The organism is Agathobaculum sp. Marseille-P7918, assembly GCF_900625105.1.
In the GTDB taxonomy this organism is placed as follows: domain Bacteria; phylum Bacillota; class Clostridia; order Oscillospirales; family Butyricicoccaceae; genus Agathobaculum.
Window position 1 is genome coordinate 52564 of sequence record NZ_UYYD01000005.1, and the last position, 57023, is coordinate 109586.

Below are 57023 nucleotides of genomic sequence, written 5' to 3' on the forward strand. Positions count from 1 at the left end.
CGAACGCGCGCTGCAGCCAGGCCATGTCGATCCGGCGGAACACGCGGCCCGCCACCCAGCCGCCCGCCGCGCCGCCCAGCAGATACGGCCACGCCGCGGCAAGGTCCAGCCCGCCCTGCATCCAGTAAACCGCAGCGGACAGCGCGCTGAGCGGAAAAATGACCGCGACCGAGGTCGCAAACGCGCGCCGCTCCTCCACGCGGCACCAATACACGAGCAGCGGCACGAGGAACAGCCCGCCGCCCGCGCCAAAAAAGCCGTTGGCCGCGCCCGCGAGCGCGCCGGTCACGGCGTATTTCCCGTTTTGCTTCATAAAAACAGCCCTCCGGACGCAGTTTGCGTCGAAGGGCCAAGTTTTATTCGATCAAATCGTACAGATTCGATCGAGCAGGCCGCACCGCGGCAATGCCGCGGATGCGTCCAAATCTGCGCAAAGTTCCGACACGCGAAACTTTGCTCCGCACTGGTATCAAAAGCCCGGCAAAGCTGGGCTTTGGATGAAAAGAACCGCCTTTTTAGGCGGCTCTTTTCTGTTTGATGCGCGCCTCACGGCGCGGTAAATTCACATGTTTATTTCTTTAATGTGCCGGTTGCCAGGGCGGACAGGTACGCGTTGATGAACCCGTCGATGTCGCCGTCCATGACCGCGCCGATGTTGGCGTTTTCAAAGCCGGTGCGCGTGTCCTTGGCCAGCGTATAGGGCATAAAGACGTAGGAGCGAATCTGGCTGCCCCATTCGATCTTCTTCTGATCGCCCTTGATGTCCGAAATCTTCTCCAGATGCTCGCGCTCCTTGATCTCGACCAGCTTGGAACGCAGCATGCGCAAGCAGTTGTCCTTGTTCTGGAACTGGCTGCGCTCGGTCTGGCAGGAAACCACGATGCCGGTCGCCTTATGGATCAGTCGCACCGCGGACGAGGTCTTGTTGATGTGCTGGCCGCCCGCGCCGGAGGAACGGTACACCTGCATTTCGTAATCCTCGGGCTTGATCTCGAAGTCCGCCGAGTCATCCGGGATATCCGGGATGACCTCAACCGCGGAGAACGAGGTGTGACGGCGGCCGGAGGCGTCAAACGGGGAAATGCGCACCAGACGGTGCACGCCCGACTCGCCCTTGAGGAAGCCGTACGCGTTTTCGCCCTCGATGAGGATATCCGCGGATTTCAGGCCCGCTTCTTCGCCGTCCTGATAGTCCATGATCTTGTAGGTGAAGCCATGACGCTCGGCCCAGCGGGTGTACATGCGGTACAGCATCTCGCACCAGTCCTGCGCCTCGGTGCCGCCAGCGCCCGCGTGGAAGGACACCAGCGCGTTGTTCTTGTCATATTCGCCGGTCAGCAGCGTGGACAGCTTCTGCTCGGCAACGCCGTCCTCCAGCTCCTTGTAGCCGTGCTCCAGCTCCTCGAGCATGGACTCGTCGTTTTCCTCGATCGCCATCTCACAGATGGTCAGCAGATCGTCGCACAGGCCGTGCAGATGGTTATACGCCTCGATCTTTCCCTTGAGCGAACCCATGCGGGAGACGATCTTCTGGCTTTCCTCCGGGTTGTCCCAGAAGCCGGGCTGGGAGGACTTGATCTCGAGTTCCTCCACCTCGCGCTTTGCCCGCTCGAGTCCGAGCGACTCGTACAGCGCCTCGAGCTCGGGCTTCAAATTGTTCAGTTTGACCTTGTATTCTTCAAACTCAAGCATGAAAATGCTCCTTCACGTATTTTTCAGTAGTATATAGTATACCGTTTTACGCCGAACTTGTAAAGATTTTTCTAAGTTTGGCTTGACTAACCCTTGTCTGTTCGCTATATTTTTATGTACAACGAAAGGGAGTAGCTCACGCCTGCGGGCGTGGTCGGCATCGTCAATCACGGCCGCTGGGACCTGCGGCCCGTGCCTACCGGAAGCAGCGAGACTTTTATTGCAGAAAGCGCAATAAAAGTCTCTTTTTTTGCGCGCAGATGTGCTATCGTTTACGTTATAGGGGGTTTTCTTCATGCTATCATTCATCATGCTGGTGTTCGGCTTCGTCCTTCTGGTCTGGGGCGCGGACAAATTTGTCGCGGGTGCGTCCGCGCTGGCGCGGCGGCTGGGCGTATCGCCCCTGCTCGTCGGCCTGACCATCGTCGCCTTCGGCACCTCGGCGCCCGAGCTGGCCGTCAGCCTGACCGCCGCCTTGCAGGGCGCAAACGAGATCGCGGTCGGCAACGTCCTCGGCTCGAACATCTTTAATCTGCTGGTCGTCGCGGGCCTGTCCGCGGTGGTCTGCCCGCTCGTGATGGACCGCACGCTGCTGCGGCGCGACTGGCCGCTTTCGGTCGGCGCAGCCATCCTGCTGCTGATTTTCATCGCGCCCGACCTTACCATTTCGCGCATCGAGGGCATCATCCTGCTGGTAGTGTTCGCGCTGGTGCTCGGCATTCAGATCCGTGCGGCGCTCAAAAACCGCAGTGCAGCGGATGAGGAAGAGGACGAGGTCAAGATGCCGCCCGTGATGATCGGCGTCAACATCGTGCTCGGCCTCGCGTGCATCATCATTGGCGGCCAGCTGGCCGTCAACGGCGCGACCGGCATCGCGCGCATGTTCGGCCTGTCCGAAACGCTGATCGGTCTGACCATCGTCGCCATCGGCACCAGCCTGCCCGAGCTGGTCACCTCGCTCGTTGCCGCCCGCAAGGGACAGAACGAGATTGCGATGGGCAACGTCATCGGCTCGAACATCTTTAACCTGCTGCTCATTCTCGGCGTATCCGCCACCATCACGCCCATCCCGGTGCAGGCCACCTCGATCATCGACGCGCTCGTGCTCATCGGCATCAGCATCGTGTTCTATCTCCCGGCTCGCCGCGGCAAGCTCGGCCGCGCGCCCGGTGCGATCATGGCGCTGACCTATGTGGTCTATACCGCTTATTTGATTATGAGATAATCCGAAAAAAAGACGCCTGCGGGCGTCTTTTTTGTTTGGTCCGCGTTCGTTTACAAAAAATTTGTTTGTTTCCCGTGCATTGTGTGCTATAATAGGTTCTGTATGAACGAATGGGGCTTTTTCGCCCCTTTTTGAAAGGCTGAATCAAGAATGGCTAACCTTCTCACCAAAATTTTTGGAACCCATTCCTCGCATGAACTGAAAAAGATCTATCCCATCGCGGACAAGGTTGACGCGCTCGAAGAGCAGTACAAAAAGCTGACCGACGCCGAGCTGCGTGCCAAGACCGATGAGTTCAAGGCCCGTTATCAGAACGGCGAAACGCTGGACGATCTGCTGCCCGAGGCATTTGCCACCTGCCGCGAGGCCGCGTGGCGCGTGCTGGGCATGCGGCATTACCGCGTGCAGGTCATCGGCGGCATCGTGCTGCATCAGGGCCGCATCGCGGAGATGAAGACCGGCGAAGGCAAAACGCTGGTCGCCACCCTGCCCGCGTACCTCAACGCGCTGACCGGCAAGGGCGTGCACATCGTCACGGTCAACGACTATCTGGCCAAGCGCGACAGCGAATGGATGGGCAAGGTCTACCGCTTCCTCGGGCTGACTGTCGGTCTGGTCATCCATGCCGTCGAGCCCAGCCAGCGCAAGGCGATGTACGAAGCGGATATCACCTACGGCACGAACAACGAGTTCGGCTTTGACTACCTGCGCGACAACATGGCGATCTATAAGAAGGCCATGGTGCAGCGCGGCCACGCGTTCGCCATCGTCGACGAGGTGGACTCCATCCTGATCGATGAGGCGCGTACCCCGCTGATCATCTCGGGTCAGGGCGAAAAGTCCTCCCAGCTCTATGAAATGGCCGACCGCTTCGCCGCGGGCCTCAAGTGTCTGCGCGTCAAGGAAGTGGACGCCAAGGAGGAGCAGGACGACATCGATGCGGACTACATTGTGGACGAAAAGGCCCGCACCGCAACCCTCACCCCGCACGGTCAGGCGCATGCGGAGCAGTATTTCCATGTGGAAAACCTGTCCGACCCGGCCAACACCACGCTCCAGCACCACATCAACCAGGCGATCAAGGCGCGCGGCGTCATGCAGCGCGACGTGGACTACGTCGTGCGCGACGGTCAGGTCATCATCGTTGACGAGTTCACCGGCCGTCTGATGTTCGGCCGCCGCTATAACGAGGGCCTGCATCAGGCCATCGAGGCCAAGGAAGGCGTCAAGGTTGAGCACGAGAGCAAGACCCTCGCGACCATCACTTTCCAGAACTACTTCCGCCTGTACGGCAAGCTGTCCGGCATGACCGGTACTGCGCTGACCGAGGAGGAAGAGTTCCGCCACACCTACAAGCTGGACGTTATCGAAATCCCGACCAACAAGCCGATCGCCCGTAAGGACAACCCGGACGCGGTCTACAAGAACGAGCGCGGCAAGATCAATGCGACCATCGCGCGCATCGAAGCCTGCCACGCCAAGGGCCAGCCGATTCTGGTCGGCACGGTGTCGATCGAAAAGTCCGAAGAGCTGTCCGCCATCCTCAAGCGCAAGGGCATCAAGCACACCGTCCTGAACGCCAAGTACCACGAAAAGGAAGCCGACATCGTCGCACAGGCGGGCAAGTCGGGCGCGGTCACGATCGCGACCAACATGGCCGGCCGTGGTACGGATATCATGCTCGGCGGCAACGCGGAGACCATGGCGCTTGACGAGCTGAAGAAGGGCGACTACACGCCCGAACTGCTCTACGAGGCCAACGGCCACGCCGAGACCGACGACCCGGAAGTGCTCGCCATCCGCGAGAAGTTCCAGGAGCTGTACCAGAAGTATAAGAAGGAAACCGACGCGGACGCCGAAAAGGTGCGCGCGGCGGGCGGCCTGTATATTCTGGGCACCGAGCGGCACGAATCCCGCCGTATCGACAACCAGCTGCGCGGCCGTGCCGGCCGTCAGGGCGACCCCGGCGAGTCCAGTTTCTATATCTCGCTCGAGGACGATCTGATGCGCCTGTTCGGTTCGGAACGCATCCAGAACATGATGGATTCGCTCGGCATCGACGAAAACGAGCCGATCGACCAGAAGATTCTGTCCGGCGCGATCGAAAACGCGCAGAAGAAGATCGAATCCCGCAACTTTGCCGTCCGTAAGCACGTCCTCGAGTACGACGATGTGCTCAACACCCAGCGCCAGACCATCTACAGCCAGCGCTTGCAGGTGCTCGAGGGCAAGGACGTCAAGGACAACATCATGTCCATGATCGACGACACGATCGCCCGCGCGGTACACGCCGCGATTGGCGAAAATCACCTGATCAGCCCCGAAATGGTCGAACAGGCCCGCCGTCCGTTCATCGGCGTGTTCCTGCGTCCCGAGGACTGCACCTTCACGCCCGAAGAGTGCGACGACCTGACTGCTGAGCAGCTGACCAATGTGCTGAGCGATCAGGCGCACAAGGTTTACGATGCCAAGGAGCAGATGCTCGGCGCGCCGATCATGCGTGAACTCGAGCGCGTGGTGCTGCTCAAGAACGTCGATACCAAGTGGATGGACCACATCGACGCGATGACCGAGCTGCGCAACGGCATCGGCCTGCGCGCATACGGCCAGCATGACCCGGTGGTCGAGTACAAGCGCGAAGGCTTCGACATGTTCGACGCGATGATCGACGCCATCCGCGAGGACACCGTGCGCATGATCTTCCTTGCGCAGGTGCGCACCCGCGAGGAGCCCAAGCGCGAGCAGGTCGCCAAGGAGACCGCGGCGGCCGGCGCGGACGACGGTTCGGTCAAGGCCGAACCTAAGCGCGTGGGCAAAAAGATCGGCCCGAACGATCCGTGCCCGTGCGGCAGCGGCAAAAAGTACAAAAAATGCTGCTATCTCAAGGCGGATAACCCGTACAAATAAAAAGCAAAGAGGGAAACCCGCGCGGGTTTCCCTCTTTTCCCCTTGTCTGTCATTTTTGCCGGCGTTTGAAATCCAGATAGCCCTGCAAAATCAGGCTCGCCGCGACCGCGTCCACGGTCTGGCGATGCTTTTTCGCCTTTTTGCCCGTCTGATGCAGGATGTCGTGCGCCGCAACCGTCGTGCGCCGCTCGTCCCACAGCGTGACGTTCAGGCCCGTGCGCTCTCTCAGCGTTTCGGCCAGCGCTTCGCACTTGTATGCGCGCTCGCCCGCGGTGCCGTCCATGTTCTTCGGCCAGCCCAGCACGATCTCCTCGATCTTGTTTTCCGCGATGAAGGCGGTCAGCTTATCGAGCAGCTTGTCGTAATTCCATTCGTGGATGACGCTCGGCGAACCGGCCAGAAACCCCGACGCATCGGAAATCGACAGCCCCGTGCGCGCATCCCCGTAATCAATACCCAAAATACGCATGTGAATACTCCTATATCTTGTGGATTAAGCTAAGTATATCACAAAAACGCAAAAAAACCAGCACCTTTTTCCGAAAAACCCTTGACCGCCGGTTTCCCGCATGCTATACTTTAAGAACCTATGCAGGTTCTTTTTTTGCGCCCATTTTTCGCGTGTCTCGGAATTTGGGCCCGGAACACTGGCAAAGGGAGGCAAAAGATCCCGCGCCGTGCCACAGGGGCATGGGAAGGGACGAATATTAAAAGGAGGTGCCGTTATTTATGCGCGTGAAGATTACGCTGGCCTGCACCGAGTGCAAGCAAAGAAACTATGACACGATGAAGAACAAGAAGAACAACCCGGACCGTATGGAAATGAACAAGTACTGCCGTTTCTGCCGGAAGCACACGCTGCACCGCGAAACGAAGTAAGAGAAAGGAAGTAGCTTCATGGCTGAAGAAACCAAGGCGAAAAAGCCCGGTCTCTTTGCGCGTATCGGCAAGTGGTTCCGCGAGCTGAAGAGCGAGTGCCGCAAGATTGTGTGGCCCACCCGCCAGCAGACGGTGAACAACACGCTGGTTGTGATTGCCTGCGTCATCCTGATCGGTATTTTCATCTGGGTCCTCGATATCGTATTCGGTCTCGGCGTCCAGACGCTGCTCAAAGCTTTCGCCGCCTAAAAGGAGGCATTTATGTCAGACGCTGCAAAATGGTATGTGGTGCACACATACTCCGGCTACGAAAACAAAGTGGCCTCTTCGATCGAAAAAGCGGTCGAAAACCGCAAGCTGCATGACCTGATCCAAGCCGTCAACATCCCGACCGAAACGGTCACGGAAGTCAAGGACGGCAAAAGCCGCGAGGTCGAGCGCAAGCTCTTCCCCGGCTATGTGCTTGTCAAAATGGTTATGACCGATGAAACCTGGTATCTGGTTCGCAACACCCGCGGCTGCACCGGTTTTGTTGGACAAGACAAGTCCGGCGGCTCCAAACCCATCCCGCTGACCGATGACGAGATCGCCGCGATGGGCGTGGAGAAGCGCGAGATCGAGGTTAATTACGCACCTGGCGACAGCGTGCGCGTCATCGACGGTGCACTGGCCGGCTTTATCGGCGTGGTGTCGTCGGTGGAAGCGGATAAGAACAAGGTAAACGTCACGGTTTCCATGTTCGGCCGCGAAACCCCCGTTGAGCTGGAACTCGACCAGGTCGAGACGCTCGACGAGTAATTTGCAGAAGCCGAGCTTCTGCATATAGGGGGTATCCGATACCCCCCTATATACGAAAACAAGTTCCGAAGAAACTTGTTTTCGATACCCCCGGTTTCGCCGCACGGGCGGCGGGTCGGGGTCAAAATCCGAGGCGCGTGTCCCCGGATTTTGGAATAGAACGTCGCTTCGCTCCTGATGGAGCGCGGCAAGTGGGAGGACAGCCATATTGTCCGCCAGATACCACATTTTTTGAAGGAGGAACCTTTCAACATGGCACAGAAAGTAGTAGGTTATATTAAGCTCCAGATTCCCGCAGGCAAGGCAACCCCGGCTCCCCCGGTAGGTCCGGCCCTCGGCCAGCACGGCGTCAACATCATGGCGTTCACCAAGGAATTCAACGAGCGCACCAAGAACGAAGCCGGTATGATCATCCCGGTTGTTATCACGGTCTATGCCGACCGTTCGTTCAGCTTCATCACCAAGACTCCCCCGGCGCCGGTCCTGATCAAGAAGGCTTGCGGCATCGAGTCCGGTTCGGCCGTTCCGAACAAGACCAAGGTTGCCAAGCTCTCCAAGGCGGACTGCCAGAAGATCGCGGAGACCAAGATGCCCGACCTGAACGCTGCTTCCCTGGAAGCTGCGATGAGCATGATCGCCGGCACTGCCCGTTCGATGGGTATCACTGTCGAGGAATAAGTTTTAAGTTAAGCTGAATGGATTTTGACCGCGCTTTTTGCAGGCGCCGGTCAAAGTGGGAGGGTTAGGTTTAGCCTATTCCCGCATTACCACTTAAGGAGGATTTATTGTGCATAAAGGTAAAAAGTATGTAGACAGCGCAAAGACCATCGACCGCTCCAAGCTGTACGATCCGGCAGAAGCGCTTTCCACCGTTGTTTCCACCGCGAAGGCCAAGTTTGACGAGACCATCGAGCTGCACGTCAAGCTGGGCGTTGACTCCCGTCACGCAGACCAGCAGGTTCGCGGCGCGATCGTTCTGCCCCACGGCACCGGCAAGAATGTCCGTGTTGCTGTTTTCGCCAAGGGCGCGAAGGCGGACGAGGCGCTGGCTGCCGGCGCTGATATCGTCGGCGCTGAGGACCTGATGGAGCGCATCCAGAAGGAAAACTTCTTTGAGTTCGACGTTGTTATCGCTACCCCGGACATGATGGGCCTGGTTGGCCGTCTGGGCCGCGTGCTCGGTCCTAAGGGCCTGATGCCGAACCCGAAGGCTGGTACGGTTTCCATGGACGTTGCCAAGGCAGTTCAGGAATCCAAGGCTGGTAAGATCGAGTACCGTCTGGACAAGACCAACATCATCCACTGCCCGATCGGCAAGGCTTCCTTCGGTGCAGAGAAGCTGCAGGACAACTTCGATGCGCTGATGGGCGCGATCGTCAAGGCAAAGCCGGCGGCTGCCAAGGGTCAGTATATCCGCTCCTGCGTCGTGGCTTCCACCATGGGCCCCGGCGTCAAGGTCAACGCTGCCAAGCTGATGGCGTAAGTTTCCGCTCTGCGGAAACCCGGTTTTTGACCGGTATCAATGAGCAATACAAAACGCCCGAGGATTTTTCTTCGGGCGTTTTTGTTCGGTCAAACTTTTTCTCAAGAATTACAAAAAAGTGCTTGACAAAGCAAAATAACATCTGTATAATATAAGAGCTTGGTCAAAGACAGCAGGCAGCCGCATGGCTTTAAAGGCGTTTCCGCCGCCCGCCGAGGTCAACACGGAAATGAAACACACATCTTTATGAGGTTTTCTGTGTACCCTCCCTGTGTCTTTGCACCGGGAGGGTACTTTTATTTTTTAGGAGGTGAAAAAGATGCCGAATGCAAAGGTTCTGGAAGAGAAGAAGGCTCTGGTTGCGTCTCTGGTAGAGAAGATCAAGAATTCTCCGGCCGGCGTGCTGGTCGATTACAAGGGCATCAACGTTGAGGATGATACCAAGCTCCGCCGTCAGCTGCGTGAAGCAGGCGTTGAGTATATGGTCATCAAGAACACCCTGATCCGCTTTGCGGCGAAGGAACTGGGCTTTGACGCTCTGGAAGAGCACCTGAACGGCACTTCCGCTCTGGCGATTTCGACCACCGACGACGTGATCGCACCCGCTAAGATCCTGGGTGAGTTCGCCAAGACCCACGAGAACTTTACGATCAAGGCTGGTTACCTGGAAGGCAAGGTAATCGACGAGGCCGAGGTCAAGAAGCTGGCAAGCATGCCGAGCAAGGAAGTCCTTATCGCTCAGGTACTGTACAGCTTCAACTTCCCCATTATGCAGCTTGCTATTGCCTGCGATGCTATCGTTAAGAAGGCTGAGGGCAACGAGGAAATGAAGGTAGCCGATTTGGTTGCTGCAAAGGTTCCGGCTGCGGAGGAAGCTCCCGCTGAAGAGGCTCCCGCTGCGGAGTAATCAAACAAATTTTAAAAAATAACTTAAACGGAGGTTTAATCCCATGACTGTTGCTGAGATTATGGAAGCTGTAAAAGAGCTCAAGGTTATGGAGCTCTCTGAGCTGGTAAAGGCTCTGGAAGAAGAATTTGGCGTATCCGCTACCCCGGTTGCCGTTGCAGGTGCTGCTGCTGGCGCTGGCGAGGCTGCTGCTGCTGACGCGAAGACCGACTTCGACGTTGTTCTGGTTGAGGCTGGCTCCTCCAAGATCAACGTTATCAAGGTTGTTCGTGAGATCACCGGCCTGGGCCTGAAGGAAGCCAAGGAGAAGGTTGACTCCGCTCCGCAGACCATCAAGGAAGCTGCTCCGGAAGCTGAGGCTAACGAGATCAAGGAGAAGCTCGAGGCTGCTGGCGCTAAGGTTGAGCTCAAGTAATTTTCTGATCGCTCGGCCGGCCCTTTCAGGGCTGCAAGCTGTCTGAAACCCGGCAGGTATTGCTTTAGGCAATACCTGCCGTTTCTTTTGCCGATTCGTGTATTTGGATACGAACGTTTTTGGAAATGAGGCCTGTCATGCATCCCTTTCTGACTAAATTGGGAAACTTTGTCCGGCGTGAGGCCGTTCTGGTCATCTCGTTTGTGTGCGCTTTGCTGTCCATGCTGGCGGTGCCGCCCGACGCGGCTTACGCCGGCTATATCGACCTGCGCGTGCTGTGCCTGCTGTTCTGCCTGATGGCGGTGGTCGCGGGGCTGCAGCAGTGCGGTCTGTTCACCGTGCTGGCCCAGCGCCTGCTGACCGGGCGCAAACAGCTGCGCCTGCTGTATCTTGCGCTGGTGCTGCTGCCGTTTTTCTGCTCCATGCTGATCACCAACGACGTCGCGCTCATCACCTTTGTGCCGTTCACCGTGCTGGTGCTCGGCCATGTCGGCCGGATGGACGCACTCATCCGCGTGGTGGTGCTGCAAACGCTGGCCGCCAACCTCGGCAGCATGGCCACGCCGGTCGGCAACCCGCAGAACCTGTTTTTGTGCTCGTATTACGGGCTGGATATCGGCTCGTTCGTGCGCGTCGTGCTGCCGCTGACGCTGGTCAGCCTGGTCGCGCTGTCGGTCGCTGCGCTGTGGACGCGCGGCGAGACGATCGAGATCTCCTTCCCCCGGCGCGAGCACATCGCCCAGCCGCGGCTGTTCGCCCTGCTGTGCGTCCTGTTTGTGCTGTGCCTGCTGTCGGTCGTGCATGTGCTGCATTACGGCATCCTGACCGCGATCGTCATTGTCTGCCTTGCGCTGTTCGCCCGCGAACTGTTCGCCCGTGTGGATTACATGCTGCTGCTGACCTTTGTCTGCTTTTTCATCTTTGCGGGCAACATCGGCCGCATCGACGCGGTGCGAAGCGCGCTTGAGATGCTGCTCGAGCGCAGCACCTACTGGACCAGCGTGCTGGCCAGCCAGGTCATCAGCAATGTGCCGGCGGCGGTGCTGCTCTCCGGCTTTACCGACAACTGGCGCGCGCTGCTGGCCGGCGTAGACGTCGGCGGTCTGGGAACGCCGATCGCATCGCTGGCGAGCCTGATCTCGCTCAAGCTGTACTTACGCGCGGAAGGCGCCTCGCTGCCGCGCTATCTGCTGGTGTTCACACTGGCCAATATCGCGGGGCTGATCCTGCTGTCCGCCGCTGCCTACCTGTTTGGCTGCATCGGCTGACTCAGTGGCGCCGTTCGGCGTAAATCGAATAGAAAAAACCGCTTTTCAGCGGTTTTTTTCATTCCCTCTGCCGCTCTGCCGGACTTTTGGACGCATCCGCGCTGATTGCGCGGTGCGCCTTCCTTGATCCGACCTGTACGGCCATGTCGAAAGTCTTGCGTAGCAAACGAAAAAAGGGTATACTAACCATATCTGAATTATTTGGAGGAACACTGGAATGCAGGATGGATTTGTCAAAATCGCTGCCGCAACGCCCGATCTGCGCGTGGCGGACTGCGCCTATAACGCTTCCGAAATCATAGAACAGGCCAAGCAGGCCGCCCGCAAGGGCGCAAAGCTGATCATATTCCCCGAGCTTTGCCTGACCGGCTACACCTGCGGGGACCTGTTTTTGCAGGAAACCCTGCTGCACGGCGCGCTGGACGCGCTTGAGACCGTCTGCCGCGAAACCGCGGGGTTGGAGGCCGTCGTGCTGGTCGGCCTGCCGCTGCGCGTGCGCGGCAAGCTGTACAACTGCGCCGCCGTCCTGTGCGGCGGTGATGTGCTGGCCTTTGTGCCCAAGCAGCATCTGCCCAACTACTCCGAGTTTTACGAGCAGCGCCACTTCGTTTCGGGCGAGGCGCTGGACGGCTTGGAGGCCGTCATCGTCCGGGACGGCCGCGGCGAACCCGTCTGCGTGCCGGTCGTGACGGGTCAGGTGTTCACCTGCGAGGACGCGCCGCTGTTCACCTTTGGCGTGGAGATCTGCGAAGACCTGTGGGTGCCCAATCCCCCTTCGACCGCGCTGGCCCAGGGCGGCGCGTATATCATCGCCAACCTGTCCGCCTCGGACGAGATCATCGGCAAGGCCGTCTATCGCCGCGATCTGGTGCGGCAGCAGTCCGGCCGCCTACTGTGCGCTTATGTGTACGCGGACGCGGGCTTCGGCGAGTCCACGCAGGATCTTGTGTTCGCCGGGCACGACCTGATCGCGGAAAACGGTGCGCTGCTGGCCGAAAGCCGCATGTTCACCCACGGCATCGTCTATGCCGATATTGATTTGCAGCGTCTGGCGCACGAGCGCCAGCGCATGAACACCTTCCAGAGCGTGCCGGCGGGCGAATTTTCCTTCCGCCTGCCCATGGCGAGCTGCGATCTCACCGACCGCAGCTTCCCGCGCACCCCGTTCGTGCCCGCAAACAAGGCGCTGCGCGACGAGCGCTGCGAGGAGATCCTCACCCTGCAGGCCACCGGCCTTGCCACCCGCCTGCGCCACACGCACGCGAAAACCGCGGTCATCGGCCTGTCGGGCGGACTGGACTCGACGCTCGCGCTCATCGTCGCCGTACACGCCTTCGATATGCTGGGACTCGACCGCAAGGGCATCCTCACGGTGACCATGCCCTGCTTCGGCACGACTGCGCGCACGCGCGGCAACGCGGAAAAGCTGGCGGACGCCTACGGCGTCACCTTGCAGACCGTGGACATCAAGGCCGCGGTCGATCAGCACTTTGCCGACATCGGCCAGAGCAAGGACGACCTGTCGGTGACCTTTGAAAACGGGCAGGCGCGCATGCGCACGCTTGTGCTGATGAACCTTGCCAACAAGCATGGCGGCATGGTGGTCGGCACGGGCGACCTGTCCGAACTGGCGCTCGGCTGGGCGACCTACAACGGCGACCATATGTCGATGTACGGCGTCAATGCGTCCATCCCCAAGACGCTGGTGCGCTATCTGGTGGCGTACGAGGCCGACCGCACGCTGGGTGAGCTGTCGGACGTGCTGTGCGACGTGCTGGACACGCCGGTCTCTCCCGAGCTGCTGCCGCCCAAGGACGGCGAAATCAGCCAGAAAACCGAGGATCTGGTCGGCCCGTACGAGCTGCACGACTTTTTCCTGTATTATATGCTGCGCTTCGGCTACGCGCCGCGCAAGATCTACCGCATCGCGCGCAAGACCTTCGCAGGCGCCTATGACGACGCGACGATCAAAAAATGGCTCGTGACCTTCCTGCGCCGCTTCTTCTCGCAGCAGTTCAAGCGCTCCTGCCTGCCGGACGGCCCCAAGGTCGGTACGATCACGCTGTCGCCCCGCGGCGACTGGCGTATGCCGTCGGACGCGTGCGCCGCGCTCTGGCTCCAGCAGGCGGAAGCCCTGTAAGCCCATCCCTCCACAAAGGAGACCTCGCCTTTGAAAACCCTGATCCGCAGGCTGGCGGTCGTTGCGACCGCCGCCCTGCTCTGTTTTAACCTGTATTATGAGCTGGCACCCGACTATATCGTCGGACCGGAACAGAAATTTGCCTTTGCCGCGGCGTTTGTCGTGCTGCTGGGCATCGCGCTGTTTTACGGCGTGCCGAAAGGCGCGCGCAGTAAACGGCGGCATGACTATATGCTGCTGCTGTTCTGGTACTATCTTTGGGTGCTGGCAAACGTTTTGTTTTTCGACAACGCCTTCGGCCGCGGCATCTCGATGCACGCGCAGCTGGACGCGGTCAACCTCGAACCGCTGCGCACGATCAAAAACTACCTGATCGCCTACGGCTACGGCAACATCTCGCTGCGGCTGGTGATTCTCAACCTGCTGGGCAACCTGATTGCGTTCGCGCCGATGGGCGTGTTCCTGCCCGCCCTGTTCCGCTGGCAGCGCAGCATCTTTTTCTTCGCGGCAACGCTCACCCTCGGCATCACAACGGTCGAAGTCGCGCAGGTGTACACGGGCGCAGGCTCGTGCGACGTGGATGACCTCATCCTCAACCTCGCCGGCGCGCTGATCGTGTTCGTTTTCTGCCGCATCACCCCGATCTGGCGGCACATCTGCCGCGTAAACCCCAGGAAAGAAGCGTGAAAAACCATGTTTGACACCGTACTCATTGCCGGCCTCGGCCTGATGGGCGGCTCGATGGGCAAAACCATCAAGGCGCGCACACTCAGCCGCGTGCTCGGCTGGAACCGCACCCGCCGCACCGCCGAACAGGCGCTGGCGGACGGCGCGATCGACGCGATCGCCACCGACGCCCTGTTCAAGGAAGCCGATCTCGTCATCATCGGCCTGTATCCGCAGGCGACCGTGGACTGGCTGCTGGAGAACATGCCCAAGCTCAAAAAGGGCTGCGTTGTGGTGGATATGGTCGGCGTCAAGCAGTTTATGGTCGATCATCTCGAGCAGGCCGCGCTGGACGCGGGCGTCCACTATGTCGGCGGACACCCGATGGCGGGCCGCGAGTTCTCCGGTCTGGACTACTCGCTGCCGACGCTGTTCGACGGCGCGAGCATGATCTTCGTGCCCACGAAAAGCAGCACCGAGCGCGTGCTCGAGCAGCTGGAAGCGTACTTTATGTCGCTCGGCTTCGGACAGACCGTGCGCTGCACGGCCGCGCAGCACGACAAGATGATCGCGTTCACCTCGCAGCTGGCGCACATCGTGTCCTCGTCCTACATCAAAAGCCCGGAGGCCGAGCGCCACAACGGCTATTCGGCGGGCAGCTATAAGGATCTGACCCGCGTGGCAAAGCTGAACGAAACCATGTGGAGCGAGCTGTTCCTGTGCAACGCCGAACCGCTCGCCGAGGAAATCGACGAAATCATCCAGCATCTGGACGAATACCGCCGCGCGATCCGCGCGGGCGACCGCGAGACGCTCACCGCACTGCTGCGCGACGGCCGCGAGCGCAAGGAAGCGCTGGGATAACGCAAAAAACCGCCCTTCGGGGCGGTTTTTTTGGTTCGCTGCGGACTTTACAGGAACGCGCGCATTTGGTCGGCCAGCTGCTCTTCCACATAGATCAGCCGCTTGGTGATGTCCTTGGTTTTCTCGCTCGCGGCCTTGTACTGGTTGAGGTACCGGCTGAGCGACTTGACGCCCATGTTGCAGCCGTCGGTCATCAGATCGGCGACGGTATGATCGGATTCGTCCATGCCGAGCTTGACGTTGGTTTTCATCCACGACATGCCCTTGGCGATCGGGTTGGGTTCCTTGCCGTCGTCGTGATATTCGTCCAGCAGCACCTGGATTTCGTCCTGCAATTTCACATGCTCGTTTCTACACTTTTTCAAATCCTGCCGCAGCGTGTCGCTTTTGATATACTGCAACACCTCGTCGATCGAGGACACGCCCATTTTGATGCCCGCATCGCACTCGCGCAGCAGTTTGATGGTATCCTGCTCTACCATTGTCCTTCCCTCCTTTGCGTTTGCTGAGATGGTTTCAGTATGCGCAGCTGCGGCGAAATCATGCCCGCGCACAATCTTTTTGCATGCAATGGATAGTTTTTCGTCTGCTGCGCAAAATAGCAGAAAAACCCGGAAGGAGCATGCATATGAAGCTGGATAAGCAGAGCTATCAGCGCCTGCTCGAACAGAAAAGCCCGCCTTCCCCGCTGCCGCTCGACTGCCTGAAGGCGTTTTTGTTCGGCGGAGCGATCTGCACGGTGGGCGAAGCGGTGAGCAATTTCTGGCAGTGGCGCGGACTGGACACCTCGGACGCCGCCGCCGCGACCTCGATCACCATGGTATTTCTCGGCGCGCTGCTGACCTGCCTGCACCTGTATGAAAAGCTGGCAAAGCACGCGGGCGCGGGCACGATCGTGCCGATCACCGGCTTTGCCAACTCGATCGTCTCGCCCGCGATGGAATTCAAAAGCGAGGGCCTGATCCTCGGCATGGGCGCCAAGCTGTTCGTCATTGCCGGGCCGGTGCTGACCTACGGCATCGCAGCCAGCGTGGTGTACGGGCTGGTCCTTTTGCTGCTGGGAGGGGGCGGCGGCGCATGATCGAACGCGTTGGCACCCGCACGCTGCGCCTGACAAACCGCCCCTATCTGATCGCGCACGCATCGGCCGTCGGCAAAAAGGAGGGCGAAGGCCCGCTCGGCGCGTATTTTGATTTTGTCACCGAGGACGACCGCATGCACCAGAAATCGTGGGAGCTGGCGGAAAGTGCGCTGCAAAAGACCGCGATCCACCTTGCCCTGCACAAAGCCGGGCTGCAAAAGGGCGATCTGGACGTCATCCTCGCGGGCGACCTGCTCAACCAGTGCACCGGTTCGTTTCTCGCCTCGGTCGATTCGGACACGCCCTATCTCGGACAGTACGGCGCGTGCTCGACCATGGCGCAGGGACTGGCGCTGGGCGGCTGTCTGGTCGAGGGCGGGGCGGCCCGCCGCCTGCTCGCGGCGGCCTCCTCGCATTTCTGCTCGGCCGAGCGGCAGTACCGCTTCCCGCTCGCCTACGGCGGCCAGCGCACACCGACCGCCCAGTGGACAGCGACGGCCGCGGGCGCGGCCGTGCTGAGCGCCGCGGGGCACAGCCGCCTGCGACTGACCCATGTGCTGTTCGGCAAGATGATCGAGATGGGCGTCAAGGACGCGAACAACATGGGCGCGGCGATGGCGCCCGCGGCCTACGACACCCTCTCCACCCTGCTGCACGACCTCGGCGCGCAGCCGACCGACTTCGACTGCATCGTGACCGGCGACCTCGGCCACGTCGGCGCGGATCTGCTGCTGACGCTGCTGCGCACGGACGGCATCGACCTGTCGCCCGTCTATTCGGACTGCGGCAGCCTGCTGTTCGGCGACGAACAGGACGCACACGCGGGCGGCTCGGGCTGCGGCTGCTCGGCAGCGGTGCTGTGCGGGCCGCTGCTGCGCGATATGCAGGCCGGCAAGATCCGCCGGCTGGTGTTTGCGGGCACGGGCGCGATGATGAGCCCGACTTCGGTGCAGCAGGGCCAGCCGATCGCGGGCATCTGCCACGCGGCCGTGATCGAAAGGAGCGACGCATGAACTGGATGGAATATGTGAACGCCTTCTGGGTGGGCGGCGCGATCTGCGCGGTCTGCCAAGTGTTCATCGACAAAACCAAGCTGACCCCCGCGCGCATTCTGGTCAGTCTGGTGGTGCTGGGCGTGGCGCTGCAAGCCTTCGGGTTGTATCAGCCGGTCGTGGACTATGCGGGCGCGGGCGCGACCGTGCCGCTCCTCGGCTTCGGCTACTCGCTGGCCAAAGGCGTGGCCAAGGCGGTCGCGGAGGACGGCCTGCTGGGTGCGTTCACCGGCGGCGTGACGGGCGCTGCGGGCGGCATCGCGGCGGCGATCGTGTTCGGCTGCCTGTTTGCGCTGCTGGCAAAGCCCAAATCGCGCTCCTGACCCACCCTTGCGAACGCGGGCAAACCCCGGTATAATAGACAGCAGAACAAAAAAGCGAGGTTTGCCCATGCGCTACTATTTTGCCCCGATGGAGGGCGTGACTGGTGCGGTCTACCGCCGCACGCACCACGCATTTTTCCCCGGCATCAACAAATATTATATGCCATTCATCACGCCGACGACCACCGAACGCTTCACCCCGCGCCAAAAGCGGGACATTGCGCCCGAAGTGAACGCAGGCGTGCCCGCCGTGCCGCAGCTGCTGACCAAATCGGCCGCGGACTGCATCTGGGCGGCGGACGCCTTGGCCGACATGGGCTACGCGGAGGTCAACCTCAACCTCGGCTGCCCGTCGGGCACGGTGACGGCCAAGGGCAAGGGCGCGGGCTTTCTGGCCGACCCGGACGCGCTCGACCGCTTTCTGGACGCGGTGTTTTCCGCAACGCACGCGCGCATTTCGATCAAAACGCGACTTGGCATGCATAATCCGGCGGAATTTGACCGCCTGCTCGCGATCTACAACCGCTACCCGGTCGCCGAGCTCACCATCCACCCGCGCGTGCGGCAGGATTTCTATAAAGGCAAGGTGCGCGAGGCGGACTTTGCCGCCGCGCTGCCAAACTGCCGCATGCCGGTGTGCTACAACGGCGACGTCGTCACCGAGGCGGACGCACAGGCGGTCGAGGCGCGTTATCCCGATCTGCCCGCCCTGATGATCGGCCGCGGGCTGATCGGCGACCCTTCACTCGTCACGCGGTTGCGCGGCGGCCCACGCGCGGACCGCGACACGCTGCGCGCCTTCCACGACGCGCTGTACGCGGGCTACTGCGAGGCCTTCGGCGACGCGCGCATCGCCATGCTGCGCATGAAGGAGATTTGGTTCTATCACCTGAACCTGTTCCAAAACAGCGAAAAGCACGGCAAACAGCTCAAAAAAGCCACCAGTCCGCGCGCCTACGAGGACGCGGCGGCGGCCATTTTCCGCGACCTTGCGGTGCGGGACGACGTCGTTCCCGGCTGGTTCCGCCCGGCATAAAACGCAAAACGGCTCCCCTCCGGTTGTTCCTGAAGGGAGCCATTTTTTGCACCCGCGCCGTTCGTCCCGTTTATGGGACACCCTCTGTTTTACAATGGAACCATCAAACAGGGAAGCGGAGGGATTTTTCATGCAAAAGAAACTGGGACATGCCTTGCAGACCACGGGCGGTCTGCTCACACTGCTGCTCGCGGGCGCGTCCGACATGGGACACATTTCCGCCGGGGTGCTGGCGCTCGGCCTGCTGGCAGCGGCGCTGCTGGTCTGCGCCGGACAGCGTGTGCTCCATCGCCGCCGCATGCGGCACCCCATCCGCCTGCCGCTGCGCAGCGCCCTCCCCCGTACCGCGCCGCGCCGGCGCATGGCGGGCGACCCGGGACGGGTCTGAGCGCGCTCAGAACGGGATGCAGGCCTTGTATTGCAGCAGCGATTCCGCATGGCGCAGATACTGCGTGACCACATAGTTGACGCCGCTCTCGCGGTAGTGCAGGCGGCGGCGCAGCGCCGGGAAATTGCGGCCGTCGATGATCGGGTAGAGCTCCTCCTCGATCGCGTCGATCATTTCGAGCAGCGCGTCCGCCTCCTCCGGCCGCACGCTCTGCGTGCGGATCAGATAGTGCATCTGCTCCAACTCGGAAAACATGTGCCACAGCGTCAGCAGCACGGTCTGCAAGTCCTCCCGATGCGGCAGCGCGGGATGCTGGGTCACATACCCCACGCACTCCTCATACAGCATGTGGAAGCAGGTCAGGATCTCGCACGAAACCGAAAGGTCGGTATCCCCGGCCAGCCCGCGGCGAATGAACTCCCAATAGCTGTTGTGCAGCCGGAACAGCGCCTTGATGTTGTAGCGGAACATGGCTTCCTTGCGGATCGGGAAGAAAAACCGGTTGACCACAAACACGATCGCGACCGCCGCGCCCAGATAGACCAGCCGCAGTGTGACGGCGGTCGCCTCGTTGAGCGTCATGGTGGCGAGCGTGAGCGCGTAGCAGGTGGAGAAGATCGGGTGGTACCAAGTGCCGGGCGTTGCGCAGTACATCAGCGAGATCATCACCAGCGCAAACACCAGCTGGCCGCCCAGTCCGGGCAGCAGCGGATGCAGGATAAACTCGATCACGCAGCCGATCAGCGTGCCGATCGGACGGGTCTTCATGCGGTAGCTGCTGTCCTCGCAGCTGGGCTGGAGCAGCAGAAACGCGTTGAGCGGAATCCAGTACGAATGCGTGACCGGCAGCACAAAGCTGATGACGTTGCTGACCGTCAGCACGGTGGCCAGGCGCATGGCGAACCGCAGCTCGAACGACTCGGTCGTCAGGCGCAGGCGCAGCTGCTGGAGCAGCCCGCCCCAGCTGACCGGATAGACCGCAGCCGTCACCGGCTGGCCATGTGTGCGCAGCAGGAGCACCAGCATGTGCAGCAGGCTGCGGCTGAAAATGCGCACGCGGCCCTCCGGGATATCCATGCAGTCGAGCATGGTGCGCGCACGGTCGATCTGCTCGTCTTCCGTCCCGTTTGCCAGCGACGCGGACACATCGCGCAAGAACGCCGCCAGCTGCCGCAGCATGCGGACACGCGCCTCATCCAGCTCGGTGCGCCACTCGTGATCGGTGATCAGATAGGAAAACCGCTGCGCCAGCGTGGAAACCATGTCGTACAGCTGATTGTCCGGCGTCTGCCGCGAGAAAAAGTGCTGGTGATAGGACATCTGGTGCAGCGTATGCAGCAGCGCGCGGAAGCGCTCATTGAGCTCCTTCTGGCGGTCGGGCTCGATCAGAAGCAGCAGCAGCTCGCTCATTTCGACCAGCGCGCGCTCGAGCGTGAGCGGCACATCGACCGGACGGCGGAACAGGCGGCCATACAGCGCGATCGCGCCCGCGAGATAGCATACGCCCAGCCAGAATACGACCAGCTCGATGAACATTTCGGTCGTGTTCGCGGGCGGGATGAGCGACAGAAACACGAACAGCATCGCATAGGTGAAATACCCCTTGGGCTTGAACTGCGAGCTCTGCGTCAGCACGAGCACAAAGGGCACGCAGAGGTTGAGCACGATGCACGCGGCCAGACTGCCCGCCGCGATAAAGCCGAGCACCATCAGCGCGCTGCCGACGAGCAGCAGGCGCAGATACCTGATCGCGGTGTTGTCCTGCCGCTTGTAGCGCGTCTGGAAAAACACCGTGACGACCGACACGACGATCACATACTGTAAGCCGGCCAGCGCGCTGACAATGGCAAACGAGCTGAGGAAAAACAAAATGATCGGGAGGGCGCGCCGCAGCGCGGCCCAAAACGTCCGCCAGCCGCGTGCAATGCCATCGGACATGGCAAGCCCTCCCCTCTGCCGTAAAGATGTGCAAGGGAACGGTGTGCCGCCGTTCCCCCTGATACCAATAGTATAAAGAATCCGTTAAGATTTTGCAACCGCCCGTTTGCCGCCGCCGGACGCAAAAAAGCGGGACCCGCGCTTTGAGCGCGGGTCCCGCTGTGCCTTGTCCGGTTGTTTCTCGTTTGTCAATAGCCCTTTTCGACCGCCGCGGTCAGCACCTTGGACGCTACTGTGCCCGCGACCGACGAGCCGCCGCCGCCGTTCTCGACCAGCACGATGAAGGCGTAAGGCGTTGCCTCGTCGCGCAAAAAGCCGGTGAACCACGCGTTCGGCGTCTGATCCGCGCCGACCTCGGCCGTACCCGACTTGGCGCAGATGTCCATGCCCGGAAAACGGTCCTGGCCGTAGGTCTCGATGACGTTGTTGTGCATCATGTCCGCGATCGTCGAGGCCGTGTCCTCTTCGATCAGCTTGGAGGACTTGTGCGCGAAGTACAGGCCGGTCGGCAGGCCGTAATCCGTGGTGGTCTTCTCAATCAGGCGCGGCATGGCGGCCTTGCCGCCGTTGGCGATCGCGCCCATATACAGCATCATGTTGATCGGGCACATCGTGTCCTCGCCCTGGCCGACGCCCGCCCATGCGAGCTGGTTGTCGTTGCCGTCGAAGTTGAAGTGACCCTCCGAGGTGTTGATGCCGTCCACCTTGATCGCCTCGGTCAGGCCGGCGGAATCCGCGTATTTCTGCATGGTGTCGCCGCCCAGCTCGACCGCGAGCTGGCCGAACACGCCGTTGCAGGAGTTGGCAAGCGCATCCTCGATGTCCTGCTGGCCATGCGCATACGGACAGGTGACCACGTCGCCGCCGATCTCGACCGAGCCGGTGCAGTTCCAAGTGCGGGTAAACAGGTCGGGGATGTTTTCGATCGCCGCATTGAGCGTGACGACCTTAAAGATCGAGCCGGGGATCGAGTTTGCCGACAGCAGGCGGTTGACGTACACGCCTTCCCACGCCGGATCGTCCGGGTCGATGTTCGGCGGGTCGGCGGGGTCAAAGGTCGGGGTGGAGACCATGCACAGGATCTCGCCCGTCTTGTAGTTGTACACGCCCACCGTGCCGCTCATGCCGCCCAGTGCCTGATAGGCCACATTGTTGAGATACGCGTCGATGGTCAGATACAGGTTGTTGCCCGTGCCGAGCGGCGAATACACGCCGGTCAGCAGGTTGTAGCCCGACAGCTTGTCGGCAAAGGCGGTCAGCGCGCCCGCGCCGATGTTGCCCGCGGGGTCGCCCACCGCGTGCAGCGTCGCGCGGCGGATGTCGCCGTCCGGATAATAGACGCGGTTGCCGTTTTCGTCCAGCGTGGAGAGCACGTCGCCGTCCCGGTCGAGGATGGTGCCGCCCTTGAGCTGGCCGGAATTGCTGTACAGATGGCGGTTATAGGGATAGGACGCCCAGTCGCCGCCGTCCACGACGAACTGGAAGCAGAAAAAGGCCAGTCCCAGACCGAGCAGCGCCGCCAGGATCAGGCAGAACACGCCGCGCTTTTCGATTTTCCGCATTTAGTCCACCTCCCCGCGCAGTTCGCGCCGCGAAGGCAGCTTGACCGCAAAGGACGCGTTCTGCCGCGTGTCGGTCGCCTTGAGGAAGGCCAGCATGCCCCATGCCGACAGCATGGAAGAGCCGCCGTTCGAGACAAACGGCAGGGTAACGCCGGTGAACGGCAGGATATCGACCGCGCCGAATACGTTCAGGCAGGTCTGGAACACCAGCAGGCTGGTGGCGGCGCAGGCCGCGATCGTATAGAAGCTCGACCGGCCCGCGCGGCACGCGCGCACCGCGAACACGGCCAGCGTGATGATGCACAGGATGGTCAGCACCGCGATCACCAGACCCCATTCCTCGCACAGCATGCCGAATACGATATCGGTATCCGCCGCGGGCAGGCCGCTCAGCCAACCCTTGCCCGCGCCCACGCCGATCATGCCGCCGGATGCGGCCGCGGTCAGCGTATGGGTCTGCTGGAAGCCCGCGTCATACACGTCCTCCCAGATGTGGCCCCACGAGGCAAAGCGCGCCGCAACATGGGGCTTAATGGTCAGCATGACCATGCCGCCGCCGAAGCAGGCCGCGCAGATCAGGCCGAGCACCGCAAAGTCGCCCGAGCGCAGATATGCGATGACGAGGAAGGTGACAAAGAACACCAGCGCCGTACCGAAGTCGTTTTGCAGCGCAAGGCACGCGCCGCACACGCCGGTCAGGCCGATGAACATCCACAGGTTGCGCTTGTTGAACAGACGGTCGAGCGTTGCCGCGCCCGCGAAGATGTAACAGATCTTAGCGATCTCCGAGGTTTGCAGCGACAGCGGGCCGAGGCGCAGCCACGCCTTCGCGCCGCCCTGACTCGAGCCGATCAGCAGCGTGATGACCAGCAAACCGACCGCCGCCGCGCCCATGAACCAGCGCACCTTTTGCGCGCGCGTCAGGTCGCGCAGGAAAAAGCCGAGGATCAGGAAGATCGCAAGGCCCATCAGGATCGCGATCAGCTGCTTGGGCATCTCCTCGGGCACCTTGGAGCCGGTCACGGCCAGCGACAGCGTGCACAGGAAAAACGCGATCGTCTCCATCTCAAAGCCGATGCGCCGGAACGAGCGCAGGATGATGAAATAGCCCCAGCAAACCAGCGTCAGCACCAAAAAGGTCAGCGGGATGGTGACGGTTGCCTCCTCCCCCGCGGCCACGATCAGCTGCAAGGCGGTCAGCACCTGAAACAGCGTCAGCAGCACGAGCGAACCCCACATGCCGGCCGGACGGCCTTCGATGCGGCGCTCGGCCATCTGCTCGCGCTTTTCCTCGGCCGAGATGGGCACCAGCATGGTCGGGATGCCGCCGAAGGACACGGTGTCCCCGTCCTCGACAACGGCGTACTCGTCCACCGGCAGGTCGTTGACCTTGACGCCCCCCTTGGAGCCGAGGTCATAGACCGTCCAGGAGCCGTCGTCCTCGCGGATGAGGGCGGCGTGCTGCCGGGAAACCGAGGGATATTCGATCTGCACGTCGCACGAGGGCGCACGGCCGATGATGTTTTCCCAGTGTGTGATGGGCAGGCGCACCCCGTTTGCCATGCCCAGATAGCCCCAGACCTCGTCCGGGTGTTTGACCTTCCAGAGCGAGCGGATCGCGCCGACCAGAATCATCAGCGCCAGAATCGGGAACACGAACCGCACCACGGTCGTGTACCATGCGCCGACGAGCGGATTTTCCGCCAAAAAGGCGGTCAACGCATCGAGCGGCCCCTGCAAGGCATCGTTCATGTTGATGTTCCTCCTTTCAAAAATCGGATTCTTTAACCTATATATTATAGCACAGCTTGTCAAGGAACAAATGAACGGACAGTAAATGACAAAACCGGATACCACTTGACAGTATTCGCATAGGATGTTACACTGGTATTCCAAGACCATACAAGCGACAAACGAAGTTTGCAGGAAAAAGCCGCAAGGCTTGCCGAAGGAGCAAAACTCTCAGGCGTCCGGATTGCCGGATGGGGACTGTAAATGGATGTGACTCTGGAGAACGCTCCGCAGGGAGCTGCCGAAGGTGCAACGCGTGCGGCGGGGAACCGCATGCCAATCTCTCAGGCAAAAGGACAGAGTGCGAACCTCAGCGCAGGACAGGCGCTTTTTTTGTGTTTCCTGCCGCGCTGAACGGCCCGTTCTTTCAGAGTCAGGCCCCCAAAGGGGGTGCTGGCTCTTTTTGTTTGCCGCAAAAAAAGAAAAAGGGGTATGTAGGTAAAATGTCTATGGATCAACTGGCGGCGCTGGTCAAGCAGATCAGCGACATCGTGTGGAACAGCGTGCTGCTGTATCTGCTAGTGGGCACGGGTATCATCTTCACCATCCGCACGCGCTTTGTGCAGGTGCGCAAGTTCGGCGCGGGCTGGAAGCGGCTGTTCGGCAACTTCTCGCTGCACGGCGAAAAGGCCGGCAAGGACGGCATGAGCCCGTTCCAGGCGCTGACCACCGCAATCGCGGCGCAGGTCGGCACAGGCAACATCGCGGGCGCGGCCACCGCACTGTATTCCGGCGGCCCGGGCGCGATCTTCTGGATGTGGCTTTCTGCCTTCTTCGGCATGTCCACCATCTACGGCGAGGCCGTGCTCGCGCAGAAGTATAAGACGGTCGATCAGAACGGTCACGTCACCGGCGGCCCGATCTACTACATTCGCGCGCGCTTCACCGGCAAGTTCGGCAAGTTCCTCGCGGGCTTCTTCTCGATCGCGATCATCTTCGCGCTGGGCTTCACCGGCAACATGGTGCAGGCCAACTCGATCAGCGAAGCGTTCCAGAACGCCTTCGGCGTGGATAAGCGCATCATCGGCGTGATCTGCGCGATCATCGCGGCGTTCATCTTCCTTGGCGGCGTCAGCCGCATCGCGGCCTTCACCGAAAAGGTCGTTCCGGTCATGGCGGGCTTCTACATCGTCGGCTGCGTCATCATCCTTTGCATCAACCATGCCGCCATCATCCCGGCGTTCCGCTCGATCTTTGTCGCGGCGTTTGACCCGCAGGCCATCCTCGGCGGCGCGGTCGGCATCACGGTGCGCGAAGCGATGCGCTACGGCGTGGCGCGCGGCCTGTTTTCCAACGAGGCCGGCATGGGCTCGACCCCGCACGCGCACGCGCTGGCCAAGGTCGAAAAGCCGCAGGATCAGGGCGAAATCGCCATCGTTTCCGTGTTTATCGACACCTTCATCGTACTGACGCTGACCGCGCTGGTCATCCTGACCTCGGGCCAGCTGCAAGCAGGCGTGCCCGGCGGGCTGGAGGGCACCGCGCTGGCGCAGGCCGCGTTCAACTTCGCGCTCGGCTCGTTCGGCAACGCCTTTGTCGCGATCTGCATGCTGTTCTTCGCGTTCTCGACCATCATCGGCTGGTACTTCTTCGGCGAAACCAACGTCAAGGCGCTGTTCGGCCAGAAGGCGACCAAGCTGTACGCCGCGATCGTCGTCGTGTGCATCGTGATCGGCTCGGCGCTCAAGGTCGATCTGGTGTGGAACCTGTCCGACCTGTTTAACGGCCTGATGGTATTCCCCAACCTGATTGCGCTGTTGTTCCTGTCCGGCATCGTCGCGCGCGCCGCGCATGATGAGGACATCATGAAAAAATAACAATTCCTATGCAAAAAAGGCCGCTTTTTGCGGTCTTTTTTGTATTTTGCCGGTTTTTGGTTTGACAAAACCCACCCATCGGGTATAATAAGGTTGAGTCACATGAGGGGGGACTTTTCTATGCAAAAACTGCACGGCAAAAACCTGCTGCTGGTCGGGTTTACGCTGTTTTCCATGTTCTTCGGGGCGGGCAATCTGATCTTCCCGCCCTATCTCGGCGCGGAGGCCGGCACGGCCGCGTGGCCGGCTTTTATCGGCTTCGCGATGAGCGCGATCGGCCTGCCCGTACTGGGCGTGATCGCGGTGGCGCGGTCGGGCGGGCTGTCCGCCCTTGCCGGGCGCGTGCACCCGCGCTTTGCCGCGGTGTTCACGCTGCTGATCTATCTGTCGATCGGCCCGTGCCTTGCCATCCCGCGTACGGCGAGCACCTCGTTCGAGATGTTTGCGCCGATCATCGGCGGCGGTACGGCCAAGCAGGCCGCGTATTCCGTGCTGTTTTTCGCGGTCGCGTTCCTGATCGCCCTGCGGCCGGACAAGCTGACCGACCGCCTGGGCAAAATCCTGTGCCCGACGCTGATTGTGCTGATCGTCGTGCTGTTCGCGGGCTGCCTGATCGACCCGGTTGCAGCGCACTACGGCGTGGTGCAGCCGGCCTACGCTTCCCTGCCGGCCGCGGTCGGCTTTCTCGGCGGCTATCAGACCATGGACACGATCGCGGCGCTCAACTTCGGCGCGGTGATCGCGCTCAACATCCGTGCCAAAGGCATTGAAGAGGACAAGCAGGTCGTGCGCGGCACGATCCGCGCGGGCTGGATCGCGGGCGCGCTGCTGCTCGTGATCTACGCGATGCTGACGCACGCGGGCGCCATTGCGGGCGGCGCGTTCCCGCTCGGCGCATCCGGCGCGGATACGCTGTCCTCGCTCGCCTATGCCCTGTTCGGCACGCCCGGCCGCGTGCTGCTGGCCGCGATCTTCCTGATCGCCTGCCTGAATACCTGCATCGGCCTGATCTCCTGCGTCAGCGAATACTTTCACGGCCTGTGCCCGCGCATCTCCTACCGCATGTTCGCGGCGTTTTTCTCGGCGGCCAGCATGGTTATCTCCAACATCGGCCTCGCGGGCATTATCCGCCTGTCCACGCCGGTTCTGAACGCCATTTATCCGGCCGCGATCGTGCTGATCGTGCTGTCGTTCGTGCCGCATCTGACCGCGTACCGGCTGGTCTACCCGCTCGCCGTTGGCCTGACCTGCGTGCAGAGCGTGACCGAAGCGCTCGCGCAAAGCGGCGCGGTCATCCCGCTCTGGACCGATGCGGTCGCCGCCCTGCCGCTGACCGGCGCGGGCTTCGGCTGGGTGCTGCCGGCGCTGGCAGGTCTGCTGCTGGGGCTTGTGTTCTCCGGCCACAAAGCGCAGGAGGCTTGAATCCATCCACAGCCCTGTGGAAGAACGCAGAATTCTCCACCAAACAAAAAGGACGCCGTTTGGCGTCCTTTTTTCGCGCCGCAAGGCACGCATGCAACAGAAAAGAACCGCCAAAAGGCGGTTCTTTTCATCGAAATTTTAGATTGTATTGATATCCACCGGTTCGCAGTTTTCGATCCGGATGTCGCCCTCGAGGCAGCGCAGCAGCGCCGACGCCGTGTCGATCGAGGTCAGGCACGGGATCGCACGCTCGACCGCCGTGCGGCGGATGTGCACCGAGCCCAGCTCGGGGTGGCGGCCCTTGACCGAAGTCGCCACGACATAGTCGATCTTGCCGGACTCGATCAGGTCGATGATGTTCGGGCTCGGCTCGTCCACGTTGCGGATCGCGTTGGTCGCGACCATGTGGCGGTTGAGCACGTTCGCCGTGCCGCTCGTCGCATAGATATCGAAGCCGAGCGCTTCAAACCGCTCGCCGATGCGGATGGCTTCCTGCTTGTCCGAATCGCGCACGGAGATCAGCACCGCGCCCTTCTTCTTCATCTTGAAGCCCGCGCCGATCAGACCCTTGAGCAGCGCTTCGCGGAACGTGGTCGCCACGCCCAGCACCTCGCCGGTCGATTTCATTTCCGGCCCCAGCTGGGTGTCGAGGTCGCGCAGCTTCTGGAACGAGAACACCGGCACCTTGACCGCGTAGTGATCGCCTTCCGGATGCAGGCCGGTGCCGCAGCCCATGTCGCGCAGCTTTTCGCCGAACATGCAGCGGGTCGCGAGATCGACCATCGGCACGCCCGTTACCTTGGAGATATACGGCACGGTGCGCGACGAACGCGGGTTGACCTCAATGACGTAAACCTGATCGTTATACAGCACGAACTGGATGTTGACCAGACCGAGTACCGCGAGGTTCTTCGCAAGCGCCTCGGTGTAGCGGATGATGGTATCCTTGTGCTTCTGCTCAATGTTGATGGACGGATAAATCGAGATCGAGTCGCCCGAGTGGACGCCCGCGCGCTCGAAGTGCTCCATGATGCCCGGGATGAGGATGTCGTCGCCGTCGCAGATGGCGTCAACCTCGATCTCGCGGCCCATCATATACTTATCGACCAGCACCGGGTTTTCCACCTTGTTGCGGGTGATGACCTTCATGAACTCGCGCACGTCCTCTTCCTTGTGCGCGATCTCCATGCCCTGACCGCCGAGTACATAAGACGGACGGACAAGCACCGGATAGCCGAGCTGGTCGGCCGCGGCAACGGCTTCTTCCTCGGTCATAACCGTGTGGCCCGCCGGACGCGGGATACCGCACTTCTCGAGGATAACGTCGAACTTTTCGCGGTCCTCCGCGGCGTCAATCGACCACGCCGGGGTGCCGAGGATCGGGACGCCCAGCTTTTCGATGTGCGCAGCGAGGTTGATCGCGGTCTGGCCGCCAAACTGCACGATGGCAAAGTCCGGCTTTTCCGCGTTGACCACGCCGGTCACATCCTCCGGCGTCAGCGGCTCGAAATACAGACGGTCAGCCGTGTCGAAGTCGGTCGAGACGGTCTCCGGGTTGTTGTTGATGATGACGGTCTCACAGCCGAGGCGCTGCAGCGCCCAGACCGCGTGTACCGAGCAATAGTCGAACTCGATACCCTGACCGATGCGGATCGGGCCGGAACCGAGTACCAGCACCTTCTTTTTGCCGGAAGCGGGCTTGACCTCGGTCTCCTCGTCGTAGGTCGAGTAGTAATACGGGGTTTCGGCCTCGAACTCGGCAGCACAGGTATCAACCATCTTGTAAACCGGCAGACGCTTGACATCCGAAATATCCTTGCCGGACAGCTGCTCGATCGTCTTGTCGAGGAAGCCCATCTTCTTGGCGCGCAGGTACAGATCCTTGTCGATCTTTTCCGCCGACGCCAGCTCCTTCTCCATATCCACGATGTTCTGGAACTTATGCAGGAAGAAGGTGTCCATCGTGGTGACCTCGTGGATCTCCTCAATGGTCATCAGGCCGCGGCGCAGCGCCTCGCAGATGTGGAACAGACGCTGGTCGTCCACGCGGGCCACGCCCTTGCGGATCTCCGCATCCGACTGCTGCTGGATGCGCGGAGCGATCATGCTGTCGAGCTTGATCTCGCAGCCGCGGACCGCCTTCATCAGCGCGCCTTCAAACGTGTTGTCGATCGCCATGACCTCGCCCGTCGCCTTCATCTGCGTGCCGAGCGTGTTGTCCGCGTACACGAACTTGTCAAACGGCCAGCGCGGGAACTTGACCACGCAGTAGTCGAGCGTCGGCTCGAAGCAGGCCTTGGTCTTTTTGGTGACGGCGTTTTCGATCTCGTCCAGGCCGTAGCCGACCGCGATCTTGGCGGTCACCTTGGCGATCGGGTAGCCGGTCGCCTTGGACGCCAGCGCGGACGAACGCGAAACGCGGGGGTTTACCTCGATGACCGCGTACTCGAACGAATCCGGGTTGAGCGCATACTGCACGTTGCAGCCGCCCTCGATGCCCAGCTCGGTGATGATGTTGAGCGCCGAGGTGCGCAGCATCTGGTATTCCTTGTCGCACAGCGTCTGGCTGGGCGCGACAACGACCGAGTCGCCGGTGTGTACGCCGACCGGATCGACGTTTTCCATATTACAGATCGTGATCGCGTTGCCCTTGTGGTCGCGCATGACCTCGTATTCGATTTCCTTCCAGCCCGCGATGCACTTCTCGACCAGGATCTCGTCCACGCGCGAGTACATGATGCCGGTCGCGGCGATCTCGCGCAGCTGGTCCCAGGTGTAGGCGATGCCGCCGCCCGTGCCGCCGAGCGTGTACGCCGGACGGATGATGACCGGCAGGCCGATTTCCCGGGTAAACTCGACCGCATCCTCGACCGAGTGCACGACCTTGGACGCGATGACCGGCTCGCCGATCTTCTCCATCGTGTCCTTGAACATCTGGCGGTCCTCCGCCTTGGCGATGGTCTCAGGGTTTGCGCCGAGGAGCTTGACGCCCATCTTGTCGAGGAAGCCGCTCTCGCACAGCTCCATGGCGAGGTTCAGACCGGTCTGGCCGCCGAGGTTGGGCAGCAGCGAGTCCGGATGCTCTTTCTTGATGATCTCCTGCACCGCTTCAACGGTCAGGGGTTCGATATAGACCTTGTCGGCCATGGCCTTATCGGTCATGATGGTGGCGGGGTTGGAGTTGACCAGCACGACCTCCAGGCCTTCCTCGCGCAACGCGCGGCAGGCCTGCGTGCCCGCGTAGTCGAACTCGGCCGCCTGGCCGATGACGATCGGGCCGGAGCCCAGTACCATAACCTTATGAATATCCTTGCGCAGCGGCATTACTGAGCACCTCCCTTTGCTTTTGCAATGTTGTCCATAAATTTATCAAACAGATACGACGTATCCATCGGGCCGGGGCAAACCTCCGGGTGGTACTGCACGGTGAACACCGGGCGGCCGATGTGCTCGATGCCCTCAACCGTGCCGTCGTTCAGGTTGACATAGCGCACGCGCGCGATCTTGGAATCAACCGACTCGCCGACGACCGCATAGCCGTGGTTCTGGCTGGTGATATAGGTGCGGTCCACATCCAGATCCTTGACCGGATGGTTGACGCCGCGGTGGCCGTACTTGAGCTTGGTGGTCTTGGCGCCGATGGCGAGGCTCAAAAGCTGATGGCCGAGGCAGATGCCGAAGATCGGGATATTGCTCGCGAGCAGCTTTTTGAGGTTCTCGACAATCTCGACGTTTTCCGCCGGGTCGCCGGGGCCGTTCGACAGCATGACGCCGTCAAACTTGCCGATGACGTCCTCCGGCGGGGTGAGCGCCGGGATGGTGACGACCTCGCAGCCGCGCTTTTGCAGCTCGCGCTCGATGTTGTACTTGACGCCGTAGTCATACAGCGCGATGCGGTATTTCTGCTCGCCCTCCGCCGGGTAGACCGTGCTTTCCGCGCAGGTGACCGATTTGACCGCGTCCTTGACGACGTACGCGTGCATGGCCTCGATGGTCTGCTCGTCCGGCTCGAAGCCCTCGGTGTAGATCACGCCGTTCATGACGCCCTCGCCGCGCAGCTTGCGGGTGAGCGCGCGGGTGTCGATGCCCGCCAGGCCGACGACCTTCTGCTCCTTGAGGTATTCGTCCAGCGTCATCTTGCAGCGCCAGTTGGACGGATACTCCGCGATCTCGCGCATGATAAAGCCGGAAACCCAGCTCTTGCGGGATTCATAGTCGTCAAAGTTGATGCCGTAGTTGCCGATCAGCGGATAGGTCATGGTGACGATCTGTCCGTAATAAGACGGGTCGGTCAAAACCTCCTGATAGCCGGCCATGCCCGTGTTGAACACGACCTCGCCGATGCTCTGCCCTTCGTAGCCGACGGCCTGACCCTCAAACCGGGTGCCATCCGCGAGCAGTAAATACGCTTTTTTCATTCTTGTATCTCCACGCTCCCATTTTGAAATTCGCAGAATTTCCATTCAGTCCAGACACAAGCCATGCTTGTGTCATCCAAAGTCAGGACATGCGCCTGACTTTGGATACCCCGACCCAGCGGCTTCGGGCCGCGTCCGGGGGTATCAAAAATCAGTTTCTTCGGAACTGATTTTTGTATATAGGGGGTACCGGGTACCCCCTATAAGTCACTTGATCGCCGCGACGATTTCATCGCGCATGCGGATCGCTTCCGCGCGCGCGGCTTCCTTGTAGTCCTCGCCGTTGTTGCCGGTTTTCTTCCACGCGCACATGATACCGCGCGAGGAATTGACGATCGCGCCGAGGCCGTCGTCGTTGAAGGCATTGGCAATGTCCTTGGCGGTTGCGCCCTGCGCGCCGTAGCCCGGCACGAGGAAGTAGGACTTCGGCAGCAGCTCGCGCACGATCTTCTGCTCTTCCGGATAGGTCGCGCCGACGACCGCGCCGATCTGGTTGTAGCCGCACGGCGTATCCAGACCCTCGCCCCATTTCGCGACCATCTCGGCCATGCGCGCGTACAGCGGCTTGCCCTCCATGTCGCGGTTCTGCAGCTCGCCGGAGGACGGGTTGGAGGTCTTGACCAGCATGAACAGGCTCTTGTCGCGGTTGCGGCACTCCTTCAAAAACGGCTCAACGCCGTCCGTGCCCAGATAGCCGTTGACCGTCACGCTGTCGCAGCCGTAAGGCGCGATCTCGGTGTCGCCCACGCGGGTCTTGCCCAGATACGCTTCCGCGTAAGCGGTCGCGGTTGCGCCGATGTCGTTGCGCTTGATGTCGCCGATGACGTACATGCCCTTGGCGTGCGCGTAGTCGATGGTCTCCTTGAGCGCCATCGCGCCGTACGAGCCAAGCAGCTCATAGTACGCCGCCTGCGGCTTGACCGCGGGCACGATGTCGCACAGCGCATCGATCAGGCCGCAGTTGAACGCGACCACGCTCTCGGCCGCCGCGCGCAGCGTCTCGCCGTGCAGCATCATGTTGCGTCCCGAAATGTGCTGGGGGATGTACTCCAGCCGCGCATCCAGACCTGCGACGGTCGGGTTGCCCTTTTCCTTGATCTTTTCTACCAGTGTTTGGATCGACATAGATATTCTTCCTTTCTCAGCTGCAAGCGGTTATCCTACGTTTCACTGCTCAAAATAACAACGTTGTCCGCGCCGTCCACCTCGCATAGCCGGACGCAGACGCGCTCATCGCGCGCGGTGGGCAGGTTTTTGCCGATATAGTCCGGCCGGATCGGCACCTCGCGATGGCCCCGGTCGATCAGCACCGCCAGCTGGATGCGCCCCGCGCGGCCCTGATACGACACCGCTTCGATCGCGGCGCGCACCGTGCGCCCGGTATAGAGCACATCGTCCACCAGCACGACCGTCGCGCCCTCGATGCGCGGATCGGACGATGATTGAGGCGCGCCCTCGCGCGGCTTGTCGTCCCGCCACGGGGTCACGTCCAGTTCGATCACCGGCGGCGTGCGGCCTTCGACCTCGCCGAGCTTTTTGGCGATGCGCTGCGCCAGAAATACGCCGCGCGTCTTGATCCCGGCCAGCAGCAGGTTTTCCGCACCCTTGTTTTTTTCGATGATTTCAAACGCAATGCGGGTCAGCGCGCGGCGCACGCCGTCCGCATCCATAATCACGGCCTTTTGTTCGGCCATCCTGCCACCTCCCCACCTGAAAAATTTGCAAAAAAACAGCCTCCTGCGCCGAAAGCAGAAAGCCGTACCTCAAAATTACACCTGTCCCCCATTTTCTCCGGCTGACGGCGTATGCACTGTTTTCTGCCTTGGCGGCTCACGGGCCGCGCCTTAAAGGCGGATTGTTTCATTTATTATATCGTATGAAACGGGTTTTGTAAACAGACGATACCACAAAACAATTTTGTTTTTTTATACAAATTTTGTTGCCGCCGCACAGCGTGTAAGACCGGATGCAAAGCGGGCATACTATATCCGGCGGCACCCAAATCTTTTTTTGAAAGGCGGCGGACAGGACTATGCGGATATCTCCCTTTGTTTCAGGCATTGCGACCGGTGCGGTCGCGGGCGCAGTCGTCTCCATGATGGCGGCGGGCGCGATGATGAACCCCTCGGTGCGGCGCAGCGCGCAGCACGCGGCAAACAAGGCGGAACACGCCATGCACAAGGCGGCGACGAACGTCGGCCATATGCTGGGCTGACGACGCCCGGACGCAAAAAAAGAGAAGCAGGCAAGCCTGCTTCTCTTTTTTTTGCAAATTACGCCGCGTCCGCGGTATGTCCCTTTTTCTGATCGTGCAGCCGGCGCGCGGCGTACACGACCGGTGTGTCGAGCAGCGAAGTGAAAATGAAGATCACATAGCTCGACAGCGCGACCGAAATCAGTGTTGGAATATCGTAGGTGCCCCAGAACGCGAGCGCGGTGAACAGCACGGTGTTGACCAGCTGCGAGACCAGCGTCGAACCGTTGTTGCGCAGCCAGAGGAACGCGCGGTGGTCGCCGGTCTTGCGCTCGGTGATTTCCCCCCACTTGTGGTACAGCCACACGTCGAACCCCTGCGCGACCGCGTACCCCGCCAGTGACGACAGCATCATGCGCGGGGTGTTGGAGAACACCGCCTCGATCGACGGACGCACCCAGTCATTTACCGACGGGACATACAGCAGCCACGACTGCGAAACCACAATAAACAGCACATTCGCGGCGATACCCGCCCAGACCGCCTGCTGCGCGGCGCGCTTGCCCGCGACCTCGCTCAAAATATCGGTCACGAGGAAGGTGGTCGCAAACAGGATGTTGCCCAGCGTCATCTCCATGCCGAACGCATCCACCAAAATCATCACTTCGATGTTGGCCGCAATGGTCGCAAACACGGTGAACGCCATCAGGCCGCCGGTGCCGAACAGGTAAAACCACAGCAGTACCGCGCCGTACAGCACGATGAGCGTGCCGATCAACAGAATTTCGTTTATCATTTCACATCTCCTACGCCAAAATCTGTGTTTTCCAGCAGAATATCCACCCGCGGGTTGTCTTTATACAGCGGATACACCTCGCGCACAAAATCCGCGCGCACAGCGTCGTCCGGACGGACGGGTGTGGTGTTCGGCACCATGATGTTGACGCAGACGCGGTCAAAATGCGCAAGCCCGGTCTCGATGTCGCGCTGCATGCTGTCCGCCGTCTGCCCGGCAAGGCCGAACAGCAGGCAGCAGTCATCAAAGTCCGCGGCGATCTTCGCGGGGTCGCTCTCATCGATGCCCTTGTCGAGCACCCGCTCGCGCCAGTCCGCGTCAAAGGTCTCCACGCCGATCTTGACATGCAGCGTGACCCCCTGCCCCGCAAACCGCGCGCGCAGCGCGGGCAGCGTTTTGCGGAAGATCCAGTGGCTTTCGATGTGCAGGTCGTGAATGCCCTTTTCGCGGCACACGCGTTCAACCTCGCGGATGGTGGACTCGTCCAGCTCGGCGAACGAGCCGGAGTTGATCGCCTCCAGGCGGCCATATACGCCGGTCACCTGCGCGAGCACACCGCGGTTGAGGGCGAGATTGGCCTGCTCGTCGCGCGACGCATCCAGATGATAGTCGCAGAAGCGGCAGCGCTTCCATGCGCAGCCCCGCCCGCGCAGCAGCACGATCTCGCGCGGGTTTTTGTCCTCGATCACCGAATAACGCGTCATCTCCACCGGTTTTCCCCTCTCTTTTTGCAAAAAAAAATAAGGCGTACCCTCAAAAACGGTACACCATCCCTCGACCCGCGCCGTCCGGCGCGGTACAGCCTTCGATAAAAAGCATTTTTCATCGAAGTCTTTCCCGTAGTTTTGTTTAAAGACAGGATGGTTCCGAACTGTCTGTTCTGCAATTTCCCTCCCATTATATCGGATCTGCGCCGAAAGTCAAGCATATTTCGCGCGGGGCTGCGGCATATACTTTCCCGAATGGAGGGATGCGTATGCCATGGGACACCATCGCGCGGGTCAACGACGCCTTGCGCGGCGTCATCTGGGGCGCGCCCATGCTGATTCTGCTCACCGGTACGGGCGTCTATTTCACGCTGCGCACCGGCCTGTTCCAGCTGCGGTACCTGCGGCTTTGGCTGGGGCGCACGATCCTGTCCTGCTTTTCCGGCCAAACGCGGCGCGCGGGCGGCATCTCCCCCTTTGCCACCGTGTGCACCGCACTTGCCGCGACGGTCGGCACGGGCAACATTGCGGGCGTCGCCACTGCGCTGACCATCGGCGGCCCGGGCGCGGTGTTCTGGATGTGGGTCGCGGCCTTTTTCGGCATGATGACCGCCTTTGCGGAGAATACGCTGGGCATGCTGTACCGCGAGAAAGGGCCGGACGGCGCATGGCGCGGCGGGCCGATGTATTATCTGAAAAAAGGGCTGCATGCGCCTCTGCTCGCCGGAGCGTTTGCGTTGTTCTGCGCGCTCGCCTCGTTCGGCATCGGCAACATGAGCCAGTGCAACTCGATCGCGGGCGGGCTGCGCAGCGTGTTCGGCGTGCCGCCGCTCGCGACCGGTCTGGTCACCGCTGCGCTTTTGGGCGCGGTCATGCTGGGCGGACTCAAACGCATTTCGCGCGTGACGACCGCGCTCGTGCCCGCCATGGCGCTGTTTTACATGGGCGGCGCGGCGGTCGTGCTGTGGTGCCGCCGCGAATTTGTTCCACAGGCTTGTGGACAAATCCTCGCCTGTGCCTTTGACCTGCGGGCAGCTGGCGGCGGCGCGGCCGGGTTCGGCATCGCGCAGGCCATCCGTATCGGCATTTCGCGCGGCGTGTTCTCCAACGAGGCCGGGCTCGGCTCATCGGTCATGGTGCACACGGCGGCGGATGCAAAAGAGCCGTGCGAACAGGGCATGTGGGCGGTGTTCGAGGTGTTTTTCGACACGATCGTCATGTGCACGGTCACCGCGCTGGTCATCCTGTCGAGCGGTGTTTACAACGCTACGCAGTACGGCCTTGCGGCGGGCACACCGCTGCTGATGCGGCTCGAAACCGGCGCGGCGCTGACCGCGCACGCGTTTTCCTCGGTGTTCGGCGCGCCGGGCGGCGCGTTCGTCGCGGTGTCGCTCGCGCTGTTTGCCTTTTCCACCCTGCTCGGCTGGTCGTACTACGGCCAGCGCGCCGCGGAATACCTGTTCGGCGCGCGCGCCGTACCTTTTTATAAGGTACTGTTTGTCGCGGCGGCGGCCGCGGGCTGCGTCATGCGGCTGGATCTCGCATGGGCGCTGTCCGACACCTTCAACGGCCTGATGGCACTGCCCAACCTTGCCGGTGTGCTCGCGCTGCGGCGCGATGTGTTGGGCGAATGGCGGCGCTATCGCCGCACCCGTCATATTATTTGACAATTCCTTCTATTTTCTCACCCCTTTCCCTCACAGATTGCACAAAATTACGTTTTTTGCATCCAAAAAACGTTTTTGACCTTGTCAATCGGGCGCAATCCATATAAAATATAAGAGCATTGCAGGAATGAAACAAACATCCTGCAAAATGAAGGGGGAAAATGGAATGGATTTAACGGCAACCCTGTGGACGCTGCTGCCGCCGATCATCGCGATCGCATTGGCGCTGATCACCAAGGAGGTTTACTCCTCCCTGCTCATCGGCATTCTGGCAGGCGCACTGCTTTACACGGGCTTCAACCCGCTGCATGCGGTCGAAACGACCTTCACGGTCATGGGCGGCAAGCTCGGAGACAACATCAACATCTGTATCTTTCTGGTGCTGCTCGGCATTCTGGTGTCGCTGGTCACCAAATCGGGCGCATCGCGCGCCTACGGCGACTGGGCGGTCAAAACCATCCGCACCCGCCGCGGCGCTTCGTTTGCAACTTCGTTCCTCGGCATGTTCATTTTTGTCGATGACTATTTCAACTGCCTGACCGTCGGCACGGTCATGCGTCCGGTCACCGATAAGTACAGCATCACGCGCGCCAAGCTCGCGTACATCATCGACGCGACCGCCGCACCCGTGTGCATCATCGCGCCGATCTCCAGCTGGGCGGCCGCCGTCGGCTCGTCCCTGCCCGAGTCCAGCTCGATGGACGGCTTCTCGCTGTTTTTGCAGACCATCCCGATGAACCTGTACGCCCTGCTGACCATCCTGTTCCTGATCTGGCTGATGGCGGTCGATTTCGACTTCGGCCCGATGGAGAAGTACGAGCGCACGCACCGCGATGACGACCTCTCCCATCAGGAAGAGAATTACGTTGTCGGCGGCGCGGGCAAGGTGTACGACCTGATCCTGCCGATCTGCGTGCTGATCGTGCTGTGCGTGGCCGGCATGCTGTACACCGGCGGCATCCTCGAGGGCGTCGGCGTTGTGGATGCGTTCGCCAACTGCGATTCCTCGACCTCGCTCGTACTCGGCTCGTTCTTTACGCTGGTCTTTACCTTTATCCTGTATATCCCGCGCAAGGTGCTGTCCTTCGGTCAGTTCTGCGAGGCGTTCACCGAGGGCTTCAAGTCCATGGTGCCCGCCATCCTGATCCTGACGCTCGCGTGGACGCTGTCCGGCGTCTGCTCGGAGGATTACCTCAACATCGGCGGCTTTGTCTCCTCGGTCGTCAGCGGCGACTCGATGGTGTCCATGCTGATGCCCGCGATCTTCTTCCTGATCGCGCTCGGCCTGGCCTTCGCCACCGGCACCTCCTGGGGCACGTTCGGCATCCTGATCCCGATCGCGGTCGCGGTATTCGGCGACGCGCCGAGCACCATGCTGATCATGACCGTCGCGGCCTGCCTGTCCGGCGCGGTCTGCGGCGACCATATCTCGCCGATCTCGGATACCACCATCCTCGCGTCCGCGGGCGCGCAGTGCAACCACATTGACCACGTTTCCACCCAGATGCCCTACGCGCTGATGATCGCTGCGATCAGCTTTATCGGCTTTTTGGTGGGCGGCGTTGTCGGCAACGGCATCGTCGCGCTGCTTGTCGGCATCGTACTGCTGGTCATCGTTGCGCTGTGGATCATGGCGCGGCACAAAAAGTCCAAAGCATAAAAAAACCTGCACGTTTTTGACAACCGCATCACCTGACGGCTCCCCCGTTTTGGGGGAGCCTGTTCTGTGCCTTTGGCGCGCCAAACCGCGCCAAAAAATACCCAATCCCACCCCAACGCACCAAAAGAAAGGAAGAACTCCGTTGACCACCGACCTGACCGAAGGAAAACCCTCATCCAAACTGTTCTGGTTCTCGCTGCCGCTGCTGCTGAGCGTGGCATTCCAGCAGCTCTACCAGATGGCCGACTCCATGATCGTCGGCCGCTTTGCGGCGACGCCTGCCGCGGGCGAACTGGCGCTCGCCGCCGTCGGCGCAAGCTACCCGATCACCCAGCTGTTCGTCGCGGTCGCGACCGGCGTCAACATCGGTACGAGCGTGCTCGTGTCCCAGCTGTTCGGCGCCAAGCGCTATCTGCGCATGAAAACCGCGATCTCGACCGCGCTGCTGACTACGACCGTCATCGCGCTCATCCTGACGCTGATCGGCGCGCTCGCCACGGGCAGCATCATGCGCGCGCTGCAAACGCCGGACAATATCTTTGCCGACGGCTCGCTCTATCTGCGGGTGTATGTGTTCGGCCTGCTGTTCCTGTTCATCTATAACGTCTGCACTGGTATCTTCAACGCGATGGGCGACAGCCGCACCCCGCTGATCCTGCTGATCCTGTCCTCGGTGGTCAACGTCGTGCTCGACCTGATCTTCGTAGCCGCGTTCCAGTGGGGTGTTGCGGGCGTTGCATGGGCAACCTTCATCGCGCAGGGCGGCGCGGGCGCGCTGGCCTTTGTGCTGCTGATGCGCCGCGTGCGCACCTTTGACACCGGCGGACACTTCCTGCTGTTTTCGCCCGAAATGCTGCGCCGCCTGACCAACTACGCCATCCCGTCGATCGCGCAGCAGAGCTTTGTCTCGGTCGGCAATGTCATCATCCAGTATTACATCAACCTGTGCGGCGCAACCGTCATCGCGGGCTTCTCGGCCGCGACCAAGATCAACACCTTCGCGCTGACCTGCTGCATGTCGTTCGCCTCCGGCCTGTCCAGCTTTGTCGCGCAGAACATCGGCGCGCGCAAGCTCGACCGCGTCAGTCAGGGCCTCAAGGCGGGCGCGACCTTCTCGCTGTCGCTCTCGGTCGTGTTCACCGCGATCTACCTGCTGTTTGCCAACACGCTGGTCGGCCTGTTCGTCCCGGCGGGCAGCTCGTCGGGCGTCATCGACGTCGGCCGGCAGTATCTGTTCGTCGTCACCCCGTTCTACCTGATCGTGTGCATCAAGTTCGTGTGCGACAGCGTGCTGCGCGGCGCGGGCGCGATGCGGCCGTTCATGATCACCACCTTCTCCGACCTGATCATCCGCGTGGTGCTGTCCATTGTGCTGTTCCACCTGCTGGGCAACGAACTGGGCATCTGGCTGTCCTGGCCGATCGGCTGGTTCCTCGGTTCCGGCCTTTCCGCCTGGTTCTACAAAAGCGGCGCTTGGCGCAAAAATCTGCCTGTGCTGTAAGGCAAACAGGGCTTCCCGTTGGGAGGCCCTGTTTTTTTGTATAAAACCGCGCCTTTCCCTGCAAAATAAGGGTGGGAAGGAAGGGAAAGCCCTTGCTAAAGCTCATCCATGCGAGTAAAATATATCATGACAGCGGCGTGACCGCGCTGCGGGATGTCAACCTGCATGTCGCGCGCGGCGACTATGTGTCCATCACCGGCGCGTCCGGTTCGGGCAAGAGTACACTCATGCACATCCTCGGCCTGCTCGACACGCTCTCCGAGGGACAGTACCTGCTCGGCGGGGCGGACGTGTCCTGCCTGCCCCCGCGCACGCTTGCGCGGCTGCGCCGAGAGCAGATCGGCTTTGTCTTTCAGGGCTTCCGCCTGCTGCCCGGCATGAACGCGCTCGAGAACGTCGCGCTCCCGCTCGCCCTGCAAGGGGTGCCGCGGACAGAGCGGCTGGAACGCGCCGAAGAGGCGCTGGCGCGCGTCGGCCTGTCCGACCGCGTGTCCCACCGGCCCGACCAGCTTTCCGGCGGCCAGCAGCAGCGTGTGGCGATCGCCCGCGCCGTGGTCACCCGGCCGAGCGTCGTGCTGGCGGACGAACCGACCGCGGGCCTCGACCCCGCCGCGGCGGAGGACGTCCTGCGCCTGCTCGACGGCCTGCATCAGGCGGGCCACACCATTGTTCTGATCACACACGACCGCGCCGCAGCGGCACGCGCGGCACGGCGGCTCTATCTGGAAAGCGGCGTGCTTTCCGGCGGATAAAAACATTCAGGGAGGCGGATTATGAACCGACGGGATAAGACAAACTATTATCTGGATATGGCACAGGTGGCGCTCGAGCGCGGCACCTGCCTGCGGCGCAACTTCGGCGCGGTGATCGTCAAAAACGACGTGATCGTATCCACCGGCTACACCGGCGCACCGCGCGGCCGAGCGAACTGCATCGACATCGGCACCTGCATTCGGCAGAAAATGGGCATCCCGCGCGGCGAACGGTATGAATTCTGCCGCTCGGTGCACGCGGAAGCCAACGCCATCATCGCCGCCCCGCGCGACCAAATGCTGGGCGCGACACTCTATCTGGTCGGACGCGACATGTCCACGGGCGAAATCATGCCGGACGCCAACTCCTGCACCATGTGCAAGCGCATGATTATCAACGCGGGCATTGCAAAAGTGGTCATCCGGCGCGATCAGGATACATATGACACGATCGATGTATCCGACTGGGTCGCCCATGATGATATTCTGGATGGACAAACGGGATACTAAGCCGTTTTCCTACATAACAAAAGGAGGATATTCCCATGGAACTGAAAATCTACAAATGCATGCATTGCGGCAATATCATTGAAATGATCGACGATCACCATGTACCGGTGATGTGCTGCGGCGAGAAGATGAAGGAATTCAAGGCCGGCGAGACCGACGGCGCGTCGGAGAAGCATGTGCCGGTTGTAACGGTTGAGGGCGACGTTGTCCGTGCCAAGGTCGGCGAAGTCGCGCACCCGATGACCGAGGAGCATCACATCGCGTTCATCTGGCTGGTGACCGACAAGGGCGTACACCGCGCGGTACTCGACCACACGGGCGCACCCGAGGCGACGTTCCGTCTGGCGGACGGCGAAAAGGCCGAAGCGGTTTACGAATTCTGCAACCTGCACGGCCTGTGGAAGGCGACGCTGTAAGTTTTCCCTGCACAAACAAAAAAGCGTGTTTCCGATTGGAAACACGCTTTTTTTATTCGGTTTGTCAGCCGCGGTCGTCCAGATTGACGTATTCGACCGATTTGGCCAGCGGCTTGTAGGCCGGGCGGATGATCTTGCCGCCGGTCGTGACTTCCTCGAGCCGGTGGGCCATCCAGCCGACGATACGCGCCGTGGCAAACAGCGGCGTATACAGCGACCGGGGCAGGCCGAGCATTTTATAAACAAAGCCGGAATACATATCCACATTGGCGCACATCGGCTTGTCGCTGCCCTTCTTCTCGGCAAAGATCGCGGGCGTCAGCTTTTCGACCAGCTCGATCAGGTCCATTTCCTCGGAAAAGCCAGTCTTTTCCGCCAGCGGACGCGCCGCCCGCTTGAGCGCCACCGCACGCGGGTCGCTCTTGGTGTAAATGGCGTGGCCCATGCCGTAGATCAGGCCGGAACCGTCGCCCGCCTCACCGTCCAGGATCTTGCGCAGGTAATCGGCGACCTCGCCCTCGTCCTTCCAGTTGTGCAGATTTTCCTTCATCTCGTCAAACTGCTTGACGACGCGCAGGTTCGCGCCGCCGTGACGCGGGCCCTTGAGCGCGGAAACCGCCGCGGCGATCGCGGAATAGGTGTCCGTGCCCGAAGAGGAGGTCACGCGCACGGTAAATGAGGAGTTGTTGCCGCCGCCATGCTCGGCATGCAGGATCAGGCAGCGGTCGAGCAGCTTGGCCTCGTCGTCGTTATACTTGCCGTTCGGGCGCACCAGATGCAGGATGTTCTCCGCGGTCGAGCGGTCCGGGTCGGGCACATGCAGGAACATGGAGTCGCCGTCAAAATAGCGGCGCTTGGCCTGATAGGCATGCGAAATGATGACCGGGAACTTGGCCATCAGGCTGATGCCCTGCCGCATGATGTTCTCAACCGTGGTTTCATCCGGGTTGGCGTCGTAGGAGTAAAGCGCAAGCGTCGCGCCCGCGAGCTTGTTCATAATGTCGCGGCTGGGCGCGCGCATGATCATATCCTCGGTGAAGTTATCCGGCAGCGCACGCTCCAAGCCGATCGTGTGCTGGAACTCCGCCAGCTGGCGGCGGGTCGGCAGCTGGCCGCACATCAGCAGATAGCCGACCTCCTCGAACCCGAAGCGGTCCTCCTTTTCCAGACCGTGGATCAGGTCGTATACATTATAACCGCGATAGGTCAGCCGGCCTTCGATCGGCTCGCGCTCGCCTTCGTTGAGTATGTAACCGTGTACGTTGCCCAACCGGCTCGCGCCGACCAGTACGCCCGTGCCGTCCGCATTGCGCAGGCCGCGCTTGATGCGGTAGCGGGAGTACAGCTCCGGCGGGATCTGGCTGTTCAGACGAAAGCTCTCACTGAGTTCATGCAGGAGCTCCTCTTTTACATAATTCGGCTGAATCGTCATCCGGCTATCCCCTTTCCTTCCTTACCATATCTTTATGAATAATATTGTACTCCTATCCTGCATCTATGTCAAATTTTGTTGCTGGTAAAACCCTACAAAAACGGGTTTTTAGCACTTTTTTCCGTTGTTCACTCTGCCTGTACGCAAGATTTTTCTTCTCGCTGTGCAAATGGTTTCCCAATTTGCCTTGCAAAAGCGACGGCGGGACAGCAAAACAAAAAAAATCACGGCCCTAAGCCGTGATTTTTTTGATTCCGGTTTGCTGTTACATCAGATCGAGCAGCTTGTAGCAGCGCGCCTTGGTGTAGCTCTGCTTGAAGCTGTAAGACGCCAGCTGGCCGGCCGTCTCGTCCGAGCTTTCCTTGGCTGCGTTGGCCGCGCCCGAGTCGCGTTCCTGCACCCACTGCTTGTAGCTCTCTTCCTCGGCGGCATACTGGTCCGCGTTGAGCACGGTCGCCAGATAGTCGTACATCTCGACCAGCAGGTTATCCCACGACTCGAACGAGCTTGCCGTCAGCGCCAGCTCATCCTCCTGCGTTGCGGCGGACGCGATTTGCAGATCGTTCTGCTCGAGCGCATCCATCTGGCTGCTGAAGTCCTGCTTCTGCTGACTCTGCTGCTGCTGGGTTTCCTGCTGCTTCTGCTCGTCCTGCTGCGCCTGCGACAGCTGGTCGCGCAGATCGGAGAGCTGCTTTTTCTGGTCGGCGGTCAGCGTATCGTCCGCATCCAGCGAATCCAGCTTGCCCGCGGCCGCGTCATACTTCTTATCCGCCAGATAGCTCTGCACTTCCGCAAGATCCGAGGCAAACTCGTCGTCCGACTGCGCGGTCTGCGCCTGCTCGAGCAGGTCCTCGACCGCGTCGTACAGCGCAGAATCCGGGTCGGTCACGCGGTTTTGCAGCTGCTTGAGCAGCGCGATCGCTTCGGTGTACTGGCCGTTATCCACATACTGCTGTGCGGTCTGGTAATCCTGCAGCATCTGGATGGTCGAGTCGAGCGAGGACGGGTCCTTGGCCTCGGCCTGCGCGGCGAGGTAATACTCGAGCGCCTTGTCGAAATCGCCGCGGTTTAAGTACTTCTCGGCCAGCGTCAGGTTTTCGTCCGGCTGGCGGCTCATAAAGAACCACACACCGCCGCCGATCAGCGCGATGATCAGGATCACGACCACGGCGATCACCGCGCCCTTTTTGCCCTTGGAGGGCTTGCGGTACGGCTTATCGTCCGGATCGGGTTCGGAAAAATAGGTGGTGCGCGGCGCGCTCGGCGTGCCCGAGGCACGGCGCACAGGCGGCACATCGATGGGCGGCAGCTCCTCCGCCGTCGGGATATGCGGATCGGTCGCGGCGAACGGGTCGCCCGTGGTCACGCCATCGTCCGTCAGGCCGTCCGCGTGATGGTCTTCTTTCATGACCGCGTCAAAGGCCGAAAGATCGATCGGTCCTTTCAGTTCGTCCGGCAGCGAGGTAAAGACGGCGGTTTCATCGTTGACGCCTTCCTGCTCAACGACCGCGCCGCAGAATGGGCAGAACTTGCCCGCGATGGGCAGCTCCCTGCCGCAGTTCTTGCAAAGCATGGATGGTTCCTCCTCTGAAAAATACAATATAACAATCCGATAATAGTATAACATGCGGAAAAGCGGTTGTAAACCTTTGTGACGGGAACCAAACAGCCCGCTTTTCCGTTTTTACAGACAGGCGGGAAACCATGGAAAAAACAGGATTTGTATCGAAACTGAAACCGCGCTTTGGCTTGACAAGCCATAGCCCCGACCGTACAATAGAATTACTATCGAACAAGGGGGAGTAAACCTTGAAAAAACGTCTTTTCAGCAGCCTTTTGGCTGCTGTCATGTTACTGACCACCGCGTTTGCCGCGGGCGGTGACGTTACCGGCACGCAGCCGAAGGCCGCGTCCGATACGGTTTTGACCTTTGCGGTCACGCTGCCCGAGGGCACGGAGGCCATGACAAGCGAGCTGGCTGACCAGCTGCAAACCGTGCTCAGCCGCCGGCTCGAGCAGCTGGCGCTCGAAACCGCGACGGTCACCCTCGCGGAGGACAACGCCTCGATCACCGTCACTTTGCCCGCGGATGCGGACGTGCCGGACGATCTGGCCGCCTTCCTGACGCAGCCGAACGCGCTGTCCGTCACGGACACGGAAGACAAAATCAGCCTGACGAGCGCGGACATCACCGCCGCGGAAGCCGGCCAGATGGCCGAAGGCGACGGCGGCGCGGCTTACATACAGCTGACCCCGTCCGACGACGCGCAGGCGGCGCTGGCCGAGCTGACCGAGGACGACACGCTGTCCGTCACACTGGACGGCGCGGCCATCGGCAAAACCGCGACCTATGACGCGGACGACGCCGCGCTGACCGTGACCGGCGGCTTGGATCTGGACACCGCCAAGCTGTACGTCGTGCGCATCACGGCGGGCACGCTGCCTGTCACGCTGACGCTGTCCGACGACGCCCAGACCGAACAGCCGGAAGAGCCGGTCGAACCCGCTTTCCCGGACATCGCGGGCCACTGGGCGGAAAAAGCACTCAACAAGGCCGTCGGCATGGGCCTGATCAAGGGTGTAGACGGCAAAATGCTGCCGGATGCCGCAGTCAAGCGCTCGGAAGCCATCGTTATGCTTAACCGCGCGCTCGGCGCGACCGTCACGGATGACACGAGCGGCCTTTCCGGCACGCCGGCCAACGCATGGTATGTGGAGGACCTCGGCAAGGCCATCCATCTAGGCATGATCGACGCCAACGACAGCCGCAACTTCGACACCGCCGCCACCCGCGCGGAGGCGTTCGAATGGCTCGCCCGCGCCTTTGTCTTTGACCGCGCGGAAACCGGCGCGGATGAACTGAGCGTGTTCACCGACACCGCCTCCATGACCGCCGCGCAGCAGCGGGCGGCCGCCGCACTGGTCGCGGCGGGCGTGGTCAACGGCGTGACCGACACCACGCTTTCTCCGCAGACCAGCCTGACCCGTGCGCAGTTTGTCACCATGATTACGCGCATCGCGGATCAGATCATCGCCCCGCAGGAGGCGACCGAAGAAGAGCAAACCGAGGATGATGCCCAGACGCCGGCGGCTGTGCTGTCCGGCAATGCCATCGTCGCCCTGTCCGAGGACACAGTCTCGGATGTGGAGATCACCGGCGACGTGATCTACGGCGCGGCAACGCAGAAGATCACGCTGGACGCGGTCACCGCGCATGACCGCATCGCGCTCAAGGGCGCGGAGCAGACCGAACTGAACGCGCGCAACGCCTGCACCATTTCCACGCTTGCGGTCGATCCCGCCGGCACCGCCGATATCACCCTGTCGGATAACTCCGGCGTGCAGACGCTGGTCATCGCCGGCAAGGGCGGCAAAGTTTCCTTCTCCGGCCAGGCGACCAACATCGAAATCACCGCGTCCGGCCGCGAAATCGACCTGTCCGACATGGATGCTGAGATGATCACCGTCACCGGCAGCAGCAACACGATCGTAATGAACGGCTCGGTCGGCGCGGCGGCGGTCAACGGCGGCGCCAAGAACAATACGCTGACGCTCAACAAAGCGGTCGATACCCTGCTGGTCGCGGGCGTCGGCACCAAGGTGAACGGCCGTGGCAAGGCCGGCACGGTGGACATCCGCGCGGTGGACTGCGACGTATCTATCACCGCGGATTCCAAGGTTGAAAACATCGACTCCGGCCTGTCCGGCGTGACGCTCTCGATGGGCGTGCCGACCAAGGTCAAGGCCGGCGGCTCGCTGGTGACGCAGGTCACGTTCCAGGGCGTGACCGAGCCCAAGATCTGCTCGGCGCAGTGGTACAAGAACGGCAAGGCCATGGCCAACTACAAAAACGACGACTTTGAGCTGACTTCGGACGCGGTTTCCCGCATCACGACCTATTTCACCTTCACCAAGGACATGGACACCAGCGTGACCATGGGCTTTAAGCTGACCTATGAGAACCCCTCGACCGGCGAGACCGAAGAGCTGTACGTCGAAAAGACCGTCCCGATCGAGAATTACTCGGACGAGTGGTACTACCAGCGCGACGTCAACCGCATCCTGAATCTGGTTTCCTCGACCTATCGCGGCAACTATACCACGTCTTATGCGGTCAACAACGACTACAAGACCTATGAAAAGGAAGTCTGGGTCAACGCCAAGGGCTATTCGAGCCGCACCCAGTACCTCATCTGGATCAACCGTGCATACCAGCACGTCAACGTATTCCAGGGCTCCAAGGGCAACTGGAAGCTCATCAAGTCCTTCCTCGTGGGCACGGGCGCGGCCTCCACGCCCACGCCGACCGGCCTGACGACGGTTTCCTACAAGTCCGCGGGCGGCTGGACGACCAGCACCTACACCGTGCGGCCGGTCGTCGGCTTCTACCCCGGCACGGGCTACGCGTTCCACTCGCGTCTGTGCTATCCGGGCACGGACACCGAGTATGACTTCAGCGCAGGCTATCCGGTTTCGCACGGCTGCGTGCGCATGTACAAGAGCGATGTCAAGTGGATTTACAACAACATCCCGGTCGGCACAACCGTTGCAATTTTCTAAACACAAACAAAAAGGCTTGGAACTTCGGTTCCAAGCCTTTTTTCTGTCCATTTACGTTTTTTTGCGCCGCAGGCTGCCGGCAAACAGCGCGATACCGGCGCACAGTGCGGTCAGAATCAGCAGGACGATCAACCCGCCGAGCTGGATGGTGATATCCCCCACTGCGTATGGCTGCTGCGCAAATATCTCATAGTCGATGTCCAGCCATATCGCGGTGCTGGGCAGCCAAATCACGGCATCCACCGCCAGCATAACTGCACTGACGAACGGCACGCGTCCATGCGTCACGCGCCACAGCACCAGCAGCACCAACAGCAGCACTGCCGCCGCGGCCGCGGCGTACAGCATGGCGTGATAGCCCGCCGCTTCGATCGCCAGCCCCATCTCGTCAACCTCGCTGATAGTCGGCTGCGGGTCGCCGAACTGCGGCATGCGCGCCAGCGCGGTCTGTGCACGCTGCCAGCCAATGACGCCCGCGCCGATGAGGCACGGCAGCGCGGGCAGCACCAGCGGCAGCAGCCGGAAGCGGGTTTCCATTGTCATGCGGCGGTAGGCCAGCGCGAACACCGCAACCAACACGAAGGCCAGCGGCGCAGCTACCATCGCGTAGAGCGGCAGCCATTGATGCAAACTGTTAATATTCACATCCATCATGTCAAGTGCGATGCGGTAGCGGTCGATTTTTGTCACTTCATAGCCGTTGAGCATCCATCCAAACCGGTTGACCAACCCCCACATCAGCAGCTGAAATACCCATATCACGCCGAATAGCCGGTCGGTTATGTACGCGCGGCAGCGGCTGACCGTCGTTTCCATCCCAAGCGCAGTAAAGCGGTCGCACTGCTTGTTGTGCCACACACGGAACGCGATATAGACAATCACCACGATCACCAGATTGCGCAGTATATTGGCCTGCCCGAACAGGCGGCCGGCGTACATCGTGGCGAGCAAGCACACCACCGCCGCGAGCAGCATTCTGTCGTCCGTGCTGCCCAGCCGGTCAGCCAGATAGTCCTGCGGCGGCAGGAACGCTTCGAGCGACGGTGCGCCGGTCTTGCCCTGCGGGCTGCCGCCGTCCGGCGGTGTGTCGTCCGGCGCGGCGCTGTCCTCCGGCGGTGGTTCTTCGCCGCGCGCCGCGCCCGCGAGCAATTCATCCACCGTCAGGCCGAGGATCTGCGCGAGCGCCGGCAGCAGCGTCACCTCGGGGTAGCTTGCGCCGACCTCCCATTTGCTGACCGCCTTATCCGACACGAGCAGCCGTTCGGCCAGCTGCTTCTGTGTCAGCCCCAACGCTTTGCGCCTCTGCGCGATGAGCGCGCCCGTATTCCTTGCATCCATGTTCCCCACCTCCTTTGTGTGCTTTCAGCATAGCAGAAAGCCGCCCCTGCGGCAACCGACAGACGGAAGAAGGGCGCTCTACCAGCGGTAGAATGCCCTTCCAAAGTGCGTCAGTCGATGCAGATTCTCTTGAACATGCGGTAATGCAGGCCGTTTTCGTCCCGATATTCACCGCGCTGCTCGAACGCGAATTTGTGGTAGAAGCCCTGCGCGCGGGCGTTCTCCGACGCAACATGCGCGCATAAGTAATCCTTCCCCAGCATGCGGTACACGCTGATCGCCTGCCCCAAGATCTGCCCGCTCAGGCCGTGGCCGCGGTAATCTTTGTCGATGCAGAACCCGCCGACCAGTCCCACGCCCGGCTCGTCGTCGTACCACGTTTTGAGGTAGACAAGCGCGACCGGCGTTTCGTCTTCCAGACAACCGAAGCAGCACGAGCGCGGGCTGACGCGCTGCGCGCGCATCACGTCCGCGAGCAGCGCCGCGGGGTCGAGTCCCGCGTCTGTGCCGTAGGCATTGCGGTGCAGCTCACGCATGAACGCGACGATTTTAGCGGCGTCGCCCTCATCCATCGGGTCGGCACGGCGGAAATACAGCTGCGGCGTGTTCGGCACGCCCTTGTTGTCCGTCCAGCCGATGGACGCAAAGGTGGACAGCTCCTGCGGCAGGTGCGACGCGTCGTTTTCGTATACGACGTCGATGTGTCCTGCCTCGTCAAACTCGAATTTGGCCACGCAGGTGTTGTCGCCCCAGCCGATTTCGCCCATCTGCTCGGGCGCAAAGCCGTGCGCGATGGTCAGCGCGCCGCGAATGGCCGAGCCGTGGGTCACAACCGCGATCGTTTTGCCCTCGTTCTCCGCAGCCAGCCGCCTTACGCCGTCCAGCATGCGCCGGCCGGCCTGCATGACGCTCTCGCCGTGCGGCGGCACCGCGTCCCACGGGCGCGCGCGCCAGACCGCGTATTCCTCCGGCCAGATGCGCGGCAGCTCGGCCCACGGCAGGTCTTCCCAGTCGCCCATGTCGATCTCACGCAGCACCGGGCGGATTTCGACGTTCAAGCCGTGCGGCGCGGCGACCGCCTTTGCCGTCGTGCGTGCGCGGAACAGGTTGGACGCATAAACCGCGTCGAGCGGCACATTCTCAAACCGTTTTGCCAGATACGGCAGCTGCTGGTACGCGCGGGGCGTGAGCAGGCTGTCGTACTGCCCGTGGCAGCGGCGATAGACGTTGCCCTCGGCCTCCGCGTGGCGGATGAGGTAAACCGTGGTCATGCTGTCAGACCTCCACCGCGCCGGACAGCTCGGAAACCGACTTCACGCCGTGCGCGTCCATCCACTCCTCGAGCTCGCGCAGCGCCTTGACCGGCGCCATCGGGTCGGCGAACATCACGGTGCCCATTGCGATCGCGTCCGCGCCCGCAAGCAGCATTTCGACGATGTCCTTGCCGGTGCGGATGCCGCCCATGCCGAGGATCGGCACGGAAACCGCCTTGCGCACCTGATAGACCATGCGCACCGCGACCGGGAACACGGCAGGACCGGACAGGCCGCCCATGATGTTGGACAGGATGGGCTTTCTCGTCTCGATATTGATGCGCATGCCGAGCAGCGTGTTGATGAGCGAGAGCGCATCCGCGCCCGCAGCTTCCGCGGCGCGCGCGATCTCGGTGATGTCGGTGACGTTCGGGCTTAATTTGACGATCAGCGGCTTTTTCGCCTTTTTCTTCGCCGCCGATACGACCTCCTCGACCATATCCGGCCGCGTGCCAAAGGCCATGCCGCCGCACTTGACGTTCGGGCAGGAGATGTTCATTTCAATCAGATCGACGTCCGCGTCCGAGATCTTCTCGACCATGCCCTCGTATTCCTCGACCGTGTTGCCCGACACGTTCGCGATGATCGCGGTGTCGTACTGCCGCAGGAACGGGATCTGTTCCTCGATAAACCGGTCGATGCCCGGGTTTTGCAGGCCGACGCAGTTGAGAATGCCCGCCGGGGTCTCCGCGATACGGGGCGCGGGATTGCCCAGCCGCTCGGTCGGGGTCAGGCCCTTGACGCCGATGCCGCCGAGCAGGGACAGGTCGAAGAACTCGCCGTACTCATGGCCGAAGCCGAACGTGCCGGACGCGGTCGTAATCGGGTTTTTCAGCTCCACGCCGCAGAAATTGACTCTCAAATCCGCCATTACCACTCGACCTCCTTTGTATCAAACACCGGGCCGTCCTTGCAGACGTGGCCATACCGGGTTTCACCGTTTTCCGCCTTGAGCGCGCACGCGCACACCAGACACGCGCCGATGCCGCAGCCCATGCGCTCTTCCATCGAGACCTGACACGGCAGGCCGGCTTCGTCCGCGATGGCGGCAATCGCCTTGAGCATCGGCTTGGGGCCGCAGGCGGCCACGCCGGTCGCGTCCGCAACGATTTCTTTCAGCACATCGGTGACAAAGCCATGACGGGCATAGGAGCCGTCATCGGTCGTGACGAACACCTCGCAGACCGCCTTAAAGTCGTTCTCCAAAATCACAGCGTCCTTATTCCGGAAGCCGAGGATCGCGCGCGGCTGCGCGCCCTCGCCCGCCGCCTTTTTGACGCACGCGAGCATGGGCGGCACGCCGATGCCGCCGCCGATGAAAACGGGCTTTGCGCCGAGGGCCTTAGTGTCAAACCCGTGGCCGAGCGGCCCGAGCACATCCAACTCGTCCCCTTCCTTGCGGGCGGCGAGCCACTTCGTGCCCTCGCCCTTGACCTGAAACACGATACGCAGGTTTCCGTCCTGCCAGTCGCAGATCGAGATCGGGCGGCGCAGCAGATTGCCCTCGCCGCACGCAATGTGCACAAACTGGCCGACCTGCGTCTTTTCGCAGATCGCAGGCGCGTGCATCGTGATCGAATATAAGCCTTCGCCCAGCCGCGCACACTCCGCGACCCGGCAGATTTCCTGAATCGACATACCTCTTTCCCCTTTCAGTCATTGCTGCTTCTATTGTACAGGAATTTTGCGCAAAAGGGAACAAAAAAAGGACAGGCAAGCCTGTCCTTTTTGCTGCGTTACTTTTGCTTGACTGCGCCGTCCTTGATGAGGTCCCAGTTCTTGCGCAGGTAGTCATAACCCGAATAGACCGTCACCAGCGTCACGACCCAGCCGACCACGGTCAGCAGAAGGTTACGTCCGGTTACACCATCGCTGACCACCGTCATACCGGTCACTGCAAACGAACCGCCTGAGGCCGCCTGCACAATGGCGCTCACATCCCAAACGCCGTTGGCCGAAGCACCCAGCAGAATGTAATACAGATAAATCACAATAATGCCGCCGATCTGCACGCAGGTCTTGACCTTGCCCGTCCATGTTGCGGCAAGCACGCGGCCCTTGTTGGCCGCAACCACGCGCAGCGAGGTGATGATGAGCTCGCGCGCAAGGATGACGCACACCATCCAGCCCGCGATCGCACCCTGTTCGGCCAGCAGGATGAGCGCGGACGACACCAGCAGCTTGTCCGCCAGCGGATCGACAAACTTGCCGAAGTCGGTCACCTGATTGTACTTGCGGGCGACGTAACCGTCGAGAAAATCGGTGAAGCTCGCCACGCAGAACAGCACGAGCGCAATGATCACGTTTGTCGGGAAAGCCGCGCGATAGTGCTCCGCGTCAATCAAAAACATGGGCTGCGACGCGAAATACAGGAAAAACGGGATCATACAGATACGCGTGAGCGTGATTTTATTGGCTGTTGTCATTTTTTATCCCCCTTTTGCCGGACGCCGAGCAGATCGGGCCCGAGGCTTTCGGTGATCAACACCGGCACAAACGTGCCCTCTTCGGGCGCCTCGTCGGCTGCAAAATATACATGCCCGTCCACCTCGACCGAGTCGGCGTAGGTGCGGCCGTACCAGAGCTGCTGCTCGTCGTCAAAGCCCTCGCACAGCACGTCCATCACTTCGCCGTGGCGGGACGTGTTGTAGTCGTCGAGTACGCCCGACTGCAGTTCCTCCACGATCAGGCGGCGGTTGGCCTTGGTCTCCGCGTCGATCTGGTCGGGCAGTTCGGCGGCTTCCGTCCCCTCTTCGGGCGAAAACTCGAACACGCCGACGCGCTCGATCTGCGTCTCCTGCAAAAAGCTGCACAGCTCGGCAAATTCCTCTTCGGTCTCGCCCGGCAGGCCGACGATCAGGCTGGTGCGCAGCACGAGGCCCGGAATGCGCTCGCGCAGATTCTGAATGAGCGAAGCAAACTCCGCGCCGTCGCCCGGGCGGTGCATCGCGCGCAGGATGCGCTTCGACACATGCTGGAGCGGGATATCGAGGTACTTGACGATCTTGGGCTCGCTTGCGATCACGTCGATCAGCTCGTCTGTGATCTGGTCGGGGTACAGATAATGCAGGCGCACCCAAGTGAAGTCCAGCTCGCACAGCCGCCGCAGCAGTTCGGGCAGCAGGCGCTTGTGCTCGGGCAAGTCCATACCGTACTTGGTGATGTCCTGGGCAATGACGATCAGCTCTTTGACGCCCGCGTCGGACAGTGCTTTCGCTTCTTGCATGAGCGCGTCCATCTCGCGCGAGCGGTACGGCCCGCGCAGCTTGGGGATGATGCAGTAGCCGCAGCGGTTGGAACAACCCTCCGCGATCTTGAAGTACGCGGTGTAGGACGGGGTCAGGCGGTCGCGGTCGCCCTCAAGCGCCGCCGACGCCATATCCGCCATGTACGCGGCCTTGTGGCCGCCGAGCGCGGCAGAAGCCGCGTCCACGATGCTTTCATAGCTGCCCGTGCCGCAGATCGCGTCGATCTCGGGCAGTTCCTTCTGCATTTCGTCCGCATAGCGCTGCACAAGGCAGCCGGTCACGACCAGACCCTTCATCTTGCCGGTCTGCTTATACTGCGCGGTCTCGAGAATGGTCTCGATGGCCTCGCTCTTGGCCGCTTCGATGAAACCGCAGGTGTTGACCACACCCACGTCCGCTTCGGCCATATCCTCCGTAATCTCCCAGCCCGCCGCGCGCAGCAGGGCCAGCATGTGCTCGCTGTCCACCAGATTTTTGGCGCAGCCGAGCGAGATCAATCCGATTTTCGGCATTCGATCTCTCCTCTCTGATAGTTCACCTTATTATACAGGATTTGCGCGCATTTGTCACGCCAGAAGCGCTTCCATTTCACCGATCAGCTCGTCAAACAGCTTTGTCGCGTCCTCGACCGGGGCGGGGCTCGCCATATCAACGCCCGCGCCGCGCAAAAGCGTTACCGGATCGGCCGAGCAACCGCCCGTCAGGAACCCGATATAGTCGCGCACGGCGCTTTTACCCTCGCGCAGGATGCGGCGCGACAGCGCGATCGCCGCAGCGTAGCCCGTGGCATACTGATAGACGTAATAATCGTAGTAGAAGTGCGGGATGCGCGCCCACTCGAGCGCGATCTCGTCATCGACCACCATGTCCGGCCCAAAATACTGCACATTCAGGTCCTTGTACAGCGCGCAGAGCGCCTCGGCGGTCGTTCCTTCGCCGCGCTGGGTCATTTCGTTGACGCGCAGCTCGAACTCCGCGAACATCGTCTGGCGGTACAGCGTGCCGCGGAACTGCTCGAGGAAATGGTTGATGAGATACGCGCGCTGTTTCTTATCGGTCGTGACCGACAGCAGATACTCCATCAGCAGCGCTTCGTTGCAGGTCGAGGCGACCTCGGCCACGAAAATCACATAGTCCTGATACGCGGTCGGCTGGTGCTGGTTGGACAGATAGGAGTGAACCGCGTGACCCATCTCGTGCACGAGCGTGAATACATCGTCCAGCGTGCCCTTGAAGTTTAACAGCACAAAGGGGTGTACGCGCGCGCCCGCCGAGTATGCGCCCGAACGCTTGCCCTGATTTTCATAAACATCGATCCAGCCATTGGAAAAACCTTCGCGCAGCAGGTTCAAATAATCCTCACCAAGCGGCGCGAGTGCCTTCAGAGCGATCTCCTTGGCTTCCTCAAAGGTGAACTTCATCTCGACGCCCTCGACGACCGGGACATACAGGTCGTACATGTGCAGCTCGTCCAGCCCGAGCGCGCGGCGACGCAGCGCGACATAGCGGTACATCGGCTGGAAGGAACGGTGCACCGCGTCGATCAGGTTGTGGTAGATCGCGGGATCGACCTCGGTGCCGTCCAGCGCGGCGGCGAGCGTCGAGGGGTACTTGCGCGCGTTCGCGAAGAACAGCAGCTGCTTCACCTGCGCGGACAGGATGGACGCCGCCGTGTTGCGGAACTGGCCGTAGACCGAGTAGAGCGAGTCGAACGCGGACTTGCGCAGCACGCGGTCATAGGACTGCATGAGCGGGATATAGGTGCCATGGGTCACGGGGTGCATTACGCCGTCCTTGTCCGTGGCGTCCGGGAATTTGAGGTCGGCGTCGTTCAGCATGGAGAACACATCGTCGGGCGCCGCGGCCATTTCGCCCGCGGCCGCAAGCAGCGCTTCCTCCTTGTCGCTCAGGACATGCTCCCGGCGGCGGCGCACGCGGTCGATGTTCAGGCGGTACAGCGTAAGGTCAGGCTCGGCCTGATAGAAGCCTTCGAGCGTGTCGTCCGGAATGGCGAGCAGCTCGGGCGTCTGGAACGCTGCGGCGGACTGGAGTTCGACCGCGAGCCGCATCACCTGGCTGACCATCTCCTGATACGCGGCGACGCGGGTGTCCTCGTCGCTCTTTCGCTGCGCGTAGTGCACCAGTGCGTCAAAGGCAAGGCTGATCTCATCGTCCAGCCGCAGGTAGTCCAGCAGGGTCTGGGCGCTCTCGCCCAGACGGCCGCGGAACGCCTGCACCCGCGGCACATATTCCTTCGCCGCGGCCAGCGCCGCGCGCCAATCATCGTCGGTTGCAAACAGATCGTGGATCGCCCACTTGTCCTGCGCGGCAACCTCCGCGCGGGCGGGAATCTGCATGGTTTCCATGGAAATACTTCCTTTCCGGTATGAATTTCAATACCCTATTATGATACCCCAAGCGCGGTAAACATGCAAGCAAGGCGCGGTAAAATCGGCGGATTTTCCGAAAAACACAAAAAAGCGTGCCAAGCACGCTTTTTTTATTCAAACGTATCCGGGATACTCTGTCCGTACGCCGCGAGCGCGTCGCGGATATCCTGCCACGAAAAGCCGCGCCGCTGCAAAAAGGCAACCGCCTTGTCGATCTCCTTGCAGTCGGACACGTCTCCGCGCAGGCGCTTGTCCAGCAACGCGACGAGCTGCGCGCGGTCGGGCGAAAAGCCCGCAAGCGCGGCTTCGGCCGTCTCCCGGTCCACGCCGCGGCGCGTCAGCTCCTGCCGGATGCGCATTTCGCCATAGCCCTTGCGGGCACACGAACGCACCACGCTTTCCGCATACGCCGTGTCGTCCAGCAGATGCCGTTCGGTCAGCCATGCGAGCGCATAGTCCGCGGCCTC

The 57023-nt window shown here is 61.3% G+C and carries 51 protein-coding genes, 2 riboswitches and 1 other annotated feature (2 of these 54 only partly in view); of the genes, 28 read left to right on the forward strand and 23 right to left on the reverse strand.

The window, feature by feature from the left end; all coding sequences use genetic code 11:
• A protein-coding gene (locus EJL02_RS08680) for a sulfite exporter TauE/SafE family protein (RefSeq protein ID WP_125116020.1) crosses the window boundary here: on the reverse strand, positions 1-313 show its 5' portion. 47 nt of this gene lie to the left of the window's left edge; only the first 313 of its 360 coding nucleotides appear in the window; its start codon is at positions 311-313; the stop codon falls past the left edge of the window.
• A gap of 257 nt (positions 314-570) precedes the next feature.
• Positions 571-1692 (reverse strand): peptide chain release factor 2, encoded by a 1122-nt coding sequence (prfB, locus tag EJL02_RS08685; RefSeq protein ID WP_125116021.1) that lies wholly within the window; start codon positions 1690-1692, stop codon positions 571-573.
• A gap of 295 nt (positions 1693-1987) precedes the next feature.
• Here prfB and EJL02_RS08690 point away from each other — a divergent pair, with 295 nt between their 5' ends.
• Positions 1988-2917, forward strand: a complete 930-nt coding sequence (locus tag EJL02_RS08690; RefSeq protein WP_125116022.1) for a calcium/sodium antiporter — start codon at positions 1988-1990, stop codon at positions 2915-2917.
• Between the two features lie 150 nt (positions 2918-3067).
• Entirely contained in the window at positions 3068-5824 is a 2757-nt protein-coding gene (gene secA / locus EJL02_RS08695; protein ID WP_125116023.1) for a preprotein translocase subunit SecA, read from the forward strand.
• A 49-nt stretch (positions 5825-5873) separates the two neighbouring features.
• Here secA and ruvX read toward each other — a convergent pair whose 3' ends face one another.
• A complete protein-coding gene (gene ruvX / locus EJL02_RS08700) occupies positions 5874-6293 on the reverse strand; it encodes a Holliday junction resolvase RuvX (RefSeq protein WP_125116024.1) in 420 nt (139 codons plus the stop codon).
• Between the two features lie 260 nt (positions 6294-6553).
• On the opposite strand from ruvX, the gene rpmG reads away from it, so the two are divergent.
• The 11 genes from rpmG to EJL02_RS08755 all read left to right on the forward strand — a co-directional run bounded on the left by rpmG (position 6554) and on the right by EJL02_RS08755 (position 15244).
• Positions 6554-6703: a 50S ribosomal protein L33 gene (gene rpmG / locus EJL02_RS08705; protein ID WP_125116025.1), complete on the forward strand. Its 150-nt coding sequence runs from the start codon at positions 6554-6556 to the stop codon at positions 6701-6703.
• 18 nt (positions 6704-6721) lie between these two features.
• The gene (gene secE / locus EJL02_RS08710; RefSeq protein ID WP_125116026.1) at positions 6722-6952 is read left to right on the forward strand and encodes a preprotein translocase subunit SecE; all 231 of its coding nucleotides are present in this window, start codon (positions 6722-6724) and stop codon (positions 6950-6952) included.
• A 12-nt stretch (positions 6953-6964) separates the two neighbouring features.
• Entirely contained in the window at positions 6965-7501 is a 537-nt protein-coding gene (gene nusG / locus EJL02_RS08715; RefSeq protein WP_125116027.1) for a transcription termination/antitermination protein NusG, read from the forward strand.
• A gap of 252 nt (positions 7502-7753) precedes the next feature.
• Positions 7754-8179 (forward strand): 50S ribosomal protein L11, encoded by a 426-nt coding sequence (rplK, locus tag EJL02_RS08720; RefSeq protein WP_125116028.1) that lies wholly within the window; start codon positions 7754-7756, stop codon positions 8177-8179.
• A 109-nt stretch (positions 8180-8288) separates the two neighbouring features.
• Positions 8289-8984 carry a 50S ribosomal protein L1 gene (gene rplA, locus EJL02_RS08725; protein WP_125116029.1) on the forward strand — a complete coding sequence of 232 codons (696 nt, stop codon included), beginning with the start codon at positions 8289-8291 and terminating at the stop codon, positions 8982-8984.
• Positions 8985-9129: 145 nt separating this feature from the next.
• Positions 9130-9293, forward strand: a sequence feature (ribosomal protein L10 leader region).
• 10 nt (positions 9294-9303) lie between these two features.
• Entirely contained in the window at positions 9304-9891 is a 588-nt protein-coding gene (rplJ, locus tag EJL02_RS08730) for a 50S ribosomal protein L10 (protein WP_125116030.1), read from the forward strand.
• Positions 9892-9934: 43 nt separating this feature from the next.
• Positions 9935-10306, forward strand: a complete 372-nt coding sequence (gene rplL, locus EJL02_RS08735; RefSeq protein WP_125116031.1) for a 50S ribosomal protein L7/L12 — start codon at positions 9935-9937, stop codon at positions 10304-10306.
• 137 nt (positions 10307-10443) lie between these two features.
• On the forward strand, positions 10444-11574 hold the full coding sequence (locus tag EJL02_RS08740) for an SLC13 family permease (RefSeq protein ID WP_243114441.1): 1131 nt from the start codon (positions 10444-10446) through the stop codon (positions 11572-11574).
• A gap of 217 nt (positions 11575-11791) precedes the next feature.
• Complete coding sequence (locus EJL02_RS08745; RefSeq protein ID WP_125116032.1) at positions 11792-13714, forward strand: NAD(+) synthase; 1923 nt, start codon at positions 11792-11794, stop codon at positions 13712-13714.
• A 30-nt stretch (positions 13715-13744) separates the two neighbouring features.
• Positions 13745-14401 carry a VanZ family protein gene (locus tag EJL02_RS08750; RefSeq protein ID WP_125116033.1) on the forward strand — a complete coding sequence of 219 codons (657 nt, stop codon included), beginning with the start codon at positions 13745-13747 and terminating at the stop codon, positions 14399-14401.
• A gap of 6 nt (positions 14402-14407) precedes the next feature.
• On the forward strand, positions 14408-15244 hold the full coding sequence (locus EJL02_RS08755; RefSeq protein WP_125116034.1) for a prephenate dehydrogenase: 837 nt from the start codon (positions 14408-14410) through the stop codon (positions 15242-15244).
• A gap of 47 nt (positions 15245-15291) precedes the next feature.
• Here the strand turns inward: EJL02_RS08755 and EJL02_RS08760 are convergent, their stop codons facing one another.
• A complete protein-coding gene (locus tag EJL02_RS08760; RefSeq protein ID WP_125116035.1) occupies positions 15292-15726 on the reverse strand; it encodes a hypothetical protein in 435 nt (144 codons plus the stop codon).
• Between the two features lie 146 nt (positions 15727-15872).
• On the opposite strand from EJL02_RS08760, the gene spoVAC reads away from it, so the two are divergent.
• The 5 genes from spoVAC (at position 15873) to EJL02_RS08785 (ending at position 19124) form a co-directional block, all read left to right on the forward strand.
• Positions 15873-16325 (forward strand): stage V sporulation protein AC, encoded by a 453-nt coding sequence (spoVAC, locus tag EJL02_RS08765; RefSeq protein WP_125116036.1) that lies wholly within the window; start codon positions 15873-15875, stop codon positions 16323-16325.
• Positions 16322-17338, forward strand: a complete 1017-nt coding sequence (locus EJL02_RS08770) for a stage V sporulation protein AD (RefSeq protein ID WP_125116037.1) — start codon at positions 16322-16324, stop codon at positions 17336-17338. The genes spoVAC and EJL02_RS08770 overlap by 4 nt, the downstream gene beginning before the upstream one ends.
• 5 nt (positions 17339-17343) lie before the next feature.
• Positions 17344-17700 (forward strand): stage V sporulation protein AE, encoded by a 357-nt coding sequence (gene spoVAE, locus EJL02_RS08775; protein ID WP_125116132.1) that lies wholly within the window; start codon positions 17344-17346, stop codon positions 17698-17700.
• A 67-nt stretch (positions 17701-17767) separates the two neighbouring features.
• Positions 17768-18736, forward strand: a complete 969-nt coding sequence (locus EJL02_RS08780; protein ID WP_243114442.1) for a tRNA dihydrouridine synthase — start codon at positions 17768-17770, stop codon at positions 18734-18736.
• Between the two features lie 130 nt (positions 18737-18866).
• Positions 18867-19124, forward strand: a complete 258-nt coding sequence (locus tag EJL02_RS08785) for a hypothetical protein (RefSeq protein WP_125116038.1) — start codon at positions 18867-18869, stop codon at positions 19122-19124.
• Between the two features lie 6 nt (positions 19125-19130).
• Here EJL02_RS08785 and EJL02_RS08790 read toward each other — a convergent pair whose 3' ends face one another.
• From EJL02_RS08790 to EJL02_RS08800, 3 genes are all read right to left on the reverse strand, one after another.
• On the reverse strand, positions 19131-21062 hold the full coding sequence (locus EJL02_RS08790) for an FUSC family protein (RefSeq protein WP_125116039.1): 1932 nt from the start codon (positions 21060-21062) through the stop codon (positions 19131-19133).
• A 188-nt stretch (positions 21063-21250) separates the two neighbouring features.
• Complete coding sequence (locus tag EJL02_RS08795) at positions 21251-22624, reverse strand: penicillin-binding transpeptidase domain-containing protein (RefSeq protein WP_125116040.1); 1374 nt, start codon at positions 22622-22624, stop codon at positions 21251-21253.
• On the reverse strand, positions 22625-24376 hold the full coding sequence (locus tag EJL02_RS08800; RefSeq protein WP_125116041.1) for an FtsW/RodA/SpoVE family cell cycle protein: 1752 nt from the start codon (positions 24374-24376) through the stop codon (positions 22625-22627). It lies immediately after the preceding gene.
• 161 nt (positions 24377-24537) lie between these two features.
• A riboswitch (glycine riboswitch) is annotated at positions 24538-24612 on the forward strand.
• Between the two features lie 9 nt (positions 24613-24621).
• Positions 24622-24725: riboswitch (glycine riboswitch) on the forward strand.
• A 139-nt stretch (positions 24726-24864) separates the two neighbouring features.
• On the opposite strand from EJL02_RS08800, the gene EJL02_RS08805 reads away from it, so the two are divergent.
• Together EJL02_RS08805 and brnQ are read left to right on the forward strand one after the other, a co-directional pair.
• Positions 24865-26232, forward strand: coding sequence for an alanine/glycine:cation symporter family protein (locus EJL02_RS08805; protein WP_125116134.1), 1368 nt, complete (start codon positions 24865-24867; stop codon positions 26230-26232).
• A gap of 120 nt (positions 26233-26352) precedes the next feature.
• A complete protein-coding gene (gene brnQ, locus EJL02_RS08810) occupies positions 26353-27654 on the forward strand; it encodes a branched-chain amino acid transport system II carrier protein (protein WP_125116042.1) in 1302 nt (433 codons plus the stop codon).
• A gap of 138 nt (positions 27655-27792) precedes the next feature.
• Here the strand turns inward: brnQ and carB are convergent, their stop codons facing one another.
• The 4 genes from carB to pyrR all read right to left on the reverse strand — a co-directional run bounded on the left by carB (position 27793) and on the right by pyrR (position 33766).
• Entirely contained in the window at positions 27793-30978 is a 3186-nt protein-coding gene (gene carB / locus EJL02_RS08815; protein WP_125116043.1) for a carbamoyl-phosphate synthase large subunit, read from the reverse strand.
• Positions 30978-32072: a carbamoyl phosphate synthase small subunit gene (locus EJL02_RS08820; protein ID WP_125116044.1), complete on the reverse strand. Its 1095-nt coding sequence runs from the start codon at positions 32070-32072 to the stop codon at positions 30978-30980. Before EJL02_RS08820 ends, carB begins: the two co-directional genes overlap by 1 nt.
• 207 nt (positions 32073-32279) lie before the next feature.
• Positions 32280-33197: an orotidine-5'-phosphate decarboxylase gene (gene pyrF, locus EJL02_RS08825; RefSeq protein ID WP_125116045.1), complete on the reverse strand. Its 918-nt coding sequence runs from the start codon at positions 33195-33197 to the stop codon at positions 32280-32282.
• Positions 33198-33232: 35 nt separating this feature from the next.
• Positions 33233-33766 (reverse strand): bifunctional pyr operon transcriptional regulator/uracil phosphoribosyltransferase PyrR, encoded by a 534-nt coding sequence (pyrR, locus tag EJL02_RS08830; RefSeq protein ID WP_125116046.1) that lies wholly within the window; start codon positions 33764-33766, stop codon positions 33233-33235.
• A 338-nt stretch (positions 33767-34104) separates the two neighbouring features.
• Here pyrR and EJL02_RS08835 point away from each other — a divergent pair, with 338 nt between their 5' ends.
• A complete protein-coding gene (locus EJL02_RS08835) occupies positions 34105-34287 on the forward strand; it encodes a hypothetical protein (RefSeq protein WP_125116047.1) in 183 nt (60 codons plus the stop codon).
• Between the two features lie 58 nt (positions 34288-34345).
• Here EJL02_RS08835 and EJL02_RS08840 read toward each other — a convergent pair whose 3' ends face one another.
• Positions 34346-35062 (reverse strand): queuosine precursor transporter, encoded by a 717-nt coding sequence (locus tag EJL02_RS08840; protein WP_125116048.1) that lies wholly within the window; start codon positions 35060-35062, stop codon positions 34346-34348.
• Positions 35059-35766, reverse strand: a complete 708-nt coding sequence (locus EJL02_RS08845) for a radical SAM protein (RefSeq protein ID WP_125116135.1) — start codon at positions 35764-35766, stop codon at positions 35059-35061. The genes EJL02_RS08840 and EJL02_RS08845 overlap by 4 nt, the downstream gene beginning before the upstream one ends.
• Positions 35767-36038: 272 nt before the next feature.
• Between EJL02_RS08845 and EJL02_RS08850 the strand changes: the two genes are divergently transcribed.
• The 6 genes from EJL02_RS08850 to EJL02_RS08875 all read left to right on the forward strand — a co-directional run bounded on the left by EJL02_RS08850 (position 36039) and on the right by EJL02_RS08875 (position 42275).
• Positions 36039-37436 (forward strand): alanine/glycine:cation symporter family protein, encoded by a 1398-nt coding sequence (locus tag EJL02_RS08850; protein WP_125116049.1) that lies wholly within the window; start codon positions 36039-36041, stop codon positions 37434-37436.
• Between the two features lie 166 nt (positions 37437-37602).
• Positions 37603-39096, forward strand: a complete 1494-nt coding sequence (locus EJL02_RS08855; RefSeq protein ID WP_125116050.1) for a Na+/H+ antiporter NhaC family protein — start codon at positions 37603-37605, stop codon at positions 39094-39096.
• Between the two features lie 142 nt (positions 39097-39238).
• Entirely contained in the window at positions 39239-40597 is a 1359-nt protein-coding gene (locus tag EJL02_RS08860) for an MATE family efflux transporter (RefSeq protein ID WP_125116051.1), read from the forward strand.
• Positions 40598-40689: 92 nt separating this feature from the next.
• The gene (locus tag EJL02_RS08865; protein ID WP_125116052.1) at positions 40690-41349 is read left to right on the forward strand and encodes an ABC transporter ATP-binding protein; all 660 of its coding nucleotides are present in this window, start codon (positions 40690-40692) and stop codon (positions 41347-41349) included.
• 21 nt (positions 41350-41370) lie between these two features.
• On the forward strand, positions 41371-41859 hold the full coding sequence (locus tag EJL02_RS08870) for a deoxycytidylate deaminase (RefSeq protein ID WP_125116053.1): 489 nt from the start codon (positions 41371-41373) through the stop codon (positions 41857-41859).
• 35 nt (positions 41860-41894) lie between these two features.
• Positions 41895-42275, forward strand: a complete 381-nt coding sequence (locus tag EJL02_RS08875) for a desulfoferrodoxin family protein (protein ID WP_125116054.1) — start codon at positions 41895-41897, stop codon at positions 42273-42275.
• A gap of 64 nt (positions 42276-42339) precedes the next feature.
• Here the strand turns inward: EJL02_RS08875 and EJL02_RS08880 are convergent, their stop codons facing one another.
• Entirely contained in the window at positions 42340-43707 is a 1368-nt protein-coding gene (locus EJL02_RS08880; protein ID WP_125116055.1) for a citrate/2-methylcitrate synthase, read from the reverse strand.
• A 265-nt stretch (positions 43708-43972) separates the two neighbouring features.
• On the reverse strand, positions 43973-45280 hold the full coding sequence (locus tag EJL02_RS08885) for a hypothetical protein (protein WP_125116056.1): 1308 nt from the start codon (positions 45278-45280) through the stop codon (positions 43973-43975).
• Positions 45281-45516: 236 nt separating this feature from the next.
• Here EJL02_RS08885 and EJL02_RS08890 point away from each other — a divergent pair, with 236 nt between their 5' ends.
• Positions 45517-48267: a L,D-transpeptidase family protein gene (locus EJL02_RS08890; RefSeq protein ID WP_125116057.1), complete on the forward strand. Its 2751-nt coding sequence runs from the start codon at positions 45517-45519 to the stop codon at positions 48265-48267.
• 51 nt (positions 48268-48318) lie between these two features.
• On the opposite strand, the gene EJL02_RS08895 is transcribed toward EJL02_RS08890, so the two are convergent.
• From EJL02_RS08895 to EJL02_RS08930, 8 genes are all read right to left on the reverse strand, one after another.
• The gene (locus EJL02_RS08895) at positions 48319-49605 is read right to left on the reverse strand and encodes a helix-turn-helix domain-containing protein (RefSeq protein WP_125116058.1); all 1287 of its coding nucleotides are present in this window, start codon (positions 49603-49605) and stop codon (positions 48319-48321) included.
• A 110-nt stretch (positions 49606-49715) separates the two neighbouring features.
• On the reverse strand, positions 49716-50876 hold the full coding sequence (locus EJL02_RS08900; RefSeq protein ID WP_125116059.1) for a bifunctional histidine phosphatase family protein/GNAT family N-acetyltransferase: 1161 nt from the start codon (positions 50874-50876) through the stop codon (positions 49716-49718).
• A gap of 4 nt (positions 50877-50880) precedes the next feature.
• A complete protein-coding gene (locus tag EJL02_RS08905) occupies positions 50881-51789 on the reverse strand; it encodes a dihydroorotate dehydrogenase (RefSeq protein WP_125116060.1) in 909 nt (302 codons plus the stop codon).
• Entirely contained in the window at positions 51789-52556 is a 768-nt protein-coding gene (locus EJL02_RS08910) for a dihydroorotate dehydrogenase electron transfer subunit (RefSeq protein ID WP_125116061.1), read from the reverse strand. The genes EJL02_RS08905 and EJL02_RS08910 overlap by 1 nt, the downstream gene beginning before the upstream one ends.
• 98 nt (positions 52557-52654) lie before the next feature.
• Positions 52655-53344 (reverse strand): CDP-diacylglycerol--glycerol-3-phosphate 3-phosphatidyltransferase, encoded by a 690-nt coding sequence (gene pgsA, locus EJL02_RS08915; RefSeq protein ID WP_125116062.1) that lies wholly within the window; start codon positions 53342-53344, stop codon positions 52655-52657.
• Positions 53341-54678 (reverse strand): 30S ribosomal protein S12 methylthiotransferase RimO, encoded by a 1338-nt coding sequence (rimO, locus tag EJL02_RS08920; protein ID WP_125116063.1) that lies wholly within the window; start codon positions 54676-54678, stop codon positions 53341-53343. Before rimO ends, pgsA begins: the two co-directional genes overlap by 4 nt.
• 54 nt (positions 54679-54732) lie before the next feature.
• Entirely contained in the window at positions 54733-56532 is a 1800-nt protein-coding gene (pepF, locus tag EJL02_RS08925) for an oligoendopeptidase F (protein WP_125116064.1), read from the reverse strand.
• A 134-nt stretch (positions 56533-56666) separates the two neighbouring features.
• On the reverse strand, positions 56667-57023 hold the 3' portion of the coding sequence (locus EJL02_RS08930) for a regulatory protein RecX (RefSeq protein WP_125116065.1). Its footprint extends 114 nt past the window's final position; 357 of the gene's 471 nt are visible here — the last part of the coding sequence; its start codon lies beyond the right edge, outside the window; its stop codon occupies positions 56667-56669.

Excerpts from the sequence above, each read along its gene's own strand:
- EJL02_RS08690 (WP_125116022.1), top strand. The coding sequence starts at position 1,988 with ATGCTATCATTCATCATGCTGGTGTTCGGCTTCGTCCTTCTGGTCTGG.
- EJL02_RS08740 (WP_243114441.1), top strand. The coding sequence starts at position 10,444 with ATGCATCCCTTTCTGACTAAATTGGGAAACTTTGTCCGGCGTGAGGCC.
- secA (WP_125116023.1), top strand. The coding sequence starts at position 3,068 with ATGGCTAACCTTCTCACCAAAATTTTTGGAACCCATTCCTCGCATGAA.
- EJL02_RS08800 (WP_125116041.1), bottom strand. The coding sequence starts at position 24,376 with ATGAACGATGCCTTGCAGGGGCCGCTCGATGCGTTGACCGCCTTTTTG.
- pgsA (WP_125116062.1), bottom strand. The coding sequence starts at position 53,344 with ATGACAACAGCCAATAAAATCACGCTCACGCGTATCTGTATGATCCCG.
- EJL02_RS08910 (WP_125116061.1), bottom strand. The coding sequence starts at position 52,556 with ATGTCGATTCAGGAAATCTGCCGGGTCGCGGAGTGTGCGCGGCTGGGC.
- nusG (WP_125116027.1), top strand. The coding sequence starts at position 6,965 with ATGTCAGACGCTGCAAAATGGTATGTGGTGCACACATACTCCGGCTAC.
- ruvX (WP_125116024.1), bottom strand. The coding sequence starts at position 6,293 with ATGCGTATTTTGGGTATTGATTACGGGGATGCGCGCACGGGGCTGTCG.
- carB (WP_125116043.1), bottom strand. The coding sequence starts at position 30,978 with ATGCCGCTGCGCAAGGATATTCATAAGGTTATGGTACTGGGCTCCGGC.
- pepF (WP_125116064.1), bottom strand. The coding sequence starts at position 56,532 with ATGGAAACCATGCAGATTCCCGCCCGCGCGGAGGTTGCCGCGCAGGAC.
- brnQ (WP_125116042.1), top strand. The coding sequence starts at position 26,353 with ATGCAAAAACTGCACGGCAAAAACCTGCTGCTGGTCGGGTTTACGCTG.
- EJL02_RS08900 (WP_125116059.1), bottom strand. The coding sequence starts at position 50,876 with ATGACCACGGTTTACCTCATCCGCCACGCGGAGGCCGAGGGCAACGTC.
- EJL02_RS08755 (WP_125116034.1), top strand. The coding sequence starts at position 14,408 with ATGTTTGACACCGTACTCATTGCCGGCCTCGGCCTGATGGGCGGCTCG.
- prfB (WP_125116021.1), bottom strand. The coding sequence starts at position 1,692 with ATGCTTGAGTTTGAAGAATACAAGGTCAAACTGAACAATTTGAAGCCC.
- EJL02_RS08780 (WP_243114442.1), top strand. The coding sequence starts at position 17,768 with ATGCGCTACTATTTTGCCCCGATGGAGGGCGTGACTGGTGCGGTCTAC.
- EJL02_RS08870 (WP_125116053.1), top strand. The coding sequence starts at position 41,371 with ATGAACCGACGGGATAAGACAAACTATTATCTGGATATGGCACAGGTG.
- EJL02_RS08875 (WP_125116054.1), top strand. The coding sequence starts at position 41,895 with ATGGAACTGAAAATCTACAAATGCATGCATTGCGGCAATATCATTGAA.
- EJL02_RS08820 (WP_125116044.1), bottom strand. The coding sequence starts at position 32,072 with ATGAAAAAAGCGTATTTACTGCTCGCGGATGGCACCCGGTTTGAGGGT.
- rplK (WP_125116028.1), top strand. The coding sequence starts at position 7,754 with ATGGCACAGAAAGTAGTAGGTTATATTAAGCTCCAGATTCCCGCAGGC.
- secE (WP_125116026.1), top strand. The coding sequence starts at position 6,722 with ATGGCTGAAGAAACCAAGGCGAAAAAGCCCGGTCTCTTTGCGCGTATC.
- EJL02_RS08845 (WP_125116135.1), bottom strand. The coding sequence starts at position 35,766 with ATGACGCGTTATTCGGTGATCGAGGACAAAAACCCGCGCGAGATCGTG.
- EJL02_RS08785 (WP_125116038.1), top strand. The coding sequence starts at position 18,867 with ATGCAAAAGAAACTGGGACATGCCTTGCAGACCACGGGCGGTCTGCTC.
- pyrR (WP_125116046.1), bottom strand. The coding sequence starts at position 33,766 with ATGGCCGAACAAAAGGCCGTGATTATGGATGCGGACGGCGTGCGCCGC.
- EJL02_RS08805 (WP_125116134.1), top strand. The coding sequence starts at position 24,865 with ATGGATCAACTGGCGGCGCTGGTCAAGCAGATCAGCGACATCGTGTGG.
- rpmG (WP_125116025.1), top strand. The coding sequence starts at position 6,554 with ATGCGCGTGAAGATTACGCTGGCCTGCACCGAGTGCAAGCAAAGAAAC.
- EJL02_RS08795 (WP_125116040.1), bottom strand. The coding sequence starts at position 22,624 with ATGCGGAAAATCGAAAAGCGCGGCGTGTTCTGCCTGATCCTGGCGGCG.
- EJL02_RS08895 (WP_125116058.1), bottom strand. The coding sequence starts at position 49,605 with ATGGATGCAAGGAATACGGGCGCGCTCATCGCGCAGAGGCGCAAAGCG.
- EJL02_RS08835 (WP_125116047.1), top strand. The coding sequence starts at position 34,105 with ATGCGGATATCTCCCTTTGTTTCAGGCATTGCGACCGGTGCGGTCGCG.
- EJL02_RS08905 (WP_125116060.1), bottom strand. The coding sequence starts at position 51,789 with ATGGCGGATTTGAGAGTCAATTTCTGCGGCGTGGAGCTGAAAAACCCG.
- EJL02_RS08850 (WP_125116049.1), top strand. The coding sequence starts at position 36,039 with ATGCCATGGGACACCATCGCGCGGGTCAACGACGCCTTGCGCGGCGTC.
- EJL02_RS08745 (WP_125116032.1), top strand. The coding sequence starts at position 11,792 with ATGCAGGATGGATTTGTCAAAATCGCTGCCGCAACGCCCGATCTGCGC.
- spoVAC (WP_125116036.1), top strand. The coding sequence starts at position 15,873 with ATGAAGCTGGATAAGCAGAGCTATCAGCGCCTGCTCGAACAGAAAAGC.
- EJL02_RS08790 (WP_125116039.1), bottom strand. The coding sequence starts at position 21,062 with ATGTCCGATGGCATTGCACGCGGCTGGCGGACGTTTTGGGCCGCGCTG.
- EJL02_RS08770 (WP_125116037.1), top strand. The coding sequence starts at position 16,322 with ATGATCGAACGCGTTGGCACCCGCACGCTGCGCCTGACAAACCGCCCC.
- rplL (WP_125116031.1), top strand. The coding sequence starts at position 9,935 with ATGACTGTTGCTGAGATTATGGAAGCTGTAAAAGAGCTCAAGGTTATG.
- pyrF (WP_125116045.1), bottom strand. The coding sequence starts at position 33,197 with ATGTCGATCCAAACACTGGTAGAAAAGATCAAGGAAAAGGGCAACCCG.
- EJL02_RS08855 (WP_125116050.1), top strand. The coding sequence starts at position 37,603 with ATGGATTTAACGGCAACCCTGTGGACGCTGCTGCCGCCGATCATCGCG.
- EJL02_RS08760 (WP_125116035.1), bottom strand. The coding sequence starts at position 15,726 with ATGGTAGAGCAGGATACCATCAAACTGCTGCGCGAGTGCGATGCGGGC.
- rplJ (WP_125116030.1), top strand. The coding sequence starts at position 9,304 with ATGCCGAATGCAAAGGTTCTGGAAGAGAAGAAGGCTCTGGTTGCGTCT.
- EJL02_RS08885 (WP_125116056.1), bottom strand. The coding sequence starts at position 45,280 with ATGCTTTGCAAGAACTGCGGCAGGGAGCTGCCCATCGCGGGCAAGTTC.
- rimO (WP_125116063.1), bottom strand. The coding sequence starts at position 54,678 with ATGCCGAAAATCGGATTGATCTCGCTCGGCTGCGCCAAAAATCTGGTG.
- spoVAE (WP_125116132.1), top strand. The coding sequence starts at position 17,344 with ATGGAATATGTGAACGCCTTCTGGGTGGGCGGCGCGATCTGCGCGGTC.
- EJL02_RS08880 (WP_125116055.1), bottom strand. The coding sequence starts at position 43,707 with ATGACGATTCAGCCGAATTATGTAAAAGAGGAGCTCCTGCATGAACTC.
- EJL02_RS08840 (WP_125116048.1), bottom strand. The coding sequence starts at position 35,062 with ATGATAAACGAAATTCTGTTGATCGGCACGCTCATCGTGCTGTACGGC.